General features: G+C 63.4%; 60 protein-coding genes (2 of these 60 only partly in view). 14 read left to right on the top strand and 46 right to left on the bottom strand.

The features are described from left to right. Positions 1-976, bottom strand: partial view of a protease modulator HflK gene (gene hflK / locus EQG66_RS03240; RefSeq protein ID WP_181951774.1) — the 5' portion only. It extends 230 nt beyond the left edge of the window; only the first 976 of its 1,206 coding nucleotides appear in the window; the start codon lies at positions 974-976; its stop codon lies off the left edge, out of view. Positions 977-1,252: 276 nt separating this feature from the next. On the opposite strand from hflK, the gene EQG66_RS03235 reads away from it, so the two are divergent. Next, positions 1,253-2,014 carry an Mrp/NBP35 family ATP-binding protein gene (locus EQG66_RS03235; protein ID WP_245987847.1) on the top strand — a complete coding sequence of 254 codons (762 nt, stop codon included), beginning with the start codon at positions 1,253-1,255 and terminating at the stop codon, positions 2,012-2,014. 7 nt (positions 2,015-2,021) lie between these two features. Here EQG66_RS03235 and dnaA read toward each other — a convergent pair whose 3' ends face one another. From dnaA to rpsT, 3 genes are all read right to left on the bottom strand, one after another. Continuing rightward, on the bottom strand, positions 2,022-3,512 hold the full coding sequence (gene dnaA, locus EQG66_RS03230; protein ID WP_129403106.1) for a chromosomal replication initiator protein DnaA: 1,491 nt from the start codon (positions 3,510-3,512) through the stop codon (positions 2,022-2,024). A 221-nt stretch (positions 3,513-3,733) separates the two neighbouring features. Next, a complete protein-coding gene (locus tag EQG66_RS15260) occupies positions 3,734-3,892 on the bottom strand; it encodes a hypothetical protein (protein WP_164975568.1) in 159 nt (52 codons plus the stop codon). 92 nt (positions 3,893-3,984) lie between these two features. Beyond that, a complete protein-coding gene (gene rpsT / locus EQG66_RS03225) occupies positions 3,985-4,248 on the bottom strand; it encodes a 30S ribosomal protein S20 (RefSeq protein ID WP_129403105.1) in 264 nt (87 codons plus the stop codon). 175 nt (positions 4,249-4,423) lie between these two features. On the opposite strand from rpsT, the gene EQG66_RS03220 reads away from it, so the two are divergent. Beyond that, positions 4,424-5,560, top strand: a complete 1,137-nt coding sequence (locus EQG66_RS03220) for a glycosyltransferase (protein WP_129403104.1) — start codon at positions 4,424-4,426, stop codon at positions 5,558-5,560. Position 5,561: 1 nt separating this feature from the next. Here EQG66_RS03220 and EQG66_RS03215 read toward each other — a convergent pair whose 3' ends face one another. The 13 genes from EQG66_RS03215 to EQG66_RS03155 form a co-directional block, all read right to left on the bottom strand. Continuing rightward, positions 5,562-6,326 carry a metallophosphoesterase family protein gene (locus EQG66_RS03215; protein ID WP_129403103.1) on the bottom strand — a complete coding sequence of 255 codons (765 nt, stop codon included), beginning with the start codon at positions 6,324-6,326 and terminating at the stop codon, positions 5,562-5,564. Between the two features lie 118 nt (positions 6,327-6,444). Continuing rightward, the gene (locus EQG66_RS03210) at positions 6,445-7,185 is read right to left on the bottom strand and encodes a Bax inhibitor-1/YccA family protein (RefSeq protein ID WP_129403102.1); all 741 of its coding nucleotides are present in this window, start codon (positions 7,183-7,185) and stop codon (positions 6,445-6,447) included. A gap of 89 nt (positions 7,186-7,274) precedes the next feature. Beyond that, the gene (locus EQG66_RS03205) at positions 7,275-7,847 is read right to left on the bottom strand and encodes a superoxide dismutase family protein (protein WP_245987826.1); all 573 of its coding nucleotides are present in this window, start codon (positions 7,845-7,847) and stop codon (positions 7,275-7,277) included. A gap of 148 nt (positions 7,848-7,995) precedes the next feature. Then, positions 7,996-9,072, bottom strand: coding sequence for an OmpA family protein (locus EQG66_RS03200; protein ID WP_129403101.1), 1,077 nt, complete (start codon positions 9,070-9,072; stop codon positions 7,996-7,998). Positions 9,073-9,226: 154 nt separating this feature from the next. Next, positions 9,227-9,724 carry a DUF2793 domain-containing protein gene (locus EQG66_RS03195; RefSeq protein WP_129403100.1) on the bottom strand — a complete coding sequence of 166 codons (498 nt, stop codon included), beginning with the start codon at positions 9,722-9,724 and terminating at the stop codon, positions 9,227-9,229. Positions 9,725-9,748: 24 nt separating this feature from the next. Then, a complete protein-coding gene (locus EQG66_RS03190; RefSeq protein ID WP_129403099.1) occupies positions 9,749-11,926 on the bottom strand; it encodes a phage tail protein in 2,178 nt (725 codons plus the stop codon). 3 nt (positions 11,927-11,929) lie between these two features. After that, positions 11,930-12,340: an NlpC/P60 family protein gene (locus EQG66_RS03185; protein WP_129403098.1), complete on the bottom strand. Its 411-nt coding sequence runs from the start codon at positions 12,338-12,340 to the stop codon at positions 11,930-11,932. Positions 12,341-12,488: 148 nt separating this feature from the next. After that, on the bottom strand, positions 12,489-13,316 hold the full coding sequence (locus tag EQG66_RS03180) for a DUF2163 domain-containing protein (protein WP_129403097.1): 828 nt from the start codon (positions 13,314-13,316) through the stop codon (positions 12,489-12,491). After that, positions 13,313-15,631 (bottom strand): DUF2460 domain-containing protein, encoded by a 2,319-nt coding sequence (locus EQG66_RS03175; protein WP_129403096.1) that lies wholly within the window; start codon positions 15,629-15,631, stop codon positions 13,313-13,315. Before EQG66_RS03175 ends, EQG66_RS03180 begins: the two co-directional genes overlap by 4 nt. 11 nt (positions 15,632-15,642) lie before the next feature. Beyond that, positions 15,643-16,218, bottom strand: a complete 576-nt coding sequence (locus tag EQG66_RS03170; protein ID WP_129403095.1) for a tail tape measure protein — start codon at positions 16,216-16,218, stop codon at positions 15,643-15,645. Beyond that, positions 16,211-16,420: a phage tail assembly chaperone gene (locus EQG66_RS03165; RefSeq protein WP_129403094.1), complete on the bottom strand. Its 210-nt coding sequence runs from the start codon at positions 16,418-16,420 to the stop codon at positions 16,211-16,213. The genes EQG66_RS03170 and EQG66_RS03165 overlap by 8 nt, the downstream gene beginning before the upstream one ends. Further along, entirely contained in the window at positions 16,417-16,737 is a 321-nt protein-coding gene (locus EQG66_RS03160; RefSeq protein WP_281273892.1) for a gene transfer agent family protein, read from the bottom strand. The genes EQG66_RS03165 and EQG66_RS03160 overlap by 4 nt, the downstream gene beginning before the upstream one ends. Next, positions 16,734-17,141, bottom strand: coding sequence for a phage major tail protein, TP901-1 family (locus EQG66_RS03155; protein ID WP_129403093.1), 408 nt, complete (start codon positions 17,139-17,141; stop codon positions 16,734-16,736). Before EQG66_RS03155 ends, EQG66_RS03160 begins: the two co-directional genes overlap by 4 nt. 81 nt (positions 17,142-17,222) lie before the next feature. Between EQG66_RS03155 and EQG66_RS03150 the strand changes: the two genes are divergently transcribed. Then, the gene (locus EQG66_RS03150; RefSeq protein WP_129403092.1) at positions 17,223-17,528 is read left to right on the top strand and encodes a hypothetical protein; all 306 of its coding nucleotides are present in this window, start codon (positions 17,223-17,225) and stop codon (positions 17,526-17,528) included. 101 nt (positions 17,529-17,629) lie between these two features. On the opposite strand, the gene EQG66_RS03145 is transcribed toward EQG66_RS03150, so the two are convergent. The 12 genes from EQG66_RS03145 to EQG66_RS03090 all read right to left on the bottom strand — a co-directional run bounded on the left by EQG66_RS03145 (position 17,630) and on the right by EQG66_RS03090 (position 27,808). Beyond that, a complete protein-coding gene (locus EQG66_RS03145) occupies positions 17,630-18,025 on the bottom strand; it encodes a DUF3168 domain-containing protein (RefSeq protein WP_129403091.1) in 396 nt (131 codons plus the stop codon). Next, on the bottom strand, positions 18,022-18,234 hold the full coding sequence (locus EQG66_RS03140) for a hypothetical protein (RefSeq protein WP_245987824.1): 213 nt from the start codon (positions 18,232-18,234) through the stop codon (positions 18,022-18,024). The genes EQG66_RS03145 and EQG66_RS03140 overlap by 4 nt, the downstream gene beginning before the upstream one ends. Continuing rightward, positions 18,231-18,773, bottom strand: coding sequence for a head-tail connector protein (locus EQG66_RS03135; protein WP_129403090.1), 543 nt, complete (start codon positions 18,771-18,773; stop codon positions 18,231-18,233). Before EQG66_RS03135 ends, EQG66_RS03140 begins: the two co-directional genes overlap by 4 nt. A gap of 190 nt (positions 18,774-18,963) precedes the next feature. After that, a complete protein-coding gene (locus EQG66_RS03130; RefSeq protein ID WP_129403089.1) occupies positions 18,964-20,106 on the bottom strand; it encodes a phage major capsid protein in 1,143 nt (380 codons plus the stop codon). A gap of 169 nt (positions 20,107-20,275) precedes the next feature. Beyond that, the gene (locus tag EQG66_RS03125) at positions 20,276-20,695 is read right to left on the bottom strand and encodes an HK97 family phage prohead protease (protein WP_245987846.1); all 420 of its coding nucleotides are present in this window, start codon (positions 20,693-20,695) and stop codon (positions 20,276-20,278) included. A 113-nt stretch (positions 20,696-20,808) separates the two neighbouring features. Beyond that, entirely contained in the window at positions 20,809-21,120 is a 312-nt protein-coding gene (locus EQG66_RS03120) for a DUF6127 family protein (protein WP_129403088.1), read from the bottom strand. A 153-nt stretch (positions 21,121-21,273) separates the two neighbouring features. Further along, complete coding sequence (locus EQG66_RS03115) at positions 21,274-22,422, bottom strand: phage portal protein (protein ID WP_129403087.1); 1,149 nt, start codon at positions 22,420-22,422, stop codon at positions 21,274-21,276. A 163-nt stretch (positions 22,423-22,585) separates the two neighbouring features. Continuing rightward, the gene (locus EQG66_RS03110) at positions 22,586-23,299 is read right to left on the bottom strand and encodes a helix-turn-helix transcriptional regulator (RefSeq protein ID WP_129403086.1); all 714 of its coding nucleotides are present in this window, start codon (positions 23,297-23,299) and stop codon (positions 22,586-22,588) included. 109 nt (positions 23,300-23,408) lie between these two features. Further along, positions 23,409-24,734: a DNA-packaging protein gene (locus tag EQG66_RS03105; protein WP_129403085.1), complete on the bottom strand. Its 1,326-nt coding sequence runs from the start codon at positions 24,732-24,734 to the stop codon at positions 23,409-23,411. Next, the gene (locus EQG66_RS03100) at positions 24,731-25,324 is read right to left on the bottom strand and encodes a hypothetical protein (RefSeq protein WP_129403084.1); all 594 of its coding nucleotides are present in this window, start codon (positions 25,322-25,324) and stop codon (positions 24,731-24,733) included. The genes EQG66_RS03105 and EQG66_RS03100 overlap by 4 nt, the downstream gene beginning before the upstream one ends. A 158-nt stretch (positions 25,325-25,482) precedes the next feature. Further along, complete coding sequence (gene ubiB, locus EQG66_RS03095) at positions 25,483-27,027, bottom strand: 2-polyprenylphenol 6-hydroxylase (protein WP_129403083.1); 1,545 nt, start codon at positions 27,025-27,027, stop codon at positions 25,483-25,485. A 49-nt stretch (positions 27,028-27,076) separates the two neighbouring features. Beyond that, positions 27,077-27,808, bottom strand: a complete 732-nt coding sequence (locus tag EQG66_RS03090) for a class I SAM-dependent methyltransferase (protein WP_129403082.1) — start codon at positions 27,806-27,808, stop codon at positions 27,077-27,079. 53 nt (positions 27,809-27,861) lie between these two features. On the opposite strand from EQG66_RS03090, the gene mutM reads away from it, so the two are divergent. Further along, the gene (gene mutM, locus EQG66_RS03085; RefSeq protein WP_129403081.1) at positions 27,862-28,677 is read left to right on the top strand and encodes a bifunctional DNA-formamidopyrimidine glycosylase/DNA-(apurinic or apyrimidinic site) lyase; all 816 of its coding nucleotides are present in this window, start codon (positions 27,862-27,864) and stop codon (positions 28,675-28,677) included. Between the two features lie 37 nt (positions 28,678-28,714). Here mutM and EQG66_RS03080 read toward each other — a convergent pair whose 3' ends face one another. Both EQG66_RS03080 and uvrA read right to left on the bottom strand, forming a co-directional pair. Further along, on the bottom strand, positions 28,715-29,065 hold the full coding sequence (locus EQG66_RS03080; RefSeq protein ID WP_245987821.1) for a glycine zipper 2TM domain-containing protein: 351 nt from the start codon (positions 29,063-29,065) through the stop codon (positions 28,715-28,717). An 81-nt stretch (positions 29,066-29,146) separates the two neighbouring features. Then, complete coding sequence (gene uvrA, locus EQG66_RS03075) at positions 29,147-32,038, bottom strand: excinuclease ABC subunit UvrA (protein ID WP_129403080.1); 2,892 nt, start codon at positions 32,036-32,038, stop codon at positions 29,147-29,149. Positions 32,039-32,289: 251 nt separating this feature from the next. On the opposite strand from uvrA, the gene EQG66_RS03070 reads away from it, so the two are divergent. Further along, positions 32,290-32,844 carry a hypothetical protein gene (locus EQG66_RS03070; protein ID WP_129403079.1) on the top strand — a complete coding sequence of 185 codons (555 nt, stop codon included), beginning with the start codon at positions 32,290-32,292 and terminating at the stop codon, positions 32,842-32,844. A 361-nt stretch (positions 32,845-33,205) separates the two neighbouring features. On the opposite strand, the gene EQG66_RS03065 is transcribed toward EQG66_RS03070, so the two are convergent. Continuing rightward, complete coding sequence (locus EQG66_RS03065; protein WP_129403078.1) at positions 33,206-34,603, bottom strand: RNA-binding domain-containing protein; 1,398 nt, start codon at positions 34,601-34,603, stop codon at positions 33,206-33,208. Between the two features lie 77 nt (positions 34,604-34,680). Here EQG66_RS03065 and EQG66_RS03060 point away from each other — a divergent pair, with 77 nt between their 5' ends. The 7 genes from EQG66_RS03060 to EQG66_RS03030 all read left to right on the top strand — a co-directional run bounded on the left by EQG66_RS03060 (position 34,681) and on the right by EQG66_RS03030 (position 40,097). After that, positions 34,681-35,577 carry a recombinase family protein gene (locus tag EQG66_RS03060; RefSeq protein WP_281273890.1) on the top strand — a complete coding sequence of 299 codons (897 nt, stop codon included), beginning with the start codon at positions 34,681-34,683 and terminating at the stop codon, positions 35,575-35,577. After that, positions 35,571-36,005 (top strand): plasmid partitioning protein RepB C-terminal domain-containing protein, encoded by a 435-nt coding sequence (locus EQG66_RS03055; protein ID WP_245987819.1) that lies wholly within the window; start codon positions 35,571-35,573, stop codon positions 36,003-36,005. The genes EQG66_RS03060 and EQG66_RS03055 overlap by 7 nt, the downstream gene beginning before the upstream one ends. Before the next feature lie 415 nt (positions 36,006-36,420). Continuing rightward, a complete protein-coding gene (locus tag EQG66_RS03050) occupies positions 36,421-37,512 on the top strand; it encodes an alkene reductase (RefSeq protein WP_129403077.1) in 1,092 nt (363 codons plus the stop codon). Continuing rightward, entirely contained in the window at positions 37,502-38,101 is a 600-nt protein-coding gene (locus EQG66_RS03045; RefSeq protein WP_129403076.1) for a TetR/AcrR family transcriptional regulator, read from the top strand. The genes EQG66_RS03050 and EQG66_RS03045 overlap by 11 nt, the downstream gene beginning before the upstream one ends. Before the next feature lie 11 nt (positions 38,102-38,112). Next, the gene (locus EQG66_RS03040) at positions 38,113-38,412 is read left to right on the top strand and encodes a YciI family protein (protein WP_129403075.1); all 300 of its coding nucleotides are present in this window, start codon (positions 38,113-38,115) and stop codon (positions 38,410-38,412) included. Beyond that, entirely contained in the window at positions 38,409-39,086 is a 678-nt protein-coding gene (locus EQG66_RS03035) for a DNA-3-methyladenine glycosylase I (protein WP_129403074.1), read from the top strand. Before EQG66_RS03040 ends, EQG66_RS03035 begins: the two co-directional genes overlap by 4 nt. A 42-nt stretch (positions 39,087-39,128) precedes the next feature. Further along, complete coding sequence (locus EQG66_RS03030) at positions 39,129-40,097, top strand: LysR family transcriptional regulator (RefSeq protein ID WP_220428631.1); 969 nt, start codon at positions 39,129-39,131, stop codon at positions 40,095-40,097. A 26-nt stretch (positions 40,098-40,123) separates the two neighbouring features. Here the strand turns inward: EQG66_RS03030 and EQG66_RS03025 are convergent, their stop codons facing one another. The 11 genes from EQG66_RS03025 to trbB form a co-directional block, all read right to left on the bottom strand. Next, entirely contained in the window at positions 40,124-40,360 is a 237-nt protein-coding gene (locus EQG66_RS03025; RefSeq protein WP_129403072.1) for a DUF2274 domain-containing protein, read from the bottom strand. Position 40,361: 1 nt separating this feature from the next. After that, on the bottom strand, positions 40,362-41,513 hold the full coding sequence (locus EQG66_RS03020; RefSeq protein ID WP_129403265.1) for a TraB/TrbI/VirB10 family type IV secretion system protein: 1,152 nt from the start codon (positions 41,511-41,513) through the stop codon (positions 40,362-40,364). Positions 41,514-41,626: 113 nt separating this feature from the next. Continuing rightward, on the bottom strand, positions 41,627-42,685 hold the full coding sequence (gene trbG, locus EQG66_RS03015; protein WP_129403071.1) for a P-type conjugative transfer protein TrbG: 1,059 nt from the start codon (positions 42,683-42,685) through the stop codon (positions 41,627-41,629). Then, positions 42,682-43,365 (bottom strand): conjugal transfer protein TrbF, encoded by a 684-nt coding sequence (trbF, locus tag EQG66_RS03010; protein ID WP_129403264.1) that lies wholly within the window; start codon positions 43,363-43,365, stop codon positions 42,682-42,684. The genes trbG and trbF overlap by 4 nt, the downstream gene beginning before the upstream one ends. Positions 43,366-43,374: 9 nt before the next feature. Then, a complete protein-coding gene (trbL, locus tag EQG66_RS03005; protein WP_129403070.1) occupies positions 43,375-44,715 on the bottom strand; it encodes a P-type conjugative transfer protein TrbL in 1,341 nt (446 codons plus the stop codon). Positions 44,716-44,717: 2 nt separating this feature from the next. Beyond that, positions 44,718-45,014 (bottom strand): putative entry exclusion protein TrbK-alt, encoded by a 297-nt coding sequence (trbK-alt, locus tag EQG66_RS03000; protein ID WP_129403069.1) that lies wholly within the window; start codon positions 45,012-45,014, stop codon positions 44,718-44,720. A gap of 9 nt (positions 45,015-45,023) precedes the next feature. Further along, positions 45,024-45,791, bottom strand: a complete 768-nt coding sequence (trbJ, locus tag EQG66_RS02995) for a P-type conjugative transfer protein TrbJ (protein ID WP_129403068.1) — start codon at positions 45,789-45,791, stop codon at positions 45,024-45,026. Next, a complete protein-coding gene (gene trbE, locus EQG66_RS02990; RefSeq protein WP_129403067.1) occupies positions 45,788-48,226 on the bottom strand; it encodes a conjugal transfer protein TrbE in 2,439 nt (812 codons plus the stop codon). The genes trbJ and trbE overlap by 4 nt, the downstream gene beginning before the upstream one ends. A gap of 10 nt (positions 48,227-48,236) precedes the next feature. Next, a complete protein-coding gene (locus tag EQG66_RS02985; protein WP_129403066.1) occupies positions 48,237-48,518 on the bottom strand; it encodes a VirB3 family type IV secretion system protein in 282 nt (93 codons plus the stop codon). Further along, a complete protein-coding gene (locus tag EQG66_RS02980) occupies positions 48,518-48,850 on the bottom strand; it encodes a TrbC/VirB2 family type IV secretion system protein (RefSeq protein WP_129403065.1) in 333 nt (110 codons plus the stop codon). Before EQG66_RS02980 ends, EQG66_RS02985 begins: the two co-directional genes overlap by 1 nt. Beyond that, positions 48,847-49,833 (bottom strand): P-type conjugative transfer ATPase TrbB, encoded by a 987-nt coding sequence (gene trbB / locus EQG66_RS02975; RefSeq protein WP_129403064.1) that lies wholly within the window; start codon positions 49,831-49,833, stop codon positions 48,847-48,849. Before trbB ends, EQG66_RS02980 begins: the two co-directional genes overlap by 4 nt. A gap of 404 nt (positions 49,834-50,237) precedes the next feature. Between trbB and EQG66_RS02970 the strand changes: the two genes are divergently transcribed. Beyond that, the gene (locus tag EQG66_RS02970) at positions 50,238-50,486 is read left to right on the top strand and encodes an AbrB/MazE/SpoVT family DNA-binding domain-containing protein (protein WP_129403063.1); all 249 of its coding nucleotides are present in this window, start codon (positions 50,238-50,240) and stop codon (positions 50,484-50,486) included. Continuing rightward, on the top strand, positions 50,479-50,868 hold the full coding sequence (locus EQG66_RS02965) for a type II toxin-antitoxin system VapC family toxin (RefSeq protein WP_129403062.1): 390 nt from the start codon (positions 50,479-50,481) through the stop codon (positions 50,866-50,868). The genes EQG66_RS02970 and EQG66_RS02965 overlap by 8 nt, the downstream gene beginning before the upstream one ends. Before the next feature lie 9 nt (positions 50,869-50,877). Here EQG66_RS02965 and EQG66_RS02960 read toward each other — a convergent pair whose 3' ends face one another. The 3 genes in view from EQG66_RS02960 to EQG66_RS02950 are tightly spaced (at most 24 nt apart) and all read right to left on the bottom strand, a layout consistent with a single transcriptional unit that may run on beyond the window. Further along, entirely contained in the window at positions 50,878-51,318 is a 441-nt protein-coding gene (locus tag EQG66_RS02960; RefSeq protein ID WP_129403061.1) for a CopG family transcriptional regulator, read from the bottom strand. Between the two features lie 5 nt (positions 51,319-51,323). Beyond that, positions 51,324-53,315 (bottom strand): conjugal transfer protein TraG, encoded by a 1,992-nt coding sequence (locus EQG66_RS02955; protein ID WP_129403060.1) that lies wholly within the window; start codon positions 53,313-53,315, stop codon positions 51,324-51,326. A gap of 24 nt (positions 53,316-53,339) precedes the next feature. Beyond that, positions 53,340-54,798, bottom strand: partial view of a relaxase/mobilization nuclease domain-containing protein gene (locus EQG66_RS02950; protein WP_129403059.1) — the 3' portion only. 281 nt of this gene lie beyond the right edge of the window; only the last 1,459 of its 1,740 coding nucleotides appear in the window; the start codon falls outside the window, past its right edge — the gene reads right to left on this strand; its stop codon occupies positions 53,340-53,342.

Below are 54,798 nucleotides of genomic sequence, written 5' to 3'. Positions count from 1 at the left end.
GCGCGCTCAGCTGCTGCGCATAGGCAGTCGCCTGATTGACGTATGTGGTAGCGTCCTGCTTCGCGGCGGACACCTCCTTGAACGCGTCATTCACTTCATTCGGCGGGTCAGCCTGCTTGATTGCTATACCCTGAATACGGATGCCAGAGCGATAGCCATCCAGTATTTCCTGCATTTTTAGAGCCACTTGCTGCTCAATGCCGGTGCGCCCTGCGCCCAGCGCCTCGTTGAGCGAGATTGTCGCCAGCACGGCGCGCATCGCTGTCTCCGCAACCTCCTGCACAGTGGCGTCCGGGTCCTTCAGCTCGAACAGGTACAGCTCCGGGTCGCGGATGTTCCAGCGGACCGAATAAGCAAGGTCGATGATGTTCTGATCGCCTGTCAGCACCAGATTTTGGCCCTCGCCGGAAACCGAGCCGATATCGACCGTGCGGATTTCCTCGACATCGACCGTCTCGACCGTTTCAAACGGGGCGGGCAAGGTGAGGCCTATGCCCGGCGTCATTGAGCGGCTGTAGCTGCCGAGGAACAGCACCACTGCGCGCTCCTGCGGGCCGACACGATGAAAGCTGGTAAGCACCACCCACATCACCGCAACGATGCCGAGCGCAATGGGCCATAGCGTCCGCGGATTGCCGCCGCTGGCAAAGCCTCCGCCTCCGCCGCCCGGCGCCCCGCCATTGCCGCCGCCGCCAAGGCTCTCGCGCCCGCGCCGCAACAGATCCTCGATCAAGGAAGGACGCGCTCCGCCCCCGGAAGGGCCGCCAGCACCCTGCCCACCGCGTGGCGGCTGGGTCCAGGGATTGCGAGGGCCGCCAGATGACGCTCCGCCACTCGCGCCCTCGCCGGATGCGCCATCTTCCCCTTCGGGAGCGCCGCCGGGTTTTCCACCCCATGGCCCAGCCATGGCCAGACCGGGCAGCAAGGAAAGGAGCGAGCGGAGGCGGCGAAGAAGCGCGGGACTGTTCTGGTTCATGATCCATATCTATAAGGAGCCGCGCGGCGGAAAAACAGTGCCTTTGCCAAGATAATCGCATATGGGCGCGGCATGACCGAGTTTGACATGCTTTCCGCCCGGATCACTTCGCTTTCCCAAGGCCGCACCAGTGCCCTGCGCCTGCGCGATGGGGTATTATCGATGGTGCTCGACATAGGGAGCCTGAGTGCGGGCGAGCGCCGGGAGATGACCGGCGCGATAGAGGCGGCCGCGCGCACCCTCCCCGAAATCACCGCCGTGCGTATCGCGGAGACCATGGAAAAGCGCGGCTGCACCATCATAGCCGTGGCATCCGGCAAGGGCGGCGTGGGCAAATCCACCGTCTCCGCCAACCTCGCGATTGCGCTCGCGCGCATGGGTGTGAAAGTCGGGCTTGTCGATGCCGATATCTATGGCCCGTCGCAGCCGCGCCTGCTGGCAAGCGAGGGGCAAAAGCCGCTGGCGGAAGACAGCAAGATGTTTCCGATCATCGGCGCGGGTGGTGTGCCGATGCTGTCGATGGGACATCTGGTCGAGCCGGGCAAGGCGATCGCATGGCGCGGGCCGATGGCGGGCAACGCGCTCTCACAGCTCGTTGATGCACATTGGGGCGATGCCGAGGTGTTGATCGTCGACATGCCGCCCGGCACCGGCGATATCCAGCTCTCGATGATCCAGAAACACAAGCCAGCGGGCGCGGTGATCGTCTCCACCCCTCAGGATCTGGCGCTGATGGACGCGACTCGCGCCATCAGCCTGTTTGAGCAGGCGGGCGTGCCGATGATCGGGCTGGTCGAGAATATGGCGGGCTATGCCTGCCCGCATTGCGGTGAGGTGTCCGATCCCTTCGGCGCAGGGGGAGCGGAGTCTGCCGCGCGGACGATGGGCATGCCGTTTCTGGGCCGTATCCCGCTATCCATTGGTATCCGGCTGGCTTCTGACGCAGGAACGCCGCCTGCCACGGCAGACGGCGCAGAGGCCGAGCCATTTACCGCTATCGCCGCAAGGGTGAAGGACTGGCTCGCCGCCAGGGGGTAGCCCCCCCCTACATCTCCAGCTGGCGCTGCAGCTTGCGGATATCGGCATCCATCTCTGCGTTGTTCTGGCGCAACTCCTCGATCGTCCGCACCGCGTGAATCACTGTGCTGTGGTCGCGCCCGCCGAAAATACGGCCAATCTCAGGGAGCGAGCGCGGCGTCATCTTCTTCGCGAGATACATCGCCACCTGCCGCGGCCGCGCTACCGCGCGCGCGCGGCGCTTGGAGCGCATTTCTGACGGATCAATGCGATAATGGGCGGCACAGGCCTTCTGGATATCGTCCACAGTGATGCGCCGGGCATTGGCGCGCACCGAATCGGCGAGCATCGCCTGCGCAAATTCCATATCCACTGCACGCCCCGTAAGCTGGCCATAGGCTATCAGCTTGTTGAACGCGCCTTCCAGCTCGCGCAGGTTGGAGCGGATGGAACGGGCAAGATAATCCAGCACCGAATCAGGGATCGTAGCGGCAGAGAGGGTAGCGCGCTTGGCCTCCAGGATTGTGCGGCGCAGATCGAGATCGGCAGGCTGAATATCCGCTACCAAGCCACCTGCCAGGCGCGAAAGGATGCGCGGATCGACTGCATCGAGATGCTGGGGCGCACGGTCCGCACTGATGACGATGCGCGCGCCGTTCTCGGCCAGCTCGTTGATCGTGTGGAGGAACTCCTCCTGTGTCGATCCCTTGCCCGCGATGAACTGGATGTCGTCCACCAACAGCAGCTTGGCCGCGCGCAGCCGCACCTTGAACGCCATGCTGTCGTTCGCACGCATCGCTGTGACGAACTCCATCATGAACTTTTCGGCGGACATATATATAATCTGGTGCGCGGGGAAATGATCATGATAGGCGCCTGCAATCGAGTGCAGCAGGTGCGTCTTGCCTTGCCCGGTGCCGCCATGAATATACAGCGGGTTGAACAGTGGCGCTTGCTGCGCGGCCATGGCCTGCGCCGCCGTAAAGGCGAGGCGGTTGCTTTCGCCCACAACGAAATCGGCAAAGCTGTGGCGCAGGGCAAGGCCATCGGGCGCGACGCGGCGCGCGGCCGACGGGCCAGAGGACGAAGCCGACAGATCAGCGCCCTGCACACCCGCTGCACTCCCGGCGGCCTTGCTCTTGCCAGCGTCGGACGCCTCGCCTGGCGCGATCACCCCCGGCAGATGCGGTGCGCGAATCACCCGGACGTCTTCAACCCCGATATCGGCAGCACGAAAGGCGAGGCGGATACGGTCGCCAAACTGGCTGACAATGAAATTGGCGGTAAAATCGGACCCGGCGAGCAGCTCCAGCGTGCCGGTCGCATCGCAAAAGGCGCCCAGCCGCAAGGGACGCAGCCACTGGTCATACATGCGCGCACCCACTGCCCCGCGCAATGCCGCCTTCACGCCTTCCCACCCGGCCAACACCGCACCCGCGTCAAAAGGGCGCTCGCTCACGGCACAATTATCTTCAGCTTCTGCAAGCACGCGACCGCCCTCCTTTTCTGCCGGAGTCATTCTGCTCGTAACCCCCATGCACGAGCCACAATTCACCGATGCGCTTCCCGTCACCGAGAAGCGGTTGGCCCATCATGGATCATGATAACCGCGTTGTCCGATTCGGACTGCGGGTGAGCAACAGGATTAGGCAATCGTTAACGATTGGATCAAGGGGGGGAGGCGTCAAAAAAATGAAATAAAATATTTGACAGAGCCAAGGCCACGTAATTGCGTCATAATCAATTAATATACTGTTTTTGTTGGATAATTATTCCAACTTTCTTTTCGCACTCACAGCGAATCAGCACAAGTCCTGCCTTTTGAAGGATCTGCCCCGGATAAGGAAGGATCGGCACATCACAAGCGGTCGCTTTGGCTCCTGGCGCGAGCGCATCCATGGCTCTGTAGCACCTATGGAAAAACCCGCCGGATTGCTCCAGCGGGTCCGAAATCATTCGTGCAGCAGCAAATGTGCCGCCGTCTATTCGTGTCAGGCGATTGCGCCGACAGCCTTGGTCAGGCGGCTGAACTTGCGCGAGGCGGTGTTCTTGTGCAGCACACCGCGCGCCACGCCACGTGCCAGCTCCGGCTGAACGGTCGCCAGGGCGGTGGCGGCGGCATCCTTGTCTCCAGCAGCGACTGCGCTCTCAACCTTCTTCACCAGCGTGCGAATGCGGCTGATGCGGTTGCCGTTGATTTCGGTGCGGCGCGCGTTGCGGCGAATGCGCTTTTTTGCCTGCGGCGTATTGGCCATAAGTTCCTCAAATAATCCGTCTGAAGGGCGGTTGAGAGGAGCAACAAGGCTCCCCTGAATCACGAAGGGTGGCCCATAGCGGCTTCGCCCATATCCGTCAACATAAAGGCGCGCTATCCCTGTCGCCTGCCAAAATCCACGCGACATCGTTTGCAAAGCGCGCTAGCGAATCATCATGGTCGTCGCATTATACGCACTGTCGCTGCTGGCCGGCGCGCTGTTTCTTCATCCTTATGTCAGCTATCCCCTGAGCCTGCGCCTTTTTGCAAAACGGCCCGTGCGCGCCGACAGCGCGAATGAGCCCCGTCCTTCCGCCAGCCTTCTGTTTTCCGCCTATAACGAAGAGCGCGCCCTGCCAGCGAAGCTGGATAATCTGGAAGCGATCAAGCGGCTGTATCCCGATCTGGAAATTCTTGCTTATTCCGACATGAGCACTGATGGCACCTTGGCGCTGCTGGAAAGCAGGCCCGATCTGCTTATGGTCGTCCCCGCTACGGAGCGTGCAGGCAAAGCAACCGGCATGCGGCGGATGGTGGCGCAGGCCAAGGGCGAAATCTGCATCTTCACCGATGCCAATGTGCTGCTCGCGCCCGATTCGGTTGCGCCTTTGCTCGAATATTTTCACAACCCAGAGATCGGCGGCGTTTCGGGCACACTGCATTACATCAACAATGGCGACGGCGCGACGGCGCAGGTGGGCGGGCTGTATTGGCGGCTGGAGGAAAAGATCAAGGCGCTCGAATCGCGCTGTGGGTCGATGATGGGAGCCGATGGCGCGATCTTCGCCACACGTCGCGCGCTCTATCCGCAAGTGCCGTCACATCTGCTGGATGACATGATTGCATCCATGAGTGTGCTGCTGCACGACAAGCGCCTTATCAGCGCCCCCGATGTCATCGCCTATGAGCGCAACACCACGGATCCTGTGGACGAGTTTCGGCGCAAGCGGCGCATCGCCTGCCGCTCTTATGCCTCCTACCGCCATCTCTGGCCGCAACTGGCGCGCCATTTCTCGCTGGCAGACCGCTACAAGTTTGTATCGCACAAGCTGTTGCGCTGGATGGGCGCACCGCTGGCGCTGGTGTGTGCGGGTTCGCTGAGCGCGGCGCTGTGGCTGGATGGCCGGCCAGGTCTGCTCGGCGCCTTATGGGGGGCAGTGGCGCTGGTGGCACTCGGCGCCATGCTCCGGCTTCGCCCCTGCGTGATGCTGATGGAGATCGCGGCGGCGATCTGGGCCGCGTTTCTGGGTGTGGTGGATGCCTGGCGCGGGCGAACCTATCAGACCTGGTCGCCCGCCAAGTCCCGCGACTGAATTACGCCGTTACGGCCTCGATCGGCCAGGCGTCGTCATCTTCGATGCCGATCGCGGTAAGAATACCGGTGCGATAGGCGCCAGTATCTATGCCGATGCGGTTGTGGAGGATTTCTGCAGTATCGGTCTGGCTATGGCCATGCACCACCCGCCACGGGTGGCGCGCCTTACTGGAAAGAAACGGCTCGCGAATCCAGAGCAGGTCTTCGTCGCTCTGCTCCTCCAGCTTCAGGCGGGGCCGCACACCCGCATGGGCGAACAGATAGTCGCCATGGCGGTGGAACGCTGGCAAGGCCCGCATCCAGCGCACCATCGCCTCCGGCACCGCCGCCTGAAATTCCTCTATAAGCTGCCACTGGCTGCCCTCGCTGACATAGGCGCGCTCGATCAGCGATGGGTCAATCCCCCAGCTTTGCAACGTTTCCTCGCCGCCATATTTGAGCCAGAAGCGCAGCGCCATGCGGTTGCCGTCCAGCACGCGCAGCATGGTTTCCTCGTGATTGCCCTTGAGGCAGTGGAAATAGGCGGAGCCTTCCATTGCATGGAGCAGCTCGCACACATCGCGGGATTGCGGGCCGCGGTCGACATAATCGCCCAACAGCACCACATGGGTTTCCAGCGGGAAGCGCGCGCGCTGATCCTGCTCTATCATCTGGAGCAGCCTGACGAGCAGCGGGAAACAGCCATGCACATCGCCGATCGCGTAGATGCGGCAATTATCGGTGCTATATCTGGCCTTGCGGCGGAGGCGACCCAGCAGACTCATGGCTGCGTGGGTAGCAAATGATGGCGAGGAATTGAAGCGGCTGTGACCATGCCTCGCCTCGCAATGAAAAAGCCCGGCCAGTTTCCCGGCCGGGCTTTTATGTTTCAGATCAGAAAGATCAGTTGCGGTTGTTGCCCATGAAGCGCAGCAGCATCATGAACAGGTTGATGAAATCGAGGTAGAGGCTCAACGCGCCCATCACCACCGACTTGCCGACCATCTCCGTGCCCGCAACATAGGCGTATGTTTCCTTGATCTTCTGCGTGTCATAGGCGGTCAGGCCCGCGAAGATCAGCACACCGATGGCGCTGATCGCGAGGTCCATGATGCTCGACTTCAGGAAGATGTTGATCAACGAAGCCACGATCAGGCCAATCAGACCCATGATGAGGAAGGTGCCAAAGCCCGAAAGATCCTTCTTCGTGGTGTATCCCACGAGGCTCAGGCCCGCAAAGGCCGCCGCCGTCGCGAAGAATGTCTGCGCGATCGAGGTTCCGGTGTACATCAGGAAGATCGACGAGAGCGAAAGCCCCATCACCGCCGCATAGGCCCAGTAAATCGCCTGCGCCGCCGTGGTCGAAAGGCGGTTGATACCAAAGCTCAGTACCAGCACAAAGCCAAGCGGTGCAAACATGATGACATATTTCAATATGCCCGGCCCGGCGAGAATCTGATAGGCGAGGCCGCTTCCAGCGAACAGCATGGCGACGAGGCCGGTGAGCAGCACGCCGCTAGCCATATAATTATAAACCGACAGCATGTAGGACCGTAGCCCCGCGTCATAAGACGCCTGGGTGGCCGCGGACGCGCCTGCGCCGAAGCTCATCCCACCTGTCCGGGGGTCAGACCAGTTAGCCATTGTAAGTCAACTCCTTGTCATTGGCGCTATTGCCAACCCATGCAATATCGTGTGTTGCGGTTAAAGATTCAAGAAAAACCGGACAATCGCTATTTTACCCCGTTTTTCATAATCACGCCGCACGCTATGCGCCCGCCGGAATTGCCCGATGGATCGGTCTTCATGTCGTCCGGGCCGGCGTGGATGACAAGCGCCGCGCCATCGCTGTCCAGCAGGGGGTGATCGCCGGTATCAAGCCGCGCAGGCACGGAAAATGTCAGCTCGCCCGCGCCATCCGAACCAATGGTCATATTGGGAAGATCGCCTAGGTGAGGGCCGTTCGGGTTCTCGGCCCCGTGGCTCTTGCCCATAGGGTTCCAGTGCGGTCCGGCGGTCGCGAAATCGGGCGCGTCGCACCGGCCAACCGCATGTATGTGAACCGCGTGCAGCCCTGGAGCAAGGCCCATTGCGCGAACCTGGACGGTGATATCGGCGCCTTCAGTGATGGTCACACTGCCGCGCATTGATCCTTGTCCGTCCATCAGGGCGGCGCTCGCCGCAGACTTTGGGGCGGGTGTGGTGACACAGGCAGACTGCATGCCCATCAACCCGATCAGTGGCAAGGCGGCGGCGAGACGCGGCATCAGGCGGCGGGAAGGGGCAACAGGAGATAGATAGGCCATGCGAACATCCTTTCGAGAGTGTGCGTAAACGGAATGATAAGGGAATGAACCACCATTCCCGTCATCCACGCCCTCTATAACGTTCACGAAACGAAAAAGGGGCCGGTCATCGCTGACCAGCCCCTGCTTTCATACCCGAAAGGGTTTATTACATGCCCGAACCCGGACCGTAGGTGATTTCCACGCGACGGTTCTGAAGCTCGCGCTGGCCGTCAGCGGTTTCGACCTTGGGCTGGCCTTCGCCAAACGCCTTGGTGCCGATGACGCCATCGGAGATGCCCTTGGAGACGATATACGCCTTCACAGCATCCGCGCGACGCTGAGACAGCGCAACGTTGTATGCAGGGCGACCCGCCTTGTCTGCGTGACCGGCCAGCATGACCTGCGCGTTATTGCAGTTTGCGTATGCTGATACCGCGCTGTCGAGGATCGTCGCCGCATCTGGCGTGATGTCCGACTTATCGAATTCAAAGAATACGATATACGGCCCAGGCTGGCACTCAACCACCGGCGGAGGCGGCGGGGGTGGCGGCGGAGGCGGAGGAGGTGGCGGCGGGGGTGGCGGCGGAGGCGGAGGAGCCTTCTCACCAAAGTTATATACCAGACCGACCAGCAGGCTGTGCGTACGCACATCGGTATCAACCGCCGATCCTGCCGCGCCAACACCATTATGAGCTCTGCTGGTTACAAGATCCACGCCACTGTGGTTGAAGTAGCGATACTTCAGTTCCGCATCGAGCTTTTCGCTGAGCGGCAGGCGAACGCCGGCCAGAGCCTGCCATGCGAAGCCGGTGTCCGAATCATCGGTCGTCAGCGAATAGAGATGCGTGCGCGCCACGCCCGCACCGCCACCGACAAAGCCCTGAAGCCCGTCATCCGGCCCGAAATCGAGCAGACCATTGAGCATGAAGTTCAGCGAGCGGACGTTGCCACGCGTGCTGTTATAACCAACATAGGCGACATTGTCGGTCCACGCACGGCGGAAGCCAACCTCGCCTTCAAGGCGGAACATGCCAAAGTCGTAGCCGATAACACCATCCACATCGAAGCCGGTGTTATAGTCGGCCTTCGCATCAGCGCCGGTTGAACCAAGAACGTCGATATCGACATCCTCGACCATCATTGCGCCGCCATGAGCGCCGATATACCAGGCATCATCACGCGCGAGTGCGGGAGACGCAATCGCCGTGGTCGCAAGAGCTGCCGCAAGAGCGAGCTTCCGCATGTTTATTCCCCTTTCCAAACTTGGTCGCATGGACTGTGAAAACTCCCTACTCTCAGGAAAGTTTCATGGCAAGACCAGTTTTAATTGGTGAAAGGGCATTTGTCCTTGGCGAATTGTAAAGTTGTCTGTGTGTTGCGCGAGGAATTTCACGAATTCAGGCAATTAGTCCATGAGCGCGAATAGCCGCCAAAATCTGGCCGATGGCGGTGCGCGCCTGCACATCGATAACACTGCCGCCGCCGGGATCGGCTATCGCCGCCTGCCGCGCGGTAACGACCCGATTGCCGCCGATATAGACGCCATCGGGCCGCACGGCGGCCGGCTGCCAGACCGTGCCGTCATGGATATAGCTCTGCCCGTCAGAGGCGCACAGCACCTCCAGCCCCTTGCGCGGCACAATGAAGCGCCAGCCGCCGGAAGTGAGGCAGGCAAGCTGGCCATCATGCCCGGTCCACGCGCCCGTGGCTCCAGTCGCCACTACCCAGCACTGGCCGACGACGGCACCGCCCGGTGGCGTCGCGACCGTGATGCTCTCCACCTGCGCGTGCAGCACCATATCGATAAGAGCCAGTGCCTCGTTATGCGTCAGCTCTTTCTGTGCCTGCCCTGCCTGCAACAGCGGCAGGGCGAAGCGATCACTGTTAGTGGTCATGAATGCGAACTCCGAAAGGCTGGGTTATATCGAAAGGGTGAGGGTGGCCGGGCGGCCAGCACCATAATTGCCGATCTGGCGGATCTCCGCCGTCACCGCGCCGCTGATGCCAAGGCCATGATCGACCGCGATCATCGCCGCGTCATAGGTCCATTGCGGGGTGACGGCAGTGGCGGTGCGATAGACAGCGCCATTGCGGATCAGGTCGACACGATAGGCCTCCTGCTCCTCGCCCAGCGGCGCATCCGCCCCATCGATCCACTGCCAGCCGACACGGCTGCGGCGGACCCAGTCTAGCCGCCATCCCCCGCCGGAAGCGACAGCCCACGCATGGACGGGCGACAACGGCAGCACCGCCTGCCCCGCCACCAGCGCGCTCGCTTGCGCTGGCGCAGTATCGCCGATGCCGATGGCATCCATCAGCAGGCTCGACCCCATCACCGCATAGGCAGCAGGCACAGGGAGCAGGCTCGGCTGATCGAGCAGTAGAAAATGCTCGCCCGGCGTGTGGCTGGCCACCGCCCATTCTGTGCCACGCCGCCCGCGCAACAGACGCGAAAGCCGCCAGCTCGTCGGCCCGGTCTGGCTCGCCAGCCCAAACTGGATCACTTCCTTGCCCACCAGCGCCTGGTTGGCTCCCCGCAACAGCGCGGCATCATCCGCGTTCGTGAGCAGCATGGCGCTGTTGAGCATTTGCACATCGAGGGTGGAGGCAAGATCAAACAGCGCAGGCGAGGCCGCGCCAAGCGCGTTCACCGTGGTTCCAATGACCGCGGGAAGCGCGGTGCCGCCGATTGAGGTCAGCGCGGCAGTCGCGCTGTCCTCGACAAACAACTCCGCCCCACGCCACCCGGCCTGAGTGCCGGCCGCCGCCGCAACCACCAGCGGAGCGGAGAGCAGCGTGTCGTCCGGCATCGGCAGATCGACCACCATAAGGCTGGTCGGCCCGTGCAGCACATCGGCCTGCGATACCGGCGATCCGGCATCGGCCGGGGGCGCCGCGACTCCCGCGCCGCCTGTCTGCCTCAGCATCAGGCGTACGCCCATGCCCTCCCATTCGCTGCGCTCGATCCGCCAGCGCCCACCCTCTCCCTCCACTGTAACGACAGCGCCAGGCTCCAGCGGGAGGGCGCGCCAGTCACAGCGCAGTTCCAGCGTCCGCCTGCCGGTCCATAGCCTGTGCAGCCGGGCTTCGGCCTGCGCACGCGCCGCGCCTGCATCGAGCGAGGCGGGAAGATCGAGCATGTCTTCCCGGCGGCCCGGCCCGGAGCGCTCGGCCATCTGCACCCCGGCCTGATGATCGCGCGCGGGGTCGTAATGCCGCACCGAAACGCGCAGCGGCGCATCTTCTGCCCGCCCGCGCACAAGCTTCGCGCCCTGTTCGCGCTTGTCGTTGAAGCGTGCGCCAATCATATCGGCAGAAATATGCGCCTCAACCGCCGCGTCTTGCGCAAGGCTGGTCGCCGCCACGCCCGTCCGAAATGCCAGCGAATAGCCCTCCACCAGCGGCGAGAGCGCATCGGCCACGCTGGGGCCGCTCGCGGCATAGCCCGCAATGACAGGCGCGCCACCCCCCGCATCCGGTGCGATCAGCCCATCGCTCAGGTCATGCGCAATGTCCGCCACCGGCACCGGGGCGCCATCCGCGATCACCTCGAAAGTGAGCGAGGGTATCCGGTTGCCGAAATCCGTGAGCAACAAATCCTGAAACACTGCATAGGCCATGCCGCGGTGCGCGCTGGCGCTGGGCCAGCCGACAGCACCGGCGATCTGATAGTCCACCGTCTGATCCTCCGAACCGGGATAAAGCCGGAACGAGCTGATATATGTCTTGAAATCCCCCACGCTGCCGCGCAGCAAGTTGCCATCCGCCCATATGCGCCCGATCCCCGCGATGCGCCGGGCCGAAATCGCCACTGCAAAGCTCGCGCTATAGCTATAGGTCGTCGTCTTGGGCTTGTTCTTGCCGCCGCCGCTCGTCTTGCGCTGTTCAACGAGGTCCGTGCCCCAGATCACCGATCCCGCCACGCGCATTGTGCCGAACAACCGGGGTATCTGGTCGCCATAGCGCGATGTCTGCACCTGCAGATCACTGAGGCGTGGGCCTTCCCGTCCCTTGGGACCAAGGCCGAGCAGCTTTCCGGGGATGATGCCCAGCGGCCCGCCCACGGCGCCGACCACGCTAACCAATAATGTCGCCATATGCTATCGCCCCCATCGAAACTGCGCGATCACCGGCCAGGGGGAGTGCCCCGGCATCTCGACCACCTTGCCAAGGCTGGCATCGGCGTGAACATGCCCGGCACCCGTCGCGACCATCAGGTGAAACTGCGCCACCCCTGCGCGCGTCAGCACGAGGTCGCCCGGCCTGGCCGCGTGGACCCTGCGCAGCCCCACGGCACGCATCCCTGCCACAAACCGCTCCAAAGTGCCGCCGCGCACACTATAGGCCGCAGGCACACTGCCACTGCCCAACCGCTGGTGCCCCGCCCGGCCAAGCACAAGCACCGCAAGCCCGATGCAGTCCACGCCTGTCTCGGCGCTGCGCCCATGCAGCCGGAACGGTGCACCGATCAGCGCCCGCGCCGCCGCGACGATCCTCTCTGCCCGTTTCATGATCGAACCCCAATTTCGTTAACAAAAACGATTTTGCCCAGAATGAGCCGAGAATGGCAGCTTGCGAGAACCGGCGCGGAGCGACCTTTCAGGGTCGTGAGCACCGGAAGCGCAGCGGGCCGACTTTCGCAGGCCATTATCGGCAAAATCAATTTGCTCCGGGATAGCGGGTGAGCAGATCCATTCCTGGGAGGTATGGCTCACCGCGAAAATTGGCGGCGTTCGCGAAGCGCGCGGCGCATGTTGCCATCTGCTTGTCGCATCCTTCGGTGATGAGCGCGCGCGTCCCCGATGCCACGGCAAAGGCGGGGAGATCAGAGAGCGTCACACTCGCCGAGTCATTTGCGACGACGCCCTGCGTCATTCCGCAGTTCTCGCCTTCCAGCCAGCGGAGATGCCCGAAGACATAGGCGCCCGCGCCCATGCCGCCGCCCATCACGCTCGCCACCTCTGCGCTCATGCCGGAAATGCGCACCTCGCGCCGGTGCCGCGCCAGATCGACCCGGCATGCCCGGTCGCCCAGCCGCGCGCGGCATCCCGGCGAGGTCTCAGGCGCCACCGGCCCGGCCAGCACGCCCGCAGGCCCGGTCAGCTCGGCGGAAAAGGCCTCGCCCTGCCGCTCCACCGCGCCCAACGTGCCTTGCGTCAGCTCCAGCCACATCGTCCCCGGCGCGGTCCATTCGGTCAGTGCGAGCGTGAGCAACGCGCCATCCCATTTGCCCGCCGAGAGGTCCGCCTCGCTGATAGCATCACTGGTGAGCGCGCCTTTAAGGTCCATGCTCTCCGGCTCCAGGCTGATACCCTTGGCTATGGCGGAGGGCACCATGCCCGGCGCGGCCATATAGACCACGCCTGCCACAGTCAGATCCCGGTCGTGGCTCGTCAGCCCGATGGTCACACCGTCCCGCCGCTCCAGCCGCCAGCAAAAGGCGAAGGCGGCAAGCTCCTGCCCCAATATGGCGTCAAACGCGCTCATTCGCGGATCTCCACCAGCGGCACCGAGGGCGCTTCGCCCGCCGCAAAGGTCGCGCGGTTCACCTCCAGCGCATCCTCGGCAAAGCGCACCGGCACATCGAACCGGAACCCGGCGGTGAGGATTACGCCGTTGGCGGGAGCGGTGGAAAAAGAGATCACCCCGCCGCCCAGATGCTGCCAGCCACTCGTCAGCTCCACGCCATTGGCGGCAACGCGGATAGTGCCTGCCACCGGGCGGCTGATGAGCCGCTGTTGCGCGTCCGCGCCGCTGCCATAATATTTGGCCAGCCGAAACTGGCTGGTCACGCCGTCGCCCGTGCCGAGCCGCTGGTCGACCGGGCTGACCACCTGCCCCACTGGCGCGCTCTGGTTGTCGAACGGATCGGTGAAGCGAAACCCCCGCGCCGCGCCCCTGCGCGCCCGGAAAAACTCGATCAGCGTCACGAGGTCCGCCTCTGAGCGCACCCCCGGCCCGGCATCGAACCGCAGCCGCGCATCTGCCCAGTCGGACGAACGCCGCTCATGGCCCGATATGCTCTCGACCGTCTGGGTCGAAAACGCCGGGGTCACGCTTGCCTCCTTGCCGATGCTCAAGGGGAAGATCACATCGTCGAACGCCTGCATAGGCTCTCCTGCCAGACTGAAATGGGTGAAGCCGTCGCGCGCCACTTGGGGCAGCGCCCAGATGAAGGTGCGGGCCACCCCACGCGCCTCGCCGACACGCGCCGCCGCTTCGATCAGCGGCCACTGGGTCGAGGCATCGATGGAGTGCAGCACGAAGCCGCTCAAATAGTGCTGCTCCGCCGCCGCATAGCCCAGCCGCGCGGTCGCGGCGGCAGCACCGGCGGCGGAGAGCGCGCCATGCCCGCCCGTCACCCAGTCATAATCCTCAAGCTGCAACACATCGAACGCGGGCTTGGCCCAGCCCAAAGGCATGTTGGCGCGCTTGGCCTCCGGGGCCAGCGGATCGAGTATCGTCGGCAGATATGCGAGCAGGTGCGCCTTGGCAGCGGGCGCCGCCGCCTTTACCGCAGCAACCAGCGCCGCCGTGGAATTCGCCAGCAGCACGCCTGCCTGATCCAGCAATGCCGTCTGCGCACTGTTGAGCGATGCGCGAATATCGGGGATCGACACCGGGCTGCCACCAAAGGCCGCCTTCGCCGCCGCATCATAAAGGCAGATGCGCCCGTCCGGCATCACCCACCACCACGGCTCGCCCACCTGAAACTGCGGCGAGAGGCCAGCCGCCACTGCAATGCCAATAAACGCCGCGCCGACCTGATGCAGATAGCCCATCGCTCCGTTTTCGGCAGGCGAGAGCAATGTCGAGGGTGGAGACCAGCCGGTGAGCGCGGGCGACCCATCCTCTGCGCGCTGCTTCCAGTTGCCCCAGCAATGCTGATCGAGCAGTTCGTAAGACAGCGACCAGATGACGCCAAAGCCTTGTGCTTGCGCACGCGCCGCAAAGTCCGCGTGCCACGCCGCGCACGGGCTACACAGCACGCCGCCATTGAGGCTCGCATAATAACCGCCGCTATTGAGTTCGAGCCGGAAATAATGGCTCATGCCGACATAATGGAGAATGTCACCGCGATAGCCCAGCGCCCGGATTTGCCGCAGCACCCGCTCTGGCGTCTGGTTATAGGCGTCGTCATAGCCGGTGGCGATCGAAAGGCCGTGTTCGGGCAGCATCGGATCGCCGATTGACAGCACCGAGCCGGAGCCGTCGCAGGCGATGCCGGTCAGCTCGACCCAGCCCTCCTGCCCCAGTGCATATTGCGTAGTGCCGCCGTCATATCCGGGCGGGATCAGCGAAATGAAGATACGGTCGATGTCGCCCGCCCACACCGGGTCCGCCTCAGCTGGCAGCAGGAACCCGCCGTTCAGCGCATTGAAATCGAGCGTGATGTCGGCGTCGGTCGGCGAGCCGCTGGCATAATTCCAGAGGCGCACGTACCAGCTGCGCGGCGCGCCGCCCGCATCCCGCCCCTCGATAGTGAGCGTAGGCCCATTGACCGCATCCAGCGCCCTGATCCCGCCAGAGCGCCAGTGGAAGCGCAACTGACAGTTGCGGAAATCGCGGCGCGTTTCATAGGCAAGCAGCGGGTGATCCCACTGGTCCTGCGCCTCCCAGATCAGCCCCGCGAGATCGCCCGACCCATAGAATACAGTGTCGACCCGCAGCGCGTCCGGCGCGGTCGTCACCACGCTCGCCATCATCGGGCGCGGGAAGTTCACAGTCCAGTATGCGGGCGAAAAGCGCTTTATGAACGCGCGCTCCTGCCCGCCGTCAGTGGACGCCAGCCAATATGCCATTGTTAGAAATCCTATTCGGAGAGGGCGCTGCGCACATTCCTGGCAATCTGGCGGGCACTGCGCGCCAGAGCCTCAGGCGCGCTGCCCTGCGGCGCGTTGAGGTTGATCGTCACCCGCACATCGCGCCCGCTGCCGCCGCCCGCTCCGCTGGCGATTACCCGCCCGCTTGTCGTCGGCACGAACAGCTCCGGCCCGTTTTCGCCTACACGATAGGCCCGGCCCGGAGACACCGGCCCGCCGGTCGCCCGCCCTGGCGCACCGCCACCGAACAGCGCGCCGGCGGCGCTCAGCACGCCACCGAGCAGGCCGCCGCTATCCCCACCGCCGCCGGGCATCTTGAACGCCACGCGCAGCGCCTCCTGCGCGATCTGGTCCAGCACCGACAGCGCGATGCGCGCCAGATCATCGAAGCCGAATTTCCCGGTGCGCAGCGCGCGCAACAGACTCGTCTCGATCATCCGGCCCGCCTTGTCCGCGCCGCGCGCCAGCGGCCCTTCCAGCGTGTCGCGCATAACTCCAACGTCTCTCGCGAAGCCCTGCGTATCGGCGCGCACCGCGATCACCAGCCGGTCGATTTCCTCATCCATCGGGAAACATCTCCTGCAATTTTGCTATATCGGGGCGGGAAGGCGGCCCTTCTCCGGCTGCCTTGCGCTCCAGCATCGCGGAGACGACAGCCTCCATCTCGGCGGGCGTGGCGTTCCAGAACTGATCCGCGCTCCAGCCCAGATGCCAGCCCGCCAGCCCCGCCAGCCGAACCGCGACCGGGGCGAAGGCGTGGCTGCTCATGCCTCGCCTGAGAGGATCTGGCCCAGCACCGCTTTCAGCGCGGGCGTCACCGCGGCCAGCCCCTGGCCCGCCACCGCCTCGCCCAGAACCTCGCGCGTCACCTCTTCCGGCCATTCGAAGCGGCAGTGCCAGAACAGCGCAACCATCTCGCCGAGCTTCAGCCCGCCGGACGCCGCCCGCTCGACCAGCGCAAACAGCGGGCCAAGCTCTTCCTCCGCCGCCACCAGCGCGGAAAATGTGGGGCGCAGCATCAGCCGCTCTCCGCGCACCAGCACGGATGCCTCACCGCGCAAGCCATTGGGCGCGCGTGCCGTCACAGGCTCACCACCGTGCCGGAGCTTTCGAGGCTGATCGTGTAGGTGCGCTCGCCATTATAATCGCCCGCATAATCGAGGCGGGTGACAAGGAACGTGCCCTGCATCCGCTCGCCGCTCTCGAAGCTCAGCTCATAGTCGTCGATCACGCCCGCAAGCGCGCGGTTGCGGATGCTCACCTCGCCCGCCGATCCGGTGAAGATGCCGGCAGCAGAGACGCTCACCGCCCGCACCCCTGCGCCCGACAGCAGCTCGCGCCACCCGCCCGAATCCTTGTTGGTGATGTTCACCGCCTCGCCGCTGACCGAAAGCTGCGTCGTGCGCAGACCGGCGATGGTGGTATAGGTCAACGGCGTGTCACCGTTGCCGATCTTCAGCAAAAACGCGCTTCCTTTTTCGACGCTCATGGCGCACTGTTCCTTTCATAAAAGAAGGCCGCAAAGGCGTTAAGCATTCGTGCAGCCATTTGGTGGTATGGAGGGGCTATTATGATACTCATCGCAATGATCTTCGCCGCGGCTACGCCCGCAGTTGCCGTTCCCAAGGCGCGCCAGGCCTATGCCGGGTGCCTTACCCAGTTCACCAACGATGCGGTGGACCGCAAAATGCCGAAGGAAGAGTTCGTCCCCGGCCTGAAAGCCAAGTGCGCTGACAAGGAAGCGACATTCCGAGCCGCCCTCATCGCCGCCAACAAGGCTGATGGCATGAGCGAGAAAGAGTCCGCCGCCGATGCCGAGGATCAGGTCAACGGCTATATCGAACAGATGACGGACAACTTCGCCAGCGGGAATTGAGGTTTTTTGGCAAAATTCGCGAAACAGCGAATTTTGGATGCGCGGGAGCGGGCCGGTGCCGATCGTCCGAAACGCAGCGCAGCTGCCTGTTTCGGATCCAATTATATAGCGAGCACCCTGATCCGGTAATCCATCACCGCATTCCAGCGCCCCGCGCCATTGCGCAGCAAGCGGGAACGGGTCATGACGAGGCTGCCGATACGCCACATGCCCACGGCGCCCGAAAGCCCCTGCACCGCCGCATCCACCAGCGGCATGATCGCGCCGATGCGGGTGTGGGTTTCGCGGTCGTCCTCAATGCCGATGCCGATGCGCAGCTCGCGCCCCGGCCTGTCCTTGGTCGCCCAGTCGGTGCCAATGCCCTCGCCCACGATCACCATCGGCGGGGTCCCCTTGTCCGGCGTGCCGTCGTAAATGCGGTTGACCTGCGCGGTGAGCGCCGCGTCCGCCCGCAACAGCGCGATCAGCGCCGCGCGAATATCGACATCCGGGTTCATGGCGCGGTCCTCCCAATGTGCCGCAGGCTTGCGTCCCTGATCCAGCGGTCCAGCAGGCCGCGCCCTTCGAGGATCACGTCATCGCCCTCGACATAGGCCGAGATGCCGGGCAATCCGCCCGCCTCCTCGGATATGCTGCGCCGTCTGCGCGCCGCACGCGCTTCGGCATGACGCTGCGCCCGGCCCATCAGGCCATCGAACGCCCTCATGCGATCCGCATCCTGCGCCACGGCCGCCAGAGCGCGGTGACGATCGCGGGCGGCGGCTCGCTGCTTTCCCGCTCGGTAAAGAGATGCGCGGCGAGGCGGACGATGCCCTGCCGCAAGCTGTCCGGCAGGCTGGGCCAGTCGGCGGCGATGCCTGCCACCAGGTCCACTTCCAGCCGCGTCTCGGCGCGAGACTGGCTGACGCGCACCCAGCCATCGCCGTCACCCGTGATGTCTATCGCATAGGTCCCCACGGCGAGCGTACTCGCCGTTCCGTCCGCCGCGATCGCGCGCGCTCCGCTGATCGCGCTGACCGGGCAGGCGCGCAGCCGGGTCCATTCGCTGCTAAGCGCCAGTCGTTCCACCCCGGCGCGCGCAAACATGGCCTGCGCGCAGAAATCCTCCGCCATGCCGATGGCAGAGCGCACCAGTGCGCCAATCGCGCCATCGTCGGTCGCGGTTTCGATCCGCAGCCACGCCTTGGTCTCTGCTAATCCTGCGTCGATGGTGCCTTGCGCCACCGCGCTCATTGTCACTGTCATGGCCTGCGCCCCCACATTTCATTCCTCCGCCGAAAAATGGCCTCCCCCATCGGGCAATGGGAGAGGCCAGTTCAGGGGAGACACTCCGGGCCGAAGGCCCATCAAGTCAGCACGCAGAGGCAACAAGAGGCGCAGCGAAGCCGAACAGCCTCTCTGCGTACTCTGCGCCTCTGCGCGAACCAAATCAGCCTCAGGAAATGCTGAACTTCATCAGTTTGATCGCCTCGCTGTTCACGACAGCACCGCCGATGCGCTTCACCGAATAGAAGTTCACATAGGGCTTGTTGCTGTAGGGATCGCGCAGCACGCTGGTTTCGTTGCGCTCCGCGATCACATAGCCATGGCGGAAGTTGCCAAACGCGATCGAGAGGCTGTTGGCTGCGATGTCCGGCATGTCGCCTGCCTCGATCACCGGATAGCCGAGCAAGGTCGCGGGCTGATCCGCCGCCAGTGCCGGCTGCCACATGAACGCGCCGTCCGAGGTCTTGAACTTGCGGATCACGGCCAGCGTCGCCGCGTTCATCACCCACGCCGCACCCTGACGATAGGGTGCTTTGAGCGCGTGGACCAGATCGACCAGCTTGTCCTGCGGATTGGTGGCGACAAAGCCGCCCGCCGCGCCTGCCGCGACATACTGGATCGTGCCGAACGCGCGGATGCTGTCCACCTCGTTGGTGGTGGTGTAGGTGAGGAAGCCCTTGGGCTGGTTGGTGCCGGTGCCGTTGACGAACGCCGCGCCTTCTGCCCGCGCAAACTCCATCGCAATCTCGCCCGCAAGCCAGTTTTCAACATCGAACTGGGCATCGTCGAGCATTGACTGGCTGGCTGACGGGTTGGCATAAAGATCGCCCCATGGCGGCACGATCTCGCTAAACACCGGCGTACCGGTTTCGGGCCGCGCGGCGGTTTCAGCGGCCCAGCCGGACGGCGTGCCGCCGGTCGTCACCAGCTTGCGATAGCCCGCCGAACCGACCTTGACGACATTGGCCACCGAGCGGATCGGCGAGGATGCCTTCAAAAACGTCTCGATCATCGCGTCCAGCTCGCGCGGCACCGCGAAGCCGCCGGTTGCCGAGGTGGCTCCGGTAAAGCTTTTCAGCTCCAGCCCCGCCTCCATGCCGTGGCGCAGATATTTATCGACAAAGGCGGCACGGGCCGGGTCCACATCACCGCCCTTCACGCCATCCAGCGCCGGGCGGGCGATGGCAGTGCGCTGAACCGCGGCCACCTGGCCTTTCAGCGCGGCGACATCTGCTTCAAGCGTCGAAATCTTGTCCGTCTGGCCGAGCGCATCAAAGCTCTCCTCCAGCGCGTCGGCTTTCACTTCATACATAGGCTTCTCCTGCAAAAGAGGTCGTAGAAAGGTCACAAAAAAGGCGGCCCCACGGTCCGCCCTGCTTCTTCGTCACTTGAATTTCCCACCGTCATGCTGAACTTGTTTCAGCATCCATCCCGCCGCTGAATGTGGTGGTGCGTGGGGAGAAATGGACCCTGAACCAAGTTCAGGGTGACGAGGTATGAGTTGATTCCACCGCATGAACCCGCGCGGCGGGCTGCATCGGGAAGGTGACAAGGCTCACCTCCACCAGGTCCAGATCCTTCAGCACGCGCGGGTGCCGCCCGTCCGCCTTCGCCACGCGATAGCCGAACGACAGCCCGTTCACCTGCCCCTGCTTCAGCATCGCGGCGGCCTCTGCGGGCGCATCGGCCCGCACATGGCCGATCACGCGCAGCCCGCGTTCGTCCTCGGCCAGGCTCTCAATGATGCCGATGGGCTTGTCTGGCCGGTGCTGCCACAACAGCGGCACCGTCTTGCCGCGCCCGCGCCACCACGCGATCGCCCGCGCAAACGCACCCTTGCGGATGATGTCTCCGCCGCGATCCTGCTTGTCGAACAGCGCGGCATAGCCCGCGAAGCGCACGCCCTCCTTCGGTCGCTCTTGTGTTCCTGCGGAAGCAGGAACCCAGGGATCGGATGACGTGCCCTGTCCTCTGGACTCCTGCTTGCGCAGGAGCACGCTTGCTCTCTCCCCGCTCAAGGCCGCACCAGCGAGACGAGTCCCGTCTTCACCGCAATGCCCAGCAACACCAGCGCGAGGGCCGCCCGCACCAGCCAGCCGATCACCGCGTTCTTGGCCGCCGCCTTCGCATCGCGCCAGGCAGAGAGCAGTTCGCGCAGCTCGCGCACATCATCCTCAGCCGCGCGGTCGGAGAGGCCCAGCCGGTCGAGCGCGCGGCCCGCGCCCATCTCGCTCGCCTCCTCCACCAGCGCGCGGATCGTCACCAGATCACCGCCGCGCCCCTCGGCCTGCGCCACCAGCCCGGCCAGCATATCGCTCTCTCTCATTGTGTTTACTCCTTGATTCGGCGCCAGCCCCGTGGACGAGTCACGCGCCTCGGCCACGCCCCTCCCAACCTCCCGACAGGGTATCTTATGGGAGCGCTGCCGAGGCACGAGACTCGGCTGCGGGAGGGGGAGCGGGCCGATGCGGCAAGCCAATTATGCGCCTCCCGGTCCAGCGATCCCCAGCATCGCCCGCTTCTCTTCCGCGCTCAGGAAATCCGCACCGCTCACCCGTTCCCACAATGCGGTGCGTTCGTCCGCCAGTTCGGGCACCCGATCGAGGTCGACCGCCAGCTCCAGCCCCGGCATCGCGGGCCGCAAACCCTGCGCGATGCCGCCCAATATCTTCGCCATCAGCGGCAATATCGTCTGCCGCCACAGCGCCTTGTTCGCCTCGCGATAATTGGCATAGGTATTGTCGCCCGGCAGGCCGAGCATCATGGGCGGCACGCCGAAAGCGAGCGCTATCTCCCGCGCGGCAGACGCCTTCAGCGCCACGAAATCCATTTCGGCGGGCGACATCGAGAGCGACTGCCATTTGAGGCCGCCTTCGAGCAGCATCGGCTTGCCCGCATTGATCGCGCCGGCAAACGCCGCCTCCATCTCCGCCTTCAGCCGCGCGAACTGCTCAGCCGAAAGCGTCGCGCCATCCTTGCCGCTGTCATAGACCAGCGCGCCGCTGGGCCGCGCCATATTGTCAAGCAGCGCCTTGTTCCATGTCGTCGCGGCATTGTGGATCGCCACCGGCCCGCTCGCCGCGCCGATGCAGCCCAGCCCCATATGATCGTCGAGCGGGTTGATCGCTTTCAGGTGGATCACGGCGGTGCGGCCCCGGCCATCCTCGGCCCACAGCCGCGTCAGCCGGCCCTGCACCCGGTAATGATAGGCAATCGGCCAGCCATTAGTGTCTACATCAACGCTCATCCGCTCCGGCCTCAGCGCAAACAGCTCTGCCGGTTCGCCTTCGCTATCCGCCAAAATCTGCACAAAGCCGTTGCCATGCAACAGCAGGTGCAGCGCCAGCGTCTCGATCAAGCCCTGCCCCGCCGAGGCATGGCGCACCATCTCCAGCGCCAGCGCATTGTCAGCCGCGGAAGCGCCAGACGCCACCACCGCCGCGCCACCCGCCGCCTCAGACACCAGCCGCACCGCGCGCTGCGCCACCGGGTTGGCAAGCACGGCCGCGCGCACCTGCGCATCATAACTGGAGGGCCATTCGCCCAGCGCCGGGCCGCCGATCATATAGGCGCGCGACAAGACCGGGCGCGGCGCCACCGCCGCCCCCTTCCATCCGAACAATTTCATGAGGTTACTCCGTTGGAGCCGAGAACAGATTCGGGTGTCCGAATTGCTCTCCATTGAGTCGAAAATGGTGGAATGCGAGAACCGGCGCGCAGCGACCTTTAAGGGTCGTGAGCACCGGAAGCGCAGCAGAACGCCATTTGCAGACCGATGGAGAGCAATTCCTCTAGGCGGCGATGAGACCCATGCCGACGCCGACAACCGCCGCAGACGTGCGGTCCGACACATCGAGCTTTTCATAGATGCGCCGCAAATAGGTATCCACCGTCGCGCCAGACAGGTCTAGAATGTCGGCGATCACACCGTTGCTCTTGCCGCGCGCCACCCAGTCCAGAATTTCCAGCTCCCGCGCGGAAAGCGGCTTTTCCAGCGGCCCCCTGTCAGGCAAAAGCTGGCATAGCCGCATATGCGCAACCTGCGCCACCATGTGCATTTCATCGACCGGTGCGGTTTCGAACACGCTCTCTCTCACCGCCGCGCCTATATTGACGCTGCCGTTGCGTCCGCCCGGCCCATAGACCGGCAGGGTAAAGCCATCGTCCAGTTCCGCCTCGCGCATCCGGTTCAGGAACGCCATGTGTTCGGCGTCCGGCTGCATCTGGCTCCAGGCCTCGGACCAGCGGGTAGGCGCGCCCCTGCCGATAACTATTTGCGGCAGCGGATCTTTCTCGCCCCAGCCTTCGGTCACATAGGCCTGGACGACCTTGCGCGAAAACCCGCGATGAACAAGGTTGAATCCACCCCGCACCAACGAGTCGCCCCGGTTCGCCATGAAATAGGCGAACCCGCGAAAACCAAGCTCGCGATAATAGCCGCGCACCACCCGCCAAAGCTCTGGGGGGGAGCCAGCATCACTTATCTCCGCTACCTTGAGGCTCACGGTCTCATCCAAACTCAGACATACCCACAGGCCTGTTATAGCTCAAATTTCCCGCCGGGGATACATCGGTAAAACCGGCGCTCCCGATCGTCCCCTTATGATACGCCATTCACAGGCTCCTGATCCCGTAGCCGGCGCTTTTCTCCAGCATCAGCGCGCTCAGCGCCCACACCAGCGCATCCGCCCGGTCGGGCGAGCGGCCTGGCCCTTCATAGCCGCCGCCGATCATCATGCCGCAGAGCTGATCCTCCAGCGCCGGAAACGCACCGATATGCTTGACCCGCCCCCGCTCATAGAGCGCCGCGACAGGCTCTGCCCGCGCGCTCTTGCCCCGGCTGGCGTGCACGAGCCGCACCGGCAACCCGGCTTCCGCCGCGCGCAGCACGCTTTCGACCATATCGCCGCCCATATTGGCCTCGGCCACCACCCGGTCCGCGCCGTGGCGCGCGGAGGCAGCCACCACCCGCGCCGCCCAGCCTTCCGGGCTTAGCCCGGCGGCGGACGCATCCTCGATCACATAGCCTATGCCATCCAGCCCCAGCCCGGCAACCACAATGCCGCATGCGTCCCCGCCAGACGACGCCGGCGGATCGACCGCCACCACCACCCGCGCAAACGGGCTGTCGCCATCGTTCCACAAGGCCTCGCGCCGCACCCGCGCCTGCTCGATCAGCGCGCGCGTCCACAGCGCGCCTTCGGGTTCATCGATCAGCTCTCCGTCCAGCTCCTGCCTGCCGAGCATCGTGCCGCCATAGTCCTGCTCCATCGCCGCGAGGAAACCCTGCGCCAGATGCAGCCGGTTGTCGCGGGTGCGCCCGCGGCTCACCACCACGCCAGCCTGCTCCACCAGACGCCGGATCAGCGGCACCGGGCGCGGCGTGGTGCTCGCCAGCACACGTGGCTGCGCACCAAGCCGCAAACCCAGCATCAGATTGTCCCACGCCGCCTCGGCATAGCTCCATTTCGCCAGCTCGTCCGCCCAGGCATGGGTAAACTGCGGCCCGCGCAAGCTCTCCGGCTCCGCCGCGCCATACAGCATCGCCTGCGCGCCGGATTTCCAGATCAGCCGCTTCAAGGCCGGGTGCCAGATCGGCCGGTCCCAGCGCGGCGCGATGCCGAGCAGGCCGCTCTCACCCTCCACCATCACGCTGCGCGCGTCATGCAGCGTAGCGCCGACGAGCGCGATCCGCGCGCCGCCATCCCGCTCGGCAATGGAGCGCACCCATTCCGCCCCCGCGCGGGTCTTGCCATAGCCGCGCCCGGCCAGCATCAGCCAGATGCGCCAGTCGCCATCCGGCGCCAGTTGTTCTGGCCGCGCATGGACCGACCAGTCATGCAACAGCGTCGCGCGCCCGGCATGGCCCAGCTGATCGAGCAGCGCGTCGAGCCGTTCCTCAGGCCAGTGGGCCAATTCCTCCCAGATCGATCGGCTCATGCATTTTCATTCCCTTCACCGGAACCGTTCCCGTCACTCCGCGCCCGGACAAGCGCGATCTTTGCGCGAATCTCGGCATGCAGCGCATCGCTGCCGGGCCGGTCTATTCCCTGCTCGGCGCGATAGGCGTCGACCGCGCCCTTGTGCGCCATCAGCAGCCTCAGCGCCATGCTGTGCGGGTAGCTGTGAACCGTTTTGGTTTTTTTCTTGCCGTCTGTATTGCCGTCGTCGACCTGTTCGGTAATCTCCGATCCGTGGATCGACTGGCGCAGCAGCAGCATCTCCAGCTCGGCATAGCCCTGCTCCAGCGCCTCGGCCCAGCCAGCCGCGAAGGCCGGGTCTTTCTTGCGCAACGCATAGGCGCCGGAAATATCCATCTTCACCGCGCGGCAGGCCTCGGTCACGTTCGATGTCGCGCGCAGCACATCGAGAAACTGCGCCATTTTCTTGCCCGTCCAACTGCTTTTGCGCGGCCGGTAATATTGCGCGCGGGCAGGCTCGCCCGGTCCGCGCTGCTGCACCCACAGCTTCATGCCCGCTGGCTTGCCCGCGCCCTGTTCCGGTTCGGTGCGTTCCTTCCCTGCCATCATGCCTCCGCATCCGCGCCACAAGCGGGGACGGGCCGGAACGCTTCCGCCCCGGCCCGTCCCCCTCGACGCGATTCGCCATCATGCCTGTCGTCCTAGCCTGAGCGTGACGCTGTAGGACAGAAGAATTTTTCCTATTTGGTTATTTTGCGAGAGGAGGCTTAACCCACCGCCCGCATCAGGCCCGCGCCGATGGCCGCCGCGCCAAGCGCCACCGCGCCATAGCGGACGAACCAGCCGGGTTGCCATGTCATGAGCCGCACGTCGGGCAAGGGCGGGGGCGGGGGCGGGGGCGCGCCGCCGGGGGCGGGGTAGCGGTCCTCGATCCGGCGGACGAGATCGGGCAGGCGCATCAGCGTGCGCCAGTTGTCCACCAGCGCATCCGCCACCTTTGCCTCCGGCCCCAGCTCGTCGCGCAGCCAGGCGGAAACATAGGGCCCGCTCGTCTCCCACATATTGATATCGGGGTCCAACGCCGTGGCGACGCCCTCGACCATCACCATCGTCTTTTGCAGCAACAGCAGGTGCGGCTGCGTCTCCATGTCAAAGTCGCGGGTGATCGCGAAGAGGCCGTCGAGCATCTGGCCGACGCTCAGCTCCTTCACCGGCTTTCCCCGCATCGGCTCGCCCACCGCCCGCAGCGCAGTGGCGAATTCCGCGACATCATGATGCGCGGGCACATATTGCGCCTCGAAATGAATCTCTGCCACGCGGCGGTAATTGCCTGTAATCAGGCCATAAAGTATCTCGGCCAGCCACAGCCGCGCCTGCCGGTTGATCCGCCCCATGATGCCAAAGTCAATCGCCGCGATCCGCCCGTCCGGCGTCACGAACAAATTGCCCTGATGCATATCCGCGTGGAAAAAGCCCTCGGCAATCGCCTGCCGCAGAAACGTGTTCACCAGCCGCGCGGCCAGCGCCTTCGGGTCATGCCCGGCGGCGATGATCGCCTCGCGGTCAGATATCTTGATGCCGTCGATCCACGCCATCGTCATCACCTTGCCGGTGGTGCGGTCCCAGTCGATCTCCGGCACCACATAGCCCGCCTCCGCCGCCATCGCCTCGGCCAGCTCGGAAGACGAAGCCGCCTCCCGCCGCAAGTCCAGCTCGCGCGCGGTCCAGCGTTTGAGATTGGCGATCACGAGGCGCGGGCGCAGCCTCTTCGCCTCTCCGCCCAGTTGCTCCAGATGCGCAGCCGCCCATTCGTATGTCGCGATGTCCCGCGCGAACTGCTCCGTGATACCGGGGCGCAGCACCTTCACCGCCACGTCCCGCCCGTCGGTCGTTTGCGCCCGATGGACCTGCGCGATTGAGGCGGCGCCCACCGCCACTTCATCGAACCGGGCGTAGAGCGCCTCAAGCGGCTGGCCCAGCGCGCTCTCCACCGCGGCTCGAATGGCAGGGAAGGGCAGAGGCGGCAGCGCGTCCTGAAGCGTGAGCAGATCCCGCGCGGCGGCCTCTCCCACCAGATCGGGCCGGGTCGCGAGCGTCTGCCCCAGCTTGATCGCCGCGGGCCCAATCGCCTGAAACGCCTCGGCATAGCGCGGCTGCTTCGGCACCCGCGCGCCAAGCCGGGCGATGCGCACAAGGCGGCGCACCGGCGCGGGCGTGTTCACATCGCGCTCGATGCCCATCAGCGCACCATGGCGAGCGAGGATGCGCCCCCATTTCAGCAGGCGCCAGAGGTGGGTGACATGGGAGGTCATGAAATTATCTGGATCCCCGCCATCGCAGGGACATGAACGACTGAGCCGTTCATACTTTCCAGCCCGAATGGATCGCGACCAGCCCGCCCAAGATCGGCTCTACCTTCGTCTGCGCAAAACCCGCCGCACGGATCATGCGCTCAAACTCCGGCATCGGCGGAAAGCGGCGGATTGACTCGATAAGGTAGCGATAGCTCTCCTCATCCTTCGCTAGTGCCTTGCCAATCTTGGGCACCAGCCGGTGCGAGTAGGCATCATATATCTCGGCAAAGCCCGGCCAGACGCAGGTGGAAAACTCCAGACAAAAGAAGCGCCCGCCATAGTTCAGCACCCTGTGCGCCTCGGCCAAGGCCTTGTCGATGAAGGTGACGTTGCGGATGCCGAAGGCGATCGTGTATGCGTCAAACGAGCGATCGGCAAAGCTCAGCGCCTCGGCGTTCTGCTCTGACCATAGGAGGCCTGATAATTGGCGTTTCCCGGCGCGCTGTTGCCCGACAGCCAGCATCTCCGGGTTGATATCTGCCACCGTCACCGCCGCGCCCGCCTTGGCGAGACGGAAGGCAATGTCGCCGGTGCCGCCCGCCATATCGAGGATCGCCTCGCCCGCACGCGGCTTCACCCGCGCGACAAACTGGTCCTTCCACAGCCGGTGCGCGCCAAAAGACATAGCGTCGTTCATCAGGTCATAGCTGCCTGCCACGCCAGAGAAGACCTGGCGCACCATGCCAGCTTTTTCGCTGGCATCGACCTCGCGATAGCCAAAGGAAACCGTTTCGTTCATGGCCCGTCTCTAGCCCCTGTTTATCGTCGTGGGAAGCGGCTAAGCACGGGATTATGCCAGAGCTTCCCGAAGTCGAAACCACCGTCGCAGGATTGCGATCCGTTCTGGAGGGGCAGGTGCTGGCGCGGGTCGAGCCGCGCCGGGCGGACCTGCGCACACCCTTCCCGCCTGATCTGCGCCAGCGCCTGACGGGTGCGCGCGTGTCCAGCCTTGGCCGCCGCGCCAAATATGGGCTGATAGAGACCGACCGGGGAGATATGATGATCTTTCACCTCGGCATGTCTGGCCGGTGGCGGGTGGACCCGGATGAGCTGGGCAAGCATGACCATCTGGTGCTGGAAACGGAAGCCGGGCGACGGCTGGCCTTGTGCGATCCACGTCGCTTCGGCTTTGTCGATCTGATACGGGCCGATGCGCTGGCGGACTATCCGCCGTTCACGCGCATGGGGCCGGAGCCGCTGGGCGATGGCTTCACGGCCACAGCGCTGGCGGCGGCCCTCAATGGCAAAGCCACTGCAATCAAGGCCGCACTGCTCGATCAGCGCGTGGTCGCGGGGCTGGGGAATATCTATGTGTGCGAGGCGCTGCATATGGCGGGCATCGCGCCGAATATGGCGGCGGGGCGGATCAAGCCCGTCAAGCTCACCGCATTAGTGCAGGCGATCCGCGACGTGCTGGCGGCTGCGATCCTCGCGGGCGGTTCCACCCTGCGCGATTACGCCCGGCCCGATGGCGAGCTGGGCTACTTCGCCAAGCAGTGGCGCGTATACGGGCGCGAGGGTGAAGATTGTCCCGCCTGCGCCGCGCCGGTGCAGCGCCGCGCGGACGGCGGACGCAGCACCTTTTATTGCGCGCAATGCCAACAGTAGCGGCGCTCTCTATACCCGCGCCACCACCTTGTGCTTGTTACTTGCAGCGCACGTTGTTGCGATCAATCGCCCGGCCCGCGAGCGCACCGCCGGCTGCGCCCAATATCGTGCCCAGCGTCTTGCTGCCACCCGGCGCGATCACGTTGCCCAACACGCCGCCCGCAATGCCGCCGACGATCAGGCCGGTCGTGCCATCGGGCTTCTTGCAATAATAATTGCCGTTGGCGTCGCGATAAATCTGGTCATCGTCGCGCAGCACATAGCCGTCATTATAGCCCCTGTCAGCATAACGGGGACGGTCATCGCCATAGCCGGCGCACGCCGCAAGCGGCAGGGCTGACAGGGCGCAGAGCGAGAGCATCGCGCGGGATTTGAGGGACTGGGGCATGGTATCTCTCCTTGGGGGTAGGAACATGTCCCGGTTAAACCCGCAAAGGAGCGATAAGTTGCGTGAAGTAGTCTTGCTGCCTCAGCGCAGCAGCTGCGCCAGATACCGTCCCGTATAGCTCCGCTTCTCCTTCACCACCTGCTCCGGGGTGCCTTCGGCCACGATTTCCCCGCCCTTCACGCCGCCTTCCGGCCCCAGGTCGATGATCCAGTCCGCCGTCTTGATGACATCGAGATTATGCTCGATCACCACCACGCTGTTGCCCTGCTCCACCAACGCGTGCAGCACTTCCAGCAATTTGCGCACATCCTCGAAGTGTAGGCCGGTCGTCGGTTCATCCAGGATATACAGCGTGTTGCCGGTGGCGCGGCGGCTGAGTTCCTTGGCGAGCTTCACCCGCTGCGCCTCGCCACCAGACAGCGTCGTCGCCTGCTGGCCGACCTTGACATAGCCCAGCCCCACCTCGGCCAGCATAGCCATCTTGTCTCGGATCGGCGGCACCGCCTTGAAAAACTCGACCGCATCTTCCACCGTCATGTCGAGCACATCGGCGATGCTCATCCCTTTGAACTTCACCTCCAGCGTCTCGCGGTTATAGCGTTTGCCGTGGCACGCCTCGCAGGTGACATAGACATCGGGCAGGAAGTGCATCTCAATCTTGATGAGGCCGTCGCCGGTGCAGGTCTCACAGCGCCCGCCCTTGACGTTGAAGGAAAAACGCCCCGGCTTATATCCGCGCGCCTGGGCTTCCGGCAGGCCCGCAAACCAGTCGCGGATGTTGGTGAAGGCGCCGGTATAGGTCGCGGGGTTGGAGCGTGGCGTGCGGCCAATCGGCGACTGGTCGATGTCGATCACCTTGTCGCAATGCTCAAGGCCCGTGATCCTGTCATACGCGCCCGCGATGATGCGCGCGCCATTCAATGTCCGCGCGGCGGCCGCATAAAGCGTGTCGATCGTAAAGCTCGATTTGCCGGAGCCGGATACGCCGGTGATGCAGGTGAAGGTGCCCAGCGGAATGCTCGCCGTCACCCCGCGCAGATTGTTAGCGCGGGCATTATGCACCGTCACCTTCTTGCCACTGCCCTTGCGCCGCTTTTTCGGCACGGCGATTTCACGGGTGCCGTTGAGGTAATCGGCGGTGAGGCTGCCGGTTGCGGTGAGAATATCCTCAAGCGTCCCCTGTGCCACCACCTCGCCGCCATGCACGCCCGCGCCCGGCCCCATATCGACGACATAGTCCGCCGCGCGGATCGCATCCTCGTCATGCTCCACCACCAGCACGGTGTTGCCGAGGTCCCGCAGGCGTTTCAGCGTGGCGAGCAGCATGTCGTTGTCGCGCTGGTGCAGGCCGATGCTGGGTTCGTCGAGCACATAGAGCACGCCTGACAGGCCGGAGCCGATTTGCGACGCCAGGCGGATACGCTGGCTCTCCCCGCCGGAAAGGGTGCCGGATGTACGATCGAGGTTGAGATAATCGAGGCCAACATTGTTCAAAAAGCCCAGACGCTCGATGATCTCCTTCAGTATCGCCTTGGCGATCTGGTTCTGCTGATCGGTGAGATGACGCGGCAGGTCCGTGAACCATGCCAGCGCATCCACCACGCTGCGGCGGGTAGGGATCGAAATATCCTCACCCGCGATCTTGACCGAAAGCGCCTCCGGCTTGAGGCGCGCACCGTTGCATGTTTCGCAGGGTTGCGCAGTCTGATACTTCCCCAGCTCCTCGCGCATCCACGCGCTGTCTGTCTGGAGAATGCGGCGGTTGAGATTGCCGATCACGCCTTCGAACGGTTTGTTGACGCTATATTCCTTGCGCCCGTCCTTGAAGGTGAGCTGCACAGGCTTGCCGCCGGTGCCGTGCAGGATGATGAGCCGCACCTCGCCGGGCAGCTCCGCCCATGGCGTATCGAGCCTGAAGCCATAGGCCTTGGCGAGGCTTTCCAGCACCTGCATATAGTAAGGCGAAGGCGGGTTGGATTTCGCCCAGGGCACGATCGCTCCCTTTTTGAGGGACAGCGCCTCGTTGGGCACCACAAGCTGCTCATCGAACAACAGTTTCTCGCCCAACCCGTCGCAGGCCGGGCAGGCGCCCTGTGGCGCGTTGAAGCTGAACAACCGCGGCTCGACCTCCGCCAGCGTGAAGCCGGAAACCGGGCAGGCGAACTTCTCGGAAAAGACGATGCGGTTCGCGGGGATGCCCGCGCCCTTCATCGCGCCCCCATCCGCCACCTCGGCCTCGCGCCCCGGCACAATGCCGTCGGCCAGATCGACGTATGCCAGCCCCTCGGCCAGCTTCAGCGCCGTCTCGAAACTGTCCGCCAGACGGGTGCCGATGTCGTCCTTCACCGCGATGCGATCAACCACCACCTCAATGTCGTGCTTGTATTTCTTGTCGAGCACGGGCGCGTCCTCGATGCCATAAAACTCACCATCGATCCGCACGCGGGTGAAGCCCGCCTTCTGCCACTCGGCCAGTTCCTTGCGATATTCGCCCTTGCGGCCGCGCACCACGGGCGCGAGCAGATAGATGCGTGTGCCTTCCGGCAACTGCATCACCCGGTCGACCATCTGGCTCACCGTCTGCGCCGAGATCGGCAGGCCGGTCGCGGGAGAATAGGGGATGCCGACCCGCGCCCACAGAAGGCGCATATAGTCGTATATCTCCGTCACGGTGGCGACGGTGGAGCGTGGATTGCGGCTGGTCGTTTTCTGCTCGATAGAGATGGCTGGAGAGAGGCCATCGATATGCTCGACATCCGGCTTCTGCATCATCTCCAGAAACTGGCGCGCATAAGCGGACAGCGACTCGACATAGCGGCGCTGGCCCTCGGCATAGATGGTATCGAACGCGAGGCTCGATTTGCCGGAGCCGGAGAGGCCGGTGATGACAATCAGGCGATCTCGCGGCAGATCGATATCCACGCCCTTGAGGTTATGCTCGCGCGCGCCGCGCACTTTGATATGGGTCAGCATGAAGAGGTCCGTAACTGGTGTTTCGCCGCAAAAATAAGCAATATCAGGCGCTGCGAGCGTTCCATATATGTTCTAAGGGGCACTAGCGCAATCTCCACCTGTGCCAATCTGATCTGCTTGATCATAAATTTATGTTGCAATGCAGCATTTTTCCACATTAACATCAGACAACACATGCTTAAGCCTTTGCTAACCGCTGTGTGCGCATAAGATGGATAGTCCGAGTTGGGAAGGTTCGGAGGGAACAACCAATGGGTATGATGAGCGGCAAACCTGCAGACGGCACAATCACCTTGGCGGAGATGCGCGAGTTCGCGAGCTTTCCCGCTGCTACCCAGCGTTATATTCGCCGCTCCCTCGATGTTGCCTTTCATCGTGCCGATGCAATGGAGCTGTGGTGCCGCGATGTGGTAGAAGCTGCCAGTATCCGCGCACAGGCCCGCGTCTATGAGCGCATTCAAGACCTGCGCACCATCGTGCCGGACGACAGCGGGCTTGAGCAGATGGAGCCGTTTATGGCCCCGCTCATCACCATTTCCGCCTTTGATCTGGGGCAGGACAGGCTATCGAGCTTTTCGGCCTACCGGTTTCTTTATGAGCGCCTGCTTGGCGCGGGTGCGCGGCCATGGCTGCCCGGTGCTTTCTGCGCCGCGGCAAGCTTGCCCAATCTCCACCCCGACAAGCGCCGCCTGCTGCTGCAGTCGATCAGCGAAGCGGCGGCAACGGCTATCGGATGGTCCAACCGCGAGCCGAGCTTCTACCCGGAATGGGTTGAAAAGGTCGACGTCACCAAACCGGCGAACTGAGCGGCTCCGATCAGGCGCGGTCTGCGCCTCGCCTCACCGCTTTCGATAGCGGAAGTACCAGATTTTAGGCGCAAAAGTCATATAACATCTTGATTAAAAAATGGAAAAAGTAACTTTTTTGACGGCCGTTTTGGCGAATGTAATCACATAGGAAGCACCATTTTTGCATCGCATGAGCGTATGCCGATCGTTTTACCTGCTCCTTAGCCCCTTCGAAACGTGGCCGGATTTGGCCGGATTTGGCCGGATACTCCCTTCGCTAACGGGATTGAGCTGCGGATAGTCGAGGAAATCCAAGCAAAGTTGACCACTCCCCTTCCGATCATTGGCTGTCCGGATTTGGCCGGATACTCCTGACCGATCAGACCTCCCTTTCCGTCCGCCTATAAGCTGTGGCCCTCGCCGAGCCGACCTTTTCGAGCAAGCCCGCTGCATCCATGTCAGACAAGTCACGCCGAGCTTGCCGCTCCGAGATGTCTTCTTCAACCATATAGTCAGTAGCACGCACTACGTCACCGGGACGCAACCTCTCGATGAGGCGACGCTGACGCTCATTCAGGAAAACGGGATCAACATCGCTATTGCTCGCCGAGTAAATGGTTAGCGTAATCCCGGACGCTTTGCTTTCCCACCTAGGCGGCCGCGCGCCTAGCTCCCTGCACCCCAGAAGAATCTTCTGAGTACCTCGCCCAAGGCGGTCCATAAGGCCCCTCAGATAGAGGATGAAGGTGATATCGGGGTTGGTCGGGATTGAAGGGTGAACCTTCTTCAAATCAGCGATTTTAAGCGCCGATGGCAACTTACCCGAGTTCCAAATCTCGATCCGGCCTGGAAAAACTGAGATAGTCACGCCACTCGAGAAATCTGCGTAGTCGCGATGTGCCAGCGCATTGACGACACCCTCGCGAAGCGCCGCCATCGAGTAGGTCGGGCGATCCTGACGGACTGGGTTGCCTGGCTCAAAAGTCGCTTGAATATGAACGGTCGCAGCCAAACGCTCGACAAGTTGATCGAAGACCAAACCGAGAGGTCCCGAAATCCAGCGATCGTCGGCAAATCGGTCCCCCACCTTGTCGGACTCATAGCGGATGTAGCGCACCCGGCATTGCGGATGTCGCAGTTCCGGCTCTTTGCCGAACAATACATCGGCGGCTTGCGTGGGATCGCCACCAGATAGAAGGCCAAGGCGACCGAGAAGGGACATGCCATCCTCGCGACCGGTGAAATCAAAGCGACCCGTTCGCTGTGCGTCAGCCATGAGGCGGTTGATCTCGGGAAACGAGATGTCGCTGTCGAGCATGCCGACAGAAGGGCGGCGTTCCCAGCGCTGGGTCTCAATCGCACGGTTGCGAAGAAACTGACTGAGAGTCGCGTCGTCGAACTGCACGGTGGATGCGCCGCGCCGTACATAGAATGCTCGATTGACAGCATAAGGCCCATCGCGGCCTTGAGGGACCTCGATCGTTATGATCGGCCTGTCCTTCTCCACATCGACGCTCACTGTGAAAAGCGCCTCTGGTGAGATTCGATCGCGAAGGTGATGCTCGATTTCCCTGCGGCGCTCTTCTGCCTCAATGTCAGACCCCACCCCGACAATCTTTCCGGATTGGGCCACGCCTATGAACAGGATGCCGCCGTTGGCATTGAGAAAGCCCGCAACCGTTGCCGCGATGTGATCTATATCGGCTGGGTCTGCGATAAACGCGGTAATGTTGGATTCGCCGGCAGCGATCTGACGGCGGACGTCGTCCGAAATCATGCCGATCGCTCCTTCAATCGGGCCAAGACCGCGTCGGGCTTAGCGCGTCTCCTGGGAGCGAACTGAAAGCATCGGTCGTGACAAACACTTCGGGCAATAGCGACGAAAAGCCTGAGCGCCTGATACGGGCGGCGCAGTACGTGCGCATGTCAACCGAGCATCAGAAGTATTCAACTGAGAATCAGGCGGAGATCATTGCTGAGTATGCAGTGCGTCGTGGATTCGAGATAGTTCGGACCTATGAGGACTCGGGGAAGAGCGGTCTCAAATTGGATGGCCGGCTTTCACTTCAGAAGCTGATCGCGGATGTCCGCTCGGGTAACACCGACTTCGAGGTGGTCCTCGTCTATGATGTCAGCCGATGGGGCCGTTTTCAGGATGCCGACGAAAGCGCCTACTATGAGTTCATCTGCCGTGAAGGCGGGATAAAGGTACACTACTGCGCGGAGCAGTTCGAGAACGACGGCAGCCTGAGTGCGACGATCATCAAGAGCATGAAACGGGCCATGGCCGGAGAATACAGCCGGGAATTGTCCGCCAAGGTCTTCACCGGTCAGTGCCGCCTCATCCGGCTTGGTTTCAGGCAGGGGGGACCAGCGGGCTTCGGCCTGCGCCGCGTGCTGGTTGATGAGCACTTCAATCCCAAGACGACACTCGAACGTGGCGAGCAGAAGAGCCTCCAGACCGACCGCGTGGTCCTGCAACCTGGCCCGCCTGAAGAGGTCGAGATCGTGCGGCGTCTCTACCGCATGTTTGTCGTGCAGCAGCGAACCGAAAGCGAAATCGCCGGGATATTGAACTGCGAAGGGCATGTGACCGATCTCGGCCGACCGTGGACCCGAGGCACGGTTCACCAGATCCTGACCAACGAAAAGTACATCGGCAACAATGTCTACAACCGCGTCTCGTTCAAGCTGAAGGCCAGCGGAGGCATCTCCTGTCGGGGATTAGCCAGGACGTCGCGGAATTGCTGAAGGACAAGCCTGTCGGGCATAACGCTTTCCAGAAGCTGCGAAAAATGAAGCCGATCCGTCAGCTGGAGGTCGCCGAACTCATGGTGTCGGCCAACAATTACACGTCCTCTTATGCAAAGGCGCTGCTGGCGACATCCAAACCTGCCGATCTGCACAAGCCGGATGACCTGAAGAAATCAACGGGCCTCTCCTCCGAACAGATGGCCCGGCTCGAACGGGAAATGGCTTCGCTCAACGCGGACTATAAGGAACTGGAGGTGTCCTATGGGGATGACATGTTGGTCCTCGTCGTTGCCTCGGGCTTCCTCGAACGATTGATGTCGAAGCCTGAGATCGAACGATTTCTAAAGACACGGCATCCGGAGTTCTCCGAGAATTTTCGCGCCATTGTACAAGCCACCTCGCTCGATCACGCCTCGAAGGTGTGACGAGCCGATATTGCTTTGGGGACCGGGACCCATCAAGCGCCGGGACCGTCGGAGAAGCCGCCGCGAGGGGTGGATCAAGGGCGGTGGCGGGAATGGCGGCGAACCCGCAGGAAGCCCGCTAGGTCAGCCAACATAGTGCTGGCTGCATGCCGTTCTTCGGCATGTCTTAGAAAATGAAGGGCGCGCCGGTTCAACGAGCTCCGGTCGCCGGCGCGCCCATTGTGGGGAAACTGTACCGCCGCGTGCCCAAATTGATCGGATCATCGGAAATTGCACGGCCTCCATTTTTTGAGGCATGGGCAGTGGAAGCGATAGAGCGGTTCTTGGCCTTATTGACATAAATCATACGATCGTCCTAATGACGGTTAGGACGATCGTATGAGTCGTCAAGCAATCGCTTTCAGGAGTGCCTAGAATGCCTGCGGATCTTTTCGAGCCTTTCCGGCTCGGCAAACTAGCTCTGCCTAATCGCGTGGTCATGGCCCCCATGACCAGGAATCGTGCGGATCGTGACGGTGTCGCCACGCAACTTATGGCGACCTATTATGGTCAGCGGGCGACTGCAGGGCTCATCATTGCAGAATCCGCCCCAATATCGGCGCAGGCTATAGGCTATCCCTTCACTCCCGGAATTCACACGGATGCGCAAATGGCCGGATGGTCGCGCATCGTAAATTCCGTTCACTCGGCCGGGGGTAGAATTTTCGTCCAGCTTCAACACTGCGGTCGGATTTCGCATCCGAGCCTACAGGCGGAAGGCGCGCTGCCCGTGGCGCCGTCAGCCCTGAAGCCCGAAGGGCAAGCGGTTACCTATGAGGGCATGCAGGATTTTGTCACACCAAGGGCGCTGGAAGCCCTTGAGATCGCCGATATCGTCGCGACCTTTCGGCATGCAGCCGTCAGGGCCCGGCAAGCGGGGTTCGACGGAATCGAGGTACATGGCGCAAACGGGTACATCATCGACCAGTTCCTTCGGGACGGGAGTAACCACCGCACGGACGCCTATGGCAGCAGTATCCAGAACCGAATGCGCTTGCTGAACGAGGTACTGGATGCAGTTTTGACGATCTGGTCGGCTGATTGTGTGGGCCTGCGCCTTACCCCGGAGAACAGCTTTAATTCGATGTCCGACTCCGATCCGCAAACGCATTTCGGCTACGTCCTGGATGAGTTGAGCGCCCGTAATCTTGCCTACCTCCATATTCTCGAAGGTGACATGGCGACCCACAGGAAGACGCTGGATTACGCGGCGTTGCGCGCGCGATACGTAGGGACCTATATCGCGAACAACGGATATGACTTGGCTCGGGCTCAGGCAGCATTGCAGGTAGGCGACGCTGATCTGGTTGCATTTGGAACGCCGTTTCTCGCCAATCCCGATCTGGTTCGCCGCTTCCGGGAATCGCTTCCGCTAAATAATCCCGATCCACTCACCTTCTATTCTGGTGGCGAAAATGGATACGCTGATTATCCATTCTATCAAGATGCCGAAGCCAATGCCGCCTGAAACAAACCGTAAAGGCGCAAAAGGCGGTAGAGCGACCCGCAGCGAGATTGTCGCTGCTGCGGACAGACTAATCTATGAAAGCGGTTACGGAGACACCTCCTTTTCGGACATCGCCGATGCCGTGGGTATGTCACGCGGTAATTTTTATTATCATTTTCGTACAAAAGACGCGATTTTGGACGCCGTCATCGACGAACGACAAGCGGCCACGCGCGCAATGCTGGAGGGCTGGGCAGCCGAGGCGGACGATCCCATCGCGCGCATCTGTGCCTTCATCCGCATCCTCATTGTCAATGGCGAGAAGATCAGGGAGCATGGCTGTCCGGTCGGCACATTGTGCAACGAACTGGCCAAGCTGGACCATAATGCGTTTCCCGGCGCCGTGGAGATATTCGCGCAGTTCCGTGATTGGTTGACAGAGCGCTTCACTGAACTGGGCCGGGGCGAAGAGGCACAGGGACTGGCGCTTCGTGTGCTCGCATTCAGTCAGGGTGCGGCGACGCTCTACACTGCCTTTCGCGATGATACCTGGGTTGCGACCGAGGTCGACCGTATGTGTGCGTGGGTACACGAACTGGCAGCGCAATAAGGGGGAAGTCGATGTTTATAATCTTTCTCGCGTTCAGCGACAATCGCTCCAAAGCCGCCGAACTCATGGACGCCCATAAGAAATGGATCCGCGAGGGGCTGGAGAGCGGGGAATTCCTGCTCGTCGGAAGTCTTGCCGGAGGCGCGGGAGGCGCAATTCTGGCGCGTAGCGAGAGCCGAGAGGCAATCGATGCACGGATCGCATGCGATCCGTTTGTGACGAAAAGAGTGGTCTCAGCGACAGTGCATGAATTCGTACCGGGGCAGGCCGCACCAAACCTCCGCTTCTTGCTAGACCAGGAGGCAGCATGAGTACGACCGTTGCTGGACCGGATGGTCGACCCCGCTGCGGTTGGTGCGCAACAACGGACGCTTTTCTCGACTATCATGACCGCGAATGGGGCTTCCCGGTCACAGACGACATTCGCCTTTTCGAGAAATTGTGCCTCGAAGGCTTTCAATCGGGTCTGAGCTGGCGAACAATCCTTGCCAAGCGCGAAAATTTCCGCGCCGCCTTTTGCGGCTTCGATTTCAGGCAAGTAGCTCTCTTCGATGAGAGCGACATCACACGGCTGCTCGGCGACGTCGGGATAGTGCGCCATCGTGGCAAGATTGAAGCGGTCATCAACAATGCCCGCCGTGCGGTTGAGATGGTCGTGCGCGAGGGTTCGATTGCCGCCTTCGTCTGGAGTTATGCACCTGTTGCGGAGGATGATGCATATCCGCAGAGTCGATCCACGTCAGCTGCCTCGATTGCGTTGTCAAAGGAACTCAAACGCCGTGGCTGGGCATTCGTTGGACCAACCACCGTTTATGCCTTCATGCAGGCGATGGGACTTATCAATGACCATGCCGAGGACTGTTTCATCCGCAGCGAGGTCGCGGCAGCGCGGGTCGTCCAAGGGCGCCTACCGATACATTCTATGGATCAACCAACCAGCTCGTCCGTCCAGACCGAGTGTCAGCCAGTTCCCTCACGTTCGTAACGGAAACGCCCGGCACTATTCTTCTGACGGAAGGAAAAAAGCCTGCCTGGATCGCGAATTGAACTCCGCCACGTCCGCTATGTCGTAGCTGCTGCCGATCACGGCAGCTTCCGGCAGGCCGCCGCAGTTCTCGGCATTCAGGAATCTGCTGTCAGCAGGCGTATTCGCGACCTTGAGGGTAGATTAGGTACGGCGTTCTTCATCCGCTCGCCAGGCGGCGTGAAGCTTACTCATGCCGGCAAACAGTTTGTTCAGCGAGGACGCAAGGCCTTGTCGGAAATCGGCATGGCCAAGGCGGAGGTCTCCGCGATTGGTCGCGGTGAGGACGGGCACCTCAGGATCGGGATATTCTCATCCCTCGCCTCCGGGTTCTTGTCGGATCTCATTCAGACCTTCGGCGAGCAGCACGCCGCGATCAAACTCACATTCATCGATGGCAATCCGGCAGACCATCTGGCCGCGATCCGCCAGCATCAGTTGGATATTGCCTTCATAACCGGCGCCGACGAATGGCCCGGATTTGCGAGCCAGCAGCTCTGGTCTGAGCGCATCTTCGTGGTTCTGCCATCGGATCATCCGCGCGCTAGCGAGCCTCAAGTCCAATTCAGCGGTCTCGCCCACGAAGCTTTCATCGTCAGCGAAGCCGCACCTGGCCAAGAGATCCATGATTATCTGGTGCAGCGGCTTGCCGATCTTGGTCGCCACCCGGAAATCCACCATCACGCCGTCGGGCGCGACAATCTCATGCGGCTCGTCGCCTTGGGCCGCGGACTCACTGTAACCAGCGAGGCAACCACAGCTGCGCATTTTCCAGGGGTCGTCTTCCGCCCGATCGAAGATGAAATTCTGCCGTTCTGCGCCGTCTGGTCGCCGAGCAACGACAATCCCGCGCTCTTGGGCTTGATGGAACTTGCGCGGTCGATGACCGATGCAACCAAGCAGTCGGCCTTCAGCTTTCTTGATCCCGACGCGACAAGCGAACCAGACAAGGATCTCGCTTCCAAGACATGACGCGGGGTCAGCAAGGCAACGACCGGTCAGTCTCCGACGGCGCGAAGCACATCGCGGCGTGCCTTGGCAAAGCCCCGATCCGAGGCGACGAAGCGCTCGAGCATGGGGACGATCAGACGCAGCGGATCAGTCGCTACCTGGCCGCCCTCACGGCCGAGGATCGCAGCGTAGGCGACGAGATCGCGGTGCAGATTTGCCGGCAGTTCCAGTGTGATCTTGACCGGCTTGTCGTCCGCGATCGGGCCGAGTTTCAGCTTGGCCATGTCAGCCTCCGTAAGGTTCGAGAACCAGGTCGTGCGTGACCATGACCCGCACTGGAAATCCCGGCCTGATGGTCAGTGTTGGCGCGATGCCCAACTGGCGGCTCACGATTTGCTGACCGGTCTGGTTGATGCTGTTCGAGGCGCCTGAACGCAGTGCCTGCACCAGGCTGTTCTCATTCTGGCTGGTTCCTGCCTCGGCGCCCACCGAAAGCAGCGTCGAGAGCGCCGCAGCCTTGAACATCTCGCCCCAGTGGAAATCGACGCCATCTTCGAGGCCCGCATAGCCTTCGGCATTGGCGCCGGGTTGTCGTTCAAGGACAATGGAGCGGCCATCAGGCATGATGAGGCGATTCCAGACCAGCAAGACCCTGCGCTGGCCGAAGCCGACGCCGCTGTCATACTGGCCGATGATCCGGGCTCCCTGGGGCACCAAGAGGATGCGACCGGTGGGGCTGTCATAGACGTTCTGCGTAACCTGCGCCGTGATCTGGCCTGGCACATCGGAGCGGATGCCTGTAATCAGCGCGGCAGGAATAACCGCGCCGGCCTGAAGGACGTTCGCGGAGGCTGGCGCTGCGATCCGGTCTGGCGCAACCGTGCGTTTGTCAGGCGTTTGCCCAAGGAAAGTCAGTTGCCGGTCCTGCCCCGTGGGTGTGGCCGGCTGCGGCGCGAGACCCAGCCCAGCCAGATCCGTCACACCAGGCGCTGTTACCGGCGGAGATGAAGACGACCCATTGCCAGTAGCAGCCTGGGAAGCAGAAAACAGGCGAGCCGTCCGCGCGGCCTCCAATTCCTGAAGGCGGCGCTGAACTTCCGGATCGGGGCCAACTGGCGCGGTAACAGGCTGCGCCATACCCGGCACTGGACCGGTCTGGCCGACGTTTTGGGCATTGAGGATCGGGCGTCCAAGGTCACCCGGCAGCGGCGGACCAAGACGCGGGACAGCGCGGTAGTCCTTGGGAAGGCTGGCCAAGCCATCGGGCGTACTGCGCCCATCCGTCGTATAGAGTTCTTCGGTCGCCTTGCCGCCATGCTGGGCCTGGAGTGCGTAGATCAGCGCGCCGCCAATACCCAGGCCGGTCATGATGCCGACCCCGGCCAGGACCTTGCGCGACAGTCGGGTTACGCGGGGCGGCTCTGGCCGCAGGCGCATGCGGGCGACCGGCTCACCGACGAGCGGCAGCGCTCCATCGCCGTCGTCCGCTTCCGCCGGGGCAGCCCCTTGCGGCACCGCATTTTCCTCTCTTCCGGGTTCCTGTCGCTCGCTCACGATGCCGGCCTCCCGTCGGTGCGCGAAATCCGCACCCGCTGCTGACGCTTGCCGGACCCGAAGCGCAGTTCCGCAGCGGCAAACAGGCGATCGACGATCATGTAGCTGGCCCGGACCCGATAGTTCACCAGTTCGGCCGTACTGCCTTCGGGGCCGACTACGAAGATTGGCGGCATCTCGCCCTGGGCTACACCGCGCGGGAATTCGATGAAGACCTGGCGACCGTCATCAAATGCCCGCAGTGGCTTCCACGGCGCACGATCACCCGCAATCGCGTAACGGAAATTGACGCGGGTGAGATCGATGCCCGATGCGACGGGCTCCGCGGCTCTGGCCTCGGCATTCTGGCGACGAAGCGCGATGAGCTGGTCTTGCGGATACTGCCACGAGACCGATGCCATATAGGTCTTCTCAGTGGAGCGCAGCTCGATGTGGTAGGTGCGCAAGTTGGTGTTGATGACGAGGTTCGTCATCAACAATGCGCGCGTCGGCTTGACGAGGATGTGGACCTGCCGCGATGCGCCGACACCGCTTTCGGTGTCGCCGATGATCCAGCGAACGGTGTCGCCAGCAGCAACGGGGCCGGCACCCACGAGCTGTTCGCCCGGTTGCAGGCTTATGTCGGTGATCTGCCCCGGTGCGGTGTAGACCTGATAGAGCGCTCCATCGACGAACGGATAAACCTGAATGGCATTGATGAAGCCGTTCCTCACCGGCTGCATGCGCGCGGCGGCATTGGCGGCGTTCACACGGGATGCTGGATCAGGCAGGTCGGGCGTTGACGGTCCGTCCTTGCCAACCGGTTTCAGCTGTCCCGGTAGCGGTAGCACCTGCGGAATTTCGACTACGCTGACGGGCGCCGGTGGTTCAACCGTTTGCATGGCTGCGGGCGCATCGTCGAAATTGATGGCTGGTGGCTTCTGCACCGTGGCGCAGCCGCCCAGCGTGGACGTGGCCAGCAGCAGAGGCAGCGCACATCTGCGCACGGCGGGGATGGCTGCGAACAGGATAGCCGGGAACCTCGGGCTCGCGGCTCGGCGCAAGGTGGATGTCATTGTCCAAGCTCCTTCGACCAATTGATGGCGTTGACGTAGATGCCGAGCGGATTGGCCCGGAGTTTCTCGGGATCGCGGGGCGGCTGCACGGCGATGGTCAGAATGGCGGTCCAGCGCTCGGTCGCCGCGAGCGCGCCGTCCTGATAGGTTCGCTGGACCCAGGCGACGCGGAACGAGCTGGGCGAGGCCCGGATGACGCTGGAAACGTCGATCGCGACCTGCGTCTTGCCGACTTTGGCGAAGGGATCGTTGGCACGGGCATAGTCCCCCAGCGCCAGAGCCCCGGCCTGCGTCGTAAAATCATAGGCGCGCAGCCAGTTCTGACGCACGATGATGGGGTCTGCCGGGATGCTGCGGACCTGCTCGATGAAGCGCGCGAGATAGAACGCAATCTGTGGATCGGTTGGCTGATAGTCGGCAGTCGCGGGGGCGACGGCTTGGGCCTGCCCCAGATGATCGACCTGCACTACCCAGGGAACGATCGAACCACTGGCTGTCTGCCAGACGAGCGCGGCGGACAGGCCTGCCGACAAGGTCAGGGAGCCGAAAGCCATGAGCCGCCAATTGCGGGCCTGGATGCGGGCTGAACCAATGCGGTCGTCCCAGATCTGCGCTGCGCGCTGGTAGGGCGTCTCGGGCACGGGCGATTTGCCGTAGTGGGTCGATGGTCTCTTGAAGATGCTCATGGTTCAGTCGCTTTCTGAGAGGTTGATGGAAGCACCGCCGCCGTGGCTGTCGCCCGATTTGACGGCGTGCGCGGCGACCTGAACGCCCTGGGAAAGCTGCTGATTGCGCTTCATGCGCTTGGCCCAGTCGGGCTGGCCCTCGGCAGCTACGGTGGTTGCAGCAGCGGCAGCCGCCGGTTCTGCATCAGCTGTGGCGCCCGCGATCTCGGCAGCAGCATTGGCGCCGGACTGGTAACTCGATTTCAGGCTTTCGGTGGCCTTCGATGCTGCGCGTTTGAAGGGCGAAGCGGCAGCCTGCGCGCCGGTACTGGCGACATTGCCCAGGCCAGACGCCACACCTCCAACGCCAGATTGTCCGGCTGCACCGAGGCTGTACGCGGTCGACGCACCGCCCGCGAGCGTAGCGCCGCCACGCGCGGCAGCGGCCGCACCGCCGGCAAGGGCGGCTCCGCCCGATGCGACAGCACCCGCGGCGGCGGCCCCGGCGACGGCCATGCCGCCAGCGGCAAGGCCTGATCCGATGGCGGCGCCTGCGCCAAGCTGCGGGCCGCCCGATACGATGCCATTGGCGATGCCCGGCCCGAAGATGCCAAGGCCGAGCAGCGATAGCGCCGCAAGGACGATCGCCATGGCATCATCAATGGTGGGTGTTGTCCCGCCGAAGCCGGCGGTGAATTCGGAAAAGAGCGTCGAGCCGATACCGATGATCACGGCGAGAACGAGGACTTTGATCCCCGACGAGATGACGTTGCCGAGCACCCGTTCGGCCATGAAGGCGCTTTTGCCGAACAGGCCGAAGGGGATGAGCACGAACCCGGCCAGCGTCGTCAGCTTGAACTCGATCAGGGTGACGAAGAGCTGGATGGCGAGGACGAAGAAGGCGAGCAGCACGAGCGCCCAGGCGAACAGCATGCAGGCGATCTGGATGAAGTTCTCGAAGAACGACCAGTAGCCCATCAGGTCTGAGATGGAATCGAGCAGCGGCCGCCCGGCATCGAGGCCCGTCTGCGCGACCTTGCCGGGGCGCAGGAGATCTGCGGTGCTGAACCCTGTTCCGCTCGCTTTCAGGCCGAGGCCGGCGAAGCTTTCGAAGACGATGCGGGCAAGGTTGTTCCAGTTGCCGATGATGTAGGCGAACATGCCCACGAACAGGGTCTTCTTGACGAGACGCGCCATGATGTCGTCGTCGGCACCCCACGACCAGATCAGCGCGGCAAGGGTTACGTCGATGACCACCAACGTCGTCGCAATGAATGCGACTTCGCCATGCAGAAGCCCGAAACCACCATCGATGTAGCGGGTGAAGACCTCGAGGAAATGGTCGATGACGCCGGTGTCGCCCATGATCAGCGGACCTCCGGCCGGTCGGTTGAGAACGGGTCCGGCGCAGGCGCAGTTCCGAGGAAGCGGCGCCTATTGTCAGCCCATGCCTTGAGGCATTGGGGATCGCTAGCTCCTACTTCGCCTGCCTGCGAACAGCGGGCAAGTTGGTCATCCAGCGGGTCGTGCCGGACGATGGACGGCGGCTTCTTTGTGGTCGTTTCCGGACCTGCATCGCTGCGGTTCATATCGATCGCAGTCGCCGTGACCGCGAGGGCCACGAAGACGACTGCACCGATGCGTGCGAGGGTCTTGCCGTCCATCGTCTGGCCTCAGTTGCCCGATTGGAACATTTTGGCGGTGCCGGGCTGGTAGCCGCTGCCCGGCGTCAGGAACCTGCGGCGCTGCTCCTGACCCTGCGCGGCCGCAGCCGCCTGTTCGGCTGACTGAAGCGCCTGCGCCCGGCCGTTGGCCGCGATCAGCGCAGTAAGGTCGGCCAGTTGCTGAGCCTGGAGCGCGAGAAGCTGATTGCCGGCCTGCGCCGCCTGCAAGGCTCCGGTCGCGCCCTGGCTCTGGCCGATCAGGGCCGACATCTGGGTGCGGTTGGTGTCGATATTGCCCACGACACCGGCCTGCACGCGCATGGCATCCTGCAAACCGCCGACCGTATTCTGCCAGCGCGAGCGCGCATCCGCGATCAGCTGGGTATCGCTCGCCGACATGGCGGTGCTGCCGTATTTGAGCTGGAAAGCGCGATCGATCGTCTGCACGTCATAGGCGATGTTCTGCGCTTGATTGAGGAGCGACTGGGTGCGCTGCACCGATTGCTGGAGCTGCTGGAGCGCCGAATATGGCAGGCTCGCCAGATTGCGGGCCTGGTTGATCAGCGACTGCGCCTGATTTTGCAGAGAGGTGATCTGGTTGGTGATCTGCTGGAGCGAGCGCGCCGCGGTCAGCACGTTCTGCGCATAGTTCGACGGATCGAATACAATGCCGCCGAACTGAGCGTAGGCCGGCGTGGCGAGCATCGGGGTGAGAACGACGGGGGCGGCGAGCAATGCGGCGGCGAGCCGCACGCTGCGGGAACGGCGCGGTTTCATGGGCGTGTTTCCTGATTGGTGAGGTTGGGGACGAGGTCAGCAGCCCAGCCCAGACCACGATGACGAAGCCATTGAACGAGGAAGGCTTCGCGCCCGTGCTGGCTGAGGATTTCAGCGATTGCAGCCTGATCGGTCTTCGATGAGGCCGCGCAAAGGGCGATGGCGACATCGGACAGCCCCAGCTCGAACAGCCGATTGCCGCGCCGCGACTGGCAGTAATAATCGCGCTTGGGAGCGGCCCGCGCGATGATCTCGATCTGGCGATCATTGAGCCCGAAGCGGCGGTAGATCGCGGTTATCTGCGGCTCGATCGCGCGCTCGTTGGGCAGCAATAACCGCGTCTGGCAGCTTTCGATGATGGCTGGCGCGATGGGCGAGCCGTCGATGTCGGACAGCGACTGTGTAGCGAAGATGACGCTGGCGTTCTTCTTGCGCAGTGTTTTCAGCCATTCGCGAAGCTGGCTGGCAAATCCTTCGTCGTCGAGCGCGAGCCAGCCTTCGTCGATGATGATGAGTGTTGGCGATCCGTCGAGCCGGTCTTCGATCCGGTGGAAGAGATAGGCCAGGACCGCGGATGCCGCCCCGGTGCCGATGAGCCCCTCGGTCTCGAAGGCCTGCACCGTGGCGCTGCCGAGATATTCAGCCTCGGCATCGAGCAGACGGCCATAGGCGCCGCCCACGCAATAGGGCCGAAGGGCTTGCTTCAGGTCATTGGACTGGAGCAGCACGGCAAGTCCGGTGATAGTCCGCTCATCGACGGGCGCCGAGGCCAGCGAGGTCAGCGCCGTCCAGACGTGCTCCTTCACGTCGGGCGTCATTGCGACGCCTTCGCGCGTCAGGATCGCGCCGATCCAGTCAGCAGCCCACCCCCTTTCGGCCAGATCAGCCGTGCGCGCGAGCGGTTGCAGGTTGACGGATGTCTGTGCGGCATCGGTGAGCCCTCCGCCGAGATCGTGCCAGTCCCCGCCCATGGCGAGCGCCGCCGCCCGGATCGAACCTCCGAAATCGAAGGCAAAGACCTGGGCACCGGGGTAGCGCCGGAACTGGAGCGCCATGAGGGCCAGGAGAACGGACTTGCCCGCGCCGGTCGGGCCGACGACGAGCGTGTGCCCGACATCGCCGACGTGAAGGGAAAACCGGAACGGGGTCGAGCCTTCGGTCTTGCCGAAGAGCAGTGGGGGCGCTGCAAAATGCTCGTCCCGTTCCGGCCCCGCCCACACCGCTGACAAGGGTATCATGTGGGCGAGGTTCAAAGTGCTGATGGGCGGCTGCCGGACATTGGCGTATACATGCCCCGGCAGGGAACCGAGCCAGGCATCGACCGCGTTGATGGTCTCCGGGCTGGCGGTGAAGTCCCGGCCCTGGATGACCTTCTCGACGAGGCGCAGCTTCTCGTCTGCGGTGCGCGGATCGGCGTCCCACACGGTGACCGTGGCCGTGACATAGGCCATGCCGGCATAGTCGGCGCCGAGTTCCTGAAGCGCGAGATCGGCATCTGCCGCCTTGTTTGCAGCGTCGGTATCGACGAGGACCGATGCCTCGTTGGTCATCACCTCTTTGAGGATCGCGGCGACATTCTTGCGCTTGGCAAACCATTGGCGCCGGATTTTCGTGAGCAACTTGGTGGCATCGGTCTTGTCGAGGAGGATCGCACGGGTCGACCAGCGATAGGGAAAGGCCAGCCGGTTCAGCTCGTCGAGCAGGCCCGGCGTGGTGGCAGTCGGAAAGCCGGTGATGGTAAGAACCCGCAGATGCGATGGTCCAAGGCGGGGTTCGAGGCCGCCGGTCAGTGGCTGATCGGCGAGTAGGGCATCGAGGTACATCGGTGTTTCGGGAACGCGGACCCGATGCCGCTTGGTCGAGACGCAGCCGTGGAGGTAGGTCAGCGTTTGGGCGTCATCGAGCCATCGGCATTCGGGCATGAAGGTTTCGATCAGCCGCAGGATGCGATCGGTGCGGTCTGCAAAGCTGCTCAGGACTTCGAAGGGTTCGATGCCGGAATTCTCCCGGCCTTCGTAGAGCCAGGTCTCTGCGCGGGACGCGTCTTCCGCCGGCGGCAGATAGCAGATCGTCATGAAGTAGGCGGACTCAAAGTGCGCGCCGGCTTCCTCGAAATCAGCCTTGCGCTCGGCATCGACCAGTGCCGAGGCAGCGTCGGGAAACCGGCAGTCAGGATAGTGGGCGGCGGCGTGGCGATCGGCTTCTACGAAGATCGCCCAGCCCGATCCGAGGCGGCGGAAGGCGTTATTCAGCCGTCCTGCCACAGCGACCAGTTCGGCAGGCACTGCGGAGTCGAGATCCGGCCCGCGGAACTGCGCAGTCCTTTGGAAGCTGCCGTCCTTGTTGAGCACGATGCCTTGGCCGACCAGAGCCGCCCAGGGCAGGAAGTCGGCGAGCCGGCTGTTGCGGTTGCGGTATTCGGCCAGGTTGAACATCTGTGCCCCCTCAGACGGAAAGATGGCCGGGGATGCGCAGATGGCGACGCACCACATCGACGAAGAGCGGATCGCGTTTGGCGGCCCAGACCGCGACGACATGGCCGATGGCCCAGATCCCGATGCCGATGAGCCAGAGACGCAGGCCGAGGCCGACAGCGCCGGCGAGCGTGCCGTTCAGGATGGCGAGACCGCGCGGTGCGCCGCCGAGCAGGATTGGCTCTGTGAGCGCCCTGTGAACCGGGACCGTATAGCCCGCGATCTCGCCGCCCTGATCCACACCGCCGATCATCAGACCAGTGCCCCGCCGCCGAACGAGAAAAACGACAGGAAGAAGCTCGATGCGGCGAACGCGATCGAAAGGCCGAAGACGATCTGGATCAGCCGGCGGAAACCGCCCGAGGTGTCGCCGAACGCCAGCGTCAGGCCGGTGGTAATGATGATGATCACCGCGATGATCTTGGCGACCGGCCCTTCGATCGACTGAAGGATCGATTGCAGCGGCGCCTCCCACGGCATGGAGGAGCCCGAGGCGTGGGCCGCAGGCGCCATCATGGTGGTGAGGACGAGCGCGGACAAAGCCGTCGTCAGGCGGCGATACGGGCGGCGGACAGGCGCATTCATGGGCAAGCTCCTTCTTGGGGCTGAGGGATGATGGGGGTGACGCGGTAGTCGCCGTTCGGGCCAAGGCCCTCGATGCGGGCGAGTTCGACGAGACGGCGCGAGGCGCCGCGACCAGCCAGAACGGCGACAAGGTCGATGGTCTCGGCGATGAGGGCGCGAGGCACGGTGACGACGGCTTCCTGGATGAGTTGCTCCATCCGCCGCAGCGCGCCGATCGCGCTACCGGCGTGAATGGTTCCAATTCCGCCGGGATGTCCGGTGCCCCAGGCTTTGAGGAGATCGAGGGCTTCGCTCCCGCGCACCTCGCCGACCGGAATGCGGTCGGGACGAAGACGGAGCGACGAACGCACCAACTCGGACAGTGATGCGACACCGTCCTTGGTGCGCATGGCGACGAGGTTCGGCGCGGTGCATTGCAGCTCGCGCGTATCTTCGATGATGACGACGCGATCGTCGGTCTTCGCGACTTCGGCCAGGAGCGCGTTGGTGAGCGTGGTCTTGCCGGTCGAGGTGCCGCCCGCGACCAGGATGTTCCAGCGGGTGGCAACGCCTGAGCGCAAGGCCTCGGCCTGATCGCTCGCCATGATCCCGGCCGCCACATAGTCAGCGAGCGTAAAGACCGCGACGGCAGGCTTGCGGATGGCGAAGGTGGGCGCGGCGACGACAGGTGGGAGCAGGCCCTCGAACCGCTCCCCCGTTTCGGGAAGCTCAGCGGATACGCGCGGCGCGTTGGCATGAACTTCGACGCCGACATGGTGCGCGACCAGGCGAACGATGCGTTCGCCGTCGGCGGGAGACAGATGCTCGCGGGTATCGGAGAGTCCTTCCGACAGGCGGTCGACCCAGAGCCGTCCGTCGGGATTGAGCATGACTTCGACGACTGAGGGGTCTTCGAGCAGGCGGGCGATGGCGGGACCGAGCGCCGTGCGCAGCATGCGCGCGCCGCGTGCCGACCTTTGCAAATTATGGTGTGAAGCCGCCATTGGGTCCCCGTTTCAGCGGGGAGAACAGGCGCTCCCCGGCTTGGGGATGATTAAGAGAGCCAGAAATTTGCCCGGTTCAACAGGTTTCGGTCGTAGTAGAAGCGTGGCGTGCAAATACAGGGAAACGGCGGAGTTCCGGCGTCAGGCAGGGTTCGCCTCGTTGGTCAAAACGGAAGCATATGCCGTCCGCACCATTTCGCCTGCCCGCCGCCAAAATGGACGTTATGACGGTCACAAAGCCCCTTCGTGACCGTTGTAACCGGCATCAAGGCTCGCTCCCGTTCGTTCGAAGCCTGTGAAGGGTAGAGGATTGAATGGCACGATGTCCCCCGCGCAAGTTCAATTGCCAACTCTGCAAGAAATGTATAGATAGGCATCATCTGTACAATGTCAGGACATGCTACATGAATGCGCAACGAGGCAAATTGGTGAGCGGAGGTCGGTTGCAGGTTCCGGCCGACATTCGGCGTGCCCTCGGCCTCGCCGATGGCGACCCGGTCTTGTTGCGCATCGTCGATGGCGAGTTGCATGTGCGGCCCGTGCACAATGCGCTGAGCCGGGTGCAGGCGCGCCTGCGCGCGCATATTCCGGCCGAAATCAGCCTCTCTGACGAATTGATCGCTGAGCGCAGGCAAGCATCCGGGCATGAGTGATGTTCGTTATGTGCTCGATGCCTCGGCATTGCTGGCGGCGATGATGGGTGAGCGTGGGGCGGAGACGGTCGAGGCGCACTTTGCCGACGCCTGCATCAGCACGGTTAATCTCTCCGAGGTCGTGGCAAAACTGACCGAGCGCGGCGTGCCCGCCGATTCCATTGAAGAAAGCCTGTCCGATCTCGACCTCGACGTCCGCGATTTCGACACACCGCAGGCTCTGCGTGCCGGGGCATTGCGCGACGTCACCAGATCGAAGGGTCTGTCCTTGGGGGATCGGGCTTGTCTTGCGCTGGCCGGTGAACTCAAGGCCATTGCCCTGACAACGGACGCGGCATGGACGGAGATCGATCTTGGGATAGCAGTCGAACTGGCCAGGTAAGAACTTCGTTCACCGTTCTGTACCACCAGCGCTGGAAGACACGTCTTCCGGGATTTCCTGCCGCAACTTGGGGCCTTTCGCGAGCCGACGACCGAGCGCGGTGATAAATGCGTCATAGCGTTCGCCAGCTTTGGCCCGGGCGGCCTGTGCCGCCGGTTCGGGCAAGGTCGGCGTGGTCGCCAACCAGAAGCGGATGAAGACTGCCAGGGTCTCCACCGCTATCCCTACATCTCGGTCCATCCGCATCATTCGCCGATCGATTTGGTCGAGACGCTTTGCCAGTGCCGCCTCGCGGCGATCGGCAGCATCGGGCGAAAGGAAAGAAGCAATCGCCGCCTCGGCCACCAGTGACTGCGACTGATTGCGGCGAGCAGCATAGTCGGCCAGCATCGTCATGACTTCGGGGTCGAGATAGACGGAAATCTGGGCTTTCTTCTTGCGGATGGCCATCGTGATCAGATCTCCATACCGTCGTCGAAGTCGAGCGATGCTTGCCGGGCCACGCCTTGCATGATCCCGGTCAACCGTTGATTTCGCGCGGCCAGATCGTCTTCCTCGTCGGTGCGATCGCCATCGAGATCAAACTCGTTCTGGACGGGCTGCCGGTTCTCGATGGGTTGGGTAAGGCTAAGCTCGGGCTGCTGGCGACGCTCGGAATCTGTCGTATCGTCATCGTCGCCATTCGCGAGCGGCGAAGCCGGGACGGACGCAATCTGTGGCGGCAGGGCCAAGCCCGTCCAGTCGTCTGCCTGCACCTTCTTCGGAGCGGCCAATGCAGGCGGCGGCAAGATCCGCTCCTTGAAGCGCGCGTCCTCATAATAGCGCGCCTTTTTGGCTCTGATCGGCGGAATGCCGGCGACCATCACGATTTCATCGGCGGGTGGCAGTTGCATGATCTCGCCCGGCGTCAGCAACGGTCGCGCCGTTTCCGAGCGAGACACCATCAAGTGCCCAAGCCAGGGCGAGAGCCGGTGTCCGGCATAGTTGCGCATAGCCTTCATTTCGGTGGCAGTGCCGAGCGCATCCGAGACACGCTTGGCGGTGCGCTCGTCGTTGGTCGCGAAACTCACACGGACGTGGCAGTTGTCGAGGATCGAATTGTTGGGGCCGTAAGCCTTTTCGATCTGGTTCAGGGACTGCGCGATCAGGAAACTCTTCAGCCCGTAGCCCGCCATGAAGGCAAGCGCGCTTTCGAAGAAGTCGAGCCGGCCCAGGGCAGGAAACTCGTCCAGCATCAAGAGCAGCCGGTGCCGCCCACGCTTCGCCTGCAAATCCTCGGTGAGACGGCGCCCGATCTGATTGAGCAAGAGCCGGATGAGCGGTTTGGTACGGTTGATGTCGGATGGCGGGATGACGAGGTAGAGCGTCGTCGGATGCTGCCCGCCGACAATATCGGTGATGCGCCAGTCGCAGCGCCGGGTCACCGCCGCGACCACCGGATCACGATAAAGGCCAAGGAAGGACATGGCCGTGGACAGCACGCCAGAGCGCTCATTGTCCGATTTGTTGAGCAGCTCGCGGGCTGCGCTGGCGATGACCGGATGCGGGCCGTCCTTCCCCAGATGCGCCGTCGTCATCATCGCGGCGAGGGTCGATTCAATGGGCCTCCTGGGATCGGAAAGGAAAGCGGCGACGCCGGCAAGCGTCTTGTCGGCTTCGGCGTAAAGCACGTGGAGGATCGCGCCTACCAGCAGGGCATGGCTGGTCTTTTCCCAGTGATTGCGCTTCTCGAGGCTGCCTTCGGGATCGACCAAGATGTCGGCAATGTTCTGAACGTCGCGTACTTCCCACTCGCCGCGCCGGACTTCAAGCAGCGGGTTGTAGGCGGCCGATTTCGCATTGGTCGGATCGAACAGCAGCACCCGCCCGAAACGCGCCCGGAAACCCGCGGTGAGTTGCCAGTTCTCGCCCTTGATGTCGTGAACGATGGCGGAGCCCGGCCATGCGAGCAGCGACGGCACGACCAGGCCGACGCCCTTGCCTGACCGGGTCGGGGCGAAGCACAGCACATGCTCCGGTCCATCGTGCCGCAGATAGTCATGGTGGAAACGCCCGAGCACGACACCGTCCGGACCGAGCAGACCGGCTGTGCGAACCTCATTCGGCTCCGCCCAGCGCGCCGAACCGTAAGTCTCGACCTTCTTCGCTTCGCGTGCGCGCCAGACCGACATGGCGATCGCAACGGCGACCGAGATGATGCCGCCAGACGCTGCGATATAGGCGCCTTCGATGAAGATGGCCGGGGCATAGGCATCGAAGCCATACCACCACCAGAAGAACGAGGGAGGCGGATAGAACGGGAAGCCGAAGAGGTGAAACCACGGGCTGCCCAGTTCCGGCTGGAATGCGAGGCGCCAGGCTACCCATTCGGTCGCGGCCCATGTGGTCGTGAGCACGATCACCAAGACGGCAATGATCTGACCCCAGAGAATTTTAGTGGCGGCCATGGAAAGTCCTTTCGAGAGGGTCGGTCAGAGGCCGAGGCCGCGTTTGCGGGCAAAGCTCCAGTCGATGCCGCCGTCGGTGCGGGCCACGCCCGAGACGTGGCGACCAAGGTGCTTTTCGAGAGCGGGCGTCCAGGGCACGAGTTGGAAGCCGAGACCATCGTCGAGCATCGCGAAACGGCCTGAAGCAAGCGCCAGACGCTGCCGGTAAGAGCCGGCGACATATTCGCCGTCTCCTTTCTGATTGAAGGGCTTGCCGGTCTCGGCGGAGAGCTTTTCGCCTACCGCCGCGATCTCCTGGCGCCGCAACGTCTCGATGAGATTGCTGGCAAAGCGGACCTGAGTGCCGTGCTGGACGGCAAGGCCCTGCTTCATGAGGTGTTCGGCCCGGCGATCAAGCGCCTCGCGCACTTCGCCGCCAAACCCGCTATCGGACATCGCAGCCGGCGCGCGAGCGATGGCTTGCCGGTCCAACCAGGTCGCGCCGGAGGCCGTGATCTGATGTTCGATGTCGATGTCAGATCGGACGGCCAGCGCCACGCGCCGAATGCTCCGGCCATCGTCAAAGCTGCGCAGTTCGACTATCGAGCCCGGCGCACTGTCGCCCGCCGCATCAAGGTCGGAAAGCCTGATGTGATGGGTACGACCATCAAGGCCGTCGACCACGGCAAAGGCACTGCCCCTCAGCTCATCGTCGAGACCGCGCGCCACCAGGCGACCGACGACCGGCTGGTCAAGATGTTCGGCTGCCAGCACGTAACTCGCCGACGCGCGCTCGATCCCCCGATCGGTCAGTGCCCGGTGCATGCGCTTGATGATGTCGCCGCGTTCGCCGATTTCGCGCAAGGTCGCTTCGGCCTTGTCGTCGATGTTCCATTGGCCGGGGCCGATCTGCGTCGCGAGGCCGAGAGTTTCCAGCTTGCGGAGCCGCCCGACCTTGAGCGTCTGGAACGGATCAGGTTCACCACCGGGCAGCCGAGCCACATCGATGACACCGCTCCTGCGGCCATCGCGCACCAGTTGCCGATCTAGCTGGGTCCAACGTTCGGCGCCGATCTGCTGATCGAGGGACCGGCGTATATCGAGATCGGTCCGCAGTCCCAGTTCCTGCGTGATGAGGTCGCGTGCCCGATCCCGCAAGCCTTCCTTGATGTAGTCCCGGGCAATGACGAGATCCTGCCCATCGTCACGCACGCCGCGAACGATCAGGTGAACATGAGGATGCTCGGTGTTCCAATGGTCGACGGCGGCCCAATCGAGCCGGGAGCCGAGATCCCTTTCCATCTGACCGACCAGTTCCCGGGTGAAGCTTTTCAGATCCGGCATCTCCAGTGCGTCGTCAGGTGAGACGATGAAGCGGAAGTGATGGCGATCGTCCTTGCAGCGCTCTGCAAACTCGGCAGCATTGACGTGGCCTGGCTCCGCGCCGAACAGGCGGGCCTTCGCGCCGTCGCGGGTGACGCCTTCGCGGCGCAGGTAGTCGAGA

Origin of the sequence: Sphingobium fluviale, from assembly GCF_004122115.1 — a bacterium.
Taxonomy (GTDB): domain Bacteria; phylum Pseudomonadota; class Alphaproteobacteria; order Sphingomonadales; family Sphingomonadaceae; genus Sphingobium; species Sphingobium fluviale.
Note: the sequence above shows the minus strand (reverse complement) of the source record. Positions and strands in the feature narration are given on the sequence as shown.

What these genes read in the sequence shown, in the direction of transcription:
- EQG66_RS03235 (WP_245987847.1), top strand. Translation starts at nt 1,253, where the DNA reads ATGGAAAAGCGCGGCTGCACCATCATAGCCGTGGCATCCGGCAAGGGC.
- dnaA (WP_129403106.1), bottom strand. Translation starts at nt 3,512, where the DNA reads ATGACTCCGGCAGAAAAGGAGGGCGGTCGCGTGCTTGCAGAAGCTGAA.
- EQG66_RS15260 (WP_164975568.1), bottom strand. Translation starts at nt 3,892, where the DNA reads ATGGATGCGCTCGCGCCAGGAGCCAAAGCGACCGCTTGTGATGTGCCG.
- rpsT (WP_129403105.1), bottom strand. Translation starts at nt 4,248, where the DNA reads ATGGCCAATACGCCGCAGGCAAAAAAGCGCATTCGCCGCAACGCGCGC.
- EQG66_RS03220 (WP_129403104.1), top strand. Translation starts at nt 4,424, where the DNA reads ATGGTCGTCGCATTATACGCACTGTCGCTGCTGGCCGGCGCGCTGTTT.
- EQG66_RS03215 (WP_129403103.1), bottom strand. Translation starts at nt 6,326, where the DNA reads ATGAGTCTGCTGGGTCGCCTCCGCCGCAAGGCCAGATATAGCACCGAT.
- EQG66_RS03210 (WP_129403102.1), bottom strand. Translation starts at nt 7,185, where the DNA reads ATGGCTAACTGGTCTGACCCCCGGACAGGTGGGATGAGCTTCGGCGCA.
- EQG66_RS03205 (WP_245987826.1), bottom strand. Translation starts at nt 7,847, where the DNA reads ATGGCCTATCTATCTCCTGTTGCCCCTTCCCGCCGCCTGATGCCGCGT.
- EQG66_RS03200 (WP_129403101.1), bottom strand. Translation starts at nt 9,072, where the DNA reads ATGCGGAAGCTCGCTCTTGCGGCAGCTCTTGCGACCACGGCGATTGCG.
- EQG66_RS03195 (WP_129403100.1), bottom strand. Translation starts at nt 9,724, where the DNA reads ATGACCACTAACAGTGATCGCTTCGCCCTGCCGCTGTTGCAGGCAGGG.
- EQG66_RS03190 (WP_129403099.1), bottom strand. Translation starts at nt 11,926, where the DNA reads ATGGCGACATTATTGGTTAGCGTGGTCGGCGCCGTGGGCGGGCCGCTG.
- EQG66_RS03185 (WP_129403098.1), bottom strand. Translation starts at nt 12,340, where the DNA reads ATGAAACGGGCAGAGAGGATCGTCGCGGCGGCGCGGGCGCTGATCGGT.
- EQG66_RS03180 (WP_129403097.1), bottom strand. Translation starts at nt 13,316, where the DNA reads ATGAGCGCGTTTGACGCCATATTGGGGCAGGAGCTTGCCGCCTTCGCC.
- EQG66_RS03175 (WP_129403096.1), bottom strand. Translation starts at nt 15,631, where the DNA reads ATGGCATATTGGCTGGCGTCCACTGACGGCGGGCAGGAGCGCGCGTTC.
- EQG66_RS03170 (WP_129403095.1), bottom strand. Translation starts at nt 16,218, where the DNA reads ATGGATGAGGAAATCGACCGGCTGGTGATCGCGGTGCGCGCCGATACG.
- EQG66_RS03165 (WP_129403094.1), bottom strand. Translation starts at nt 16,420, where the DNA reads ATGAGCAGCCACGCCTTCGCCCCGGTCGCGGTTCGGCTGGCGGGGCTG.
- EQG66_RS03155 (WP_129403093.1), bottom strand. Translation starts at nt 17,141, where the DNA reads ATGAGCGTCGAAAAAGGAAGCGCGTTTTTGCTGAAGATCGGCAACGGT.
- EQG66_RS03150 (WP_129403092.1), top strand. Translation starts at nt 17,223, where the DNA reads ATGATACTCATCGCAATGATCTTCGCCGCGGCTACGCCCGCAGTTGCC.
- EQG66_RS03145 (WP_129403091.1), bottom strand. Translation starts at nt 18,025, where the DNA reads ATGAACCCGGATGTCGATATTCGCGCGGCGCTGATCGCGCTGTTGCGG.
- EQG66_RS03140 (WP_245987824.1), bottom strand. Translation starts at nt 18,234, where the DNA reads ATGAGGGCGTTCGATGGCCTGATGGGCCGGGCGCAGCGTCATGCCGAA.
- EQG66_RS03135 (WP_129403090.1), bottom strand. Translation starts at nt 18,773, where the DNA reads ATGACAGTGACAATGAGCGCGGTGGCGCAAGGCACCATCGACGCAGGA.
- EQG66_RS03130 (WP_129403089.1), bottom strand. Translation starts at nt 20,106, where the DNA reads ATGTATGAAGTGAAAGCCGACGCGCTGGAGGAGAGCTTTGATGCGCTC.
- EQG66_RS03120 (WP_129403088.1), bottom strand. Translation starts at nt 21,120, where the DNA reads ATGAGAGAGAGCGATATGCTGGCCGGGCTGGTGGCGCAGGCCGAGGGG.
- EQG66_RS03115 (WP_129403087.1), bottom strand. Translation starts at nt 22,422, where the DNA reads ATGAAATTGTTCGGATGGAAGGGGGCGGCGGTGGCGCCGCGCCCGGTC.
- EQG66_RS03105 (WP_129403085.1), bottom strand. Translation starts at nt 24,734, where the DNA reads ATGAGCCGATCGATCTGGGAGGAATTGGCCCACTGGCCTGAGGAACGG.
- EQG66_RS03100 (WP_129403084.1), bottom strand. Translation starts at nt 25,324, where the DNA reads ATGATGGCAGGGAAGGAACGCACCGAACCGGAACAGGGCGCGGGCAAG.
- ubiB (WP_129403083.1), bottom strand. Translation starts at nt 27,027, where the DNA reads ATGACCTCCCATGTCACCCACCTCTGGCGCCTGCTGAAATGGGGGCGC.
- EQG66_RS03090 (WP_129403082.1), bottom strand. Translation starts at nt 27,808, where the DNA reads ATGAACGAAACGGTTTCCTTTGGCTATCGCGAGGTCGATGCCAGCGAA.
- mutM (WP_129403081.1), top strand. Translation starts at nt 27,862, where the DNA reads ATGCCAGAGCTTCCCGAAGTCGAAACCACCGTCGCAGGATTGCGATCC.
- EQG66_RS03080 (WP_245987821.1), bottom strand. Translation starts at nt 29,065, where the DNA reads ATGCCCCAGTCCCTCAAATCCCGCGCGATGCTCTCGCTCTGCGCCCTG.
- uvrA (WP_129403080.1), bottom strand. Translation starts at nt 32,038, where the DNA reads ATGCTGACCCATATCAAAGTGCGCGGCGCGCGCGAGCATAACCTCAAG.
- EQG66_RS03070 (WP_129403079.1), top strand. Translation starts at nt 32,290, where the DNA reads ATGGGTATGATGAGCGGCAAACCTGCAGACGGCACAATCACCTTGGCG.
- EQG66_RS03065 (WP_129403078.1), bottom strand. Translation starts at nt 34,603, where the DNA reads ATGATTTCGGACGACGTCCGCCGTCAGATCGCTGCCGGCGAATCCAAC.
- EQG66_RS03050 (WP_129403077.1), top strand. Translation starts at nt 36,421, where the DNA reads ATGCCTGCGGATCTTTTCGAGCCTTTCCGGCTCGGCAAACTAGCTCTG.
- EQG66_RS03045 (WP_129403076.1), top strand. Translation starts at nt 37,502, where the DNA reads ATGCCGCCTGAAACAAACCGTAAAGGCGCAAAAGGCGGTAGAGCGACC.
- EQG66_RS03040 (WP_129403075.1), top strand. Translation starts at nt 38,113, where the DNA reads ATGTTTATAATCTTTCTCGCGTTCAGCGACAATCGCTCCAAAGCCGCC.
- EQG66_RS03035 (WP_129403074.1), top strand. Translation starts at nt 38,409, where the DNA reads ATGAGTACGACCGTTGCTGGACCGGATGGTCGACCCCGCTGCGGTTGG.
- EQG66_RS03025 (WP_129403072.1), bottom strand. Translation starts at nt 40,360, where the DNA reads ATGGCCAAGCTGAAACTCGGCCCGATCGCGGACGACAAGCCGGTCAAG.
- EQG66_RS03020 (WP_129403265.1), bottom strand. Translation starts at nt 41,513, where the DNA reads ATGCGCCTGCGGCCAGAGCCGCCCCGCGTAACCCGACTGTCGCGCAAG.
- trbG (WP_129403071.1), bottom strand. Translation starts at nt 42,685, where the DNA reads ATGACATCCACCTTGCGCCGAGCCGCGAGCCCGAGGTTCCCGGCTATC.
- trbL (WP_129403070.1), bottom strand. Translation starts at nt 44,715, where the DNA reads ATGGGCGACACCGGCGTCATCGACCATTTCCTCGAGGTCTTCACCCGC.
- trbK-alt (WP_129403069.1), bottom strand. Translation starts at nt 45,014, where the DNA reads ATGGACGGCAAGACCCTCGCACGCATCGGTGCAGTCGTCTTCGTGGCC.
- trbJ (WP_129403068.1), bottom strand. Translation starts at nt 45,791, where the DNA reads ATGAAACCGCGCCGTTCCCGCAGCGTGCGGCTCGCCGCCGCATTGCTC.
- trbE (WP_129403067.1), bottom strand. Translation starts at nt 48,226, where the DNA reads ATGTTCAACCTGGCCGAATACCGCAACCGCAACAGCCGGCTCGCCGAC.
- EQG66_RS02985 (WP_129403066.1), bottom strand. Translation starts at nt 48,518, where the DNA reads ATGATCGGCGGTGTGGATCAGGGCGGCGAGATCGCGGGCTATACGGTC.
- EQG66_RS02980 (WP_129403065.1), bottom strand. Translation starts at nt 48,850, where the DNA reads ATGAATGCGCCTGTCCGCCGCCCGTATCGCCGCCTGACGACGGCTTTG.
- trbB (WP_129403064.1), bottom strand. Translation starts at nt 49,833, where the DNA reads ATGGCGGCTTCACACCATAATTTGCAAAGGTCGGCACGCGGCGCGCGC.
- EQG66_RS02970 (WP_129403063.1), top strand. Translation starts at nt 50,238, where the DNA reads ATGAATGCGCAACGAGGCAAATTGGTGAGCGGAGGTCGGTTGCAGGTT.
- EQG66_RS02965 (WP_129403062.1), top strand. Translation starts at nt 50,479, where the DNA reads ATGAGTGATGTTCGTTATGTGCTCGATGCCTCGGCATTGCTGGCGGCG.
- EQG66_RS02960 (WP_129403061.1), bottom strand. Translation starts at nt 51,318, where the DNA reads ATGGCCATCCGCAAGAAGAAAGCCCAGATTTCCGTCTATCTCGACCCC.
- EQG66_RS02955 (WP_129403060.1), bottom strand. Translation starts at nt 53,315, where the DNA reads ATGGCCGCCACTAAAATTCTCTGGGGTCAGATCATTGCCGTCTTGGTG.